The organism is Candidatus Binatus sp. (assembly GCF_030646925.1).
In the GTDB taxonomy this organism is placed as follows: domain Bacteria; phylum Desulfobacterota; class Binatia; order Binatales; family Binataceae; genus Binatus.
In genome coordinates, this window is record NZ_JAUSKL010000124.1 from 54,914 (window position 1) to 110,697 (window position 55,784).

55 protein-coding genes, 2 tRNA genes and 1 pseudogene (1 of these 58 cut by a window edge) are annotated in these 55,784 nt (G+C 60.6%); 31 read left to right on the forward strand and 27 right to left on the reverse strand.

Features of this window, described 5'->3' with window-relative positions:
* The first annotated feature begins 146 nt into the window (after window positions 1-146).
* The 4 genes from Q7S58_RS21335 to Q7S58_RS21350 all read left to right on the forward strand — a co-directional run bounded on the left by Q7S58_RS21335 (window position 147) and on the right by Q7S58_RS21350 (window position 2,506).
* On the forward strand, window positions 147-485 hold the full coding sequence (locus Q7S58_RS21335) for a hypothetical protein (protein WP_304830804.1): 339 nt from the start codon (window positions 147-149) through the stop codon (window positions 483-485).
* A 20-nt stretch (window positions 486-505) separates the two neighbouring features.
* Complete coding sequence (locus tag Q7S58_RS21340) at window positions 506-1,051, forward strand: RES family NAD+ phosphorylase (RefSeq protein WP_304830806.1); 546 nt, start codon at window positions 506-508, stop codon at window positions 1,049-1,051.
* Between the two features lie 108 nt (window positions 1,052-1,159).
* A complete protein-coding gene (locus Q7S58_RS21345; RefSeq protein ID WP_304830808.1) occupies window positions 1,160-1,528 on the forward strand; it encodes a VOC family protein in 369 nt (122 codons plus the stop codon).
* Between the two features lie 54 nt (window positions 1,529-1,582).
* A complete protein-coding gene (locus Q7S58_RS21350) occupies window positions 1,583-2,506 on the forward strand; it encodes a ketopantoate reductase family protein (RefSeq protein WP_304830810.1) in 924 nt (307 codons plus the stop codon).
* A gap of 6 nt (window positions 2,507-2,512) precedes the next feature.
* On the opposite strand, the gene Q7S58_RS21355 is transcribed toward Q7S58_RS21350, so the two are convergent.
* From Q7S58_RS21355 to Q7S58_RS21380, 7 genes are all read right to left on the reverse strand, one after another.
* Window positions 2,513-3,226, reverse strand: a complete 714-nt coding sequence (locus tag Q7S58_RS21355) for a glutathione binding-like protein (RefSeq protein WP_304830812.1) — start codon at window positions 3,224-3,226, stop codon at window positions 2,513-2,515.
* A gap of 126 nt (window positions 3,227-3,352) precedes the next feature.
* Window positions 3,353-4,481, reverse strand: a protein-coding gene (prfB, locus tag Q7S58_RS21360; RefSeq protein ID WP_370655572.1) for a peptide chain release factor 2 whose coding sequence is annotated in 2 segments (ribosomal slippage) — window positions 3,353-4,411 and window positions 4,413-4,481 — 1,128 coding nt in all. Because the reading frame shifts where the segments join, the coding sequence is not laid out codon by codon here.
* Window positions 4,482-4,582: 101 nt separating this feature from the next.
* Entirely contained in the window at window positions 4,583-5,767 is a 1,185-nt protein-coding gene (gene tcmP / locus Q7S58_RS21365; RefSeq protein WP_304830817.1) for a three-Cys-motif partner protein TcmP, read from the reverse strand.
* A 46-nt stretch (window positions 5,768-5,813) separates the two neighbouring features.
* Complete coding sequence (locus tag Q7S58_RS21370) at window positions 5,814-6,560, reverse strand: DUF5131 family protein (protein WP_304830819.1); 747 nt, start codon at window positions 6,558-6,560, stop codon at window positions 5,814-5,816.
* 263 nt (window positions 6,561-6,823) lie between these two features.
* The gene (locus Q7S58_RS21375; RefSeq protein ID WP_304830822.1) at window positions 6,824-7,168 is read right to left on the reverse strand and encodes a type II toxin-antitoxin system PemK/MazF family toxin; all 345 of its coding nucleotides are present in this window, start codon (window positions 7,166-7,168) and stop codon (window positions 6,824-6,826) included.
* Window positions 7,168-7,428: an AbrB/MazE/SpoVT family DNA-binding domain-containing protein gene (locus tag Q7S58_RS22390; protein WP_370655573.1), complete on the reverse strand. Its 261-nt coding sequence runs from the start codon at window positions 7,426-7,428 to the stop codon at window positions 7,168-7,170. The genes Q7S58_RS21375 and Q7S58_RS22390 overlap by 1 nt, the downstream gene beginning before the upstream one ends.
* Before the next feature lie 171 nt (window positions 7,429-7,599).
* Window positions 7,600-9,117: a tail fiber domain-containing protein gene (locus tag Q7S58_RS21380; RefSeq protein WP_304830824.1), complete on the reverse strand. Its 1,518-nt coding sequence runs from the start codon at window positions 9,115-9,117 to the stop codon at window positions 7,600-7,602.
* Between the two features lie 930 nt (window positions 9,118-10,047).
* Between Q7S58_RS21380 and Q7S58_RS21385 the strand changes: the two genes are divergently transcribed.
* Entirely contained in the window at window positions 10,048-10,518 is a 471-nt protein-coding gene (locus tag Q7S58_RS21385) for a hypothetical protein (protein WP_304830826.1), read from the forward strand.
* 264 nt (window positions 10,519-10,782) lie between these two features.
* On the opposite strand, the gene Q7S58_RS21390 is transcribed toward Q7S58_RS21385, so the two are convergent.
* The 5 genes from Q7S58_RS21390 to Q7S58_RS21410 form a co-directional block, all read right to left on the reverse strand.
* Window positions 10,783-10,858, reverse strand: a tRNA-Asn gene (locus Q7S58_RS21390).
* 116 nt (window positions 10,859-10,974) lie between these two features.
* Window positions 10,975-11,811, reverse strand: a complete 837-nt coding sequence (locus Q7S58_RS21395; RefSeq protein ID WP_304830828.1) for a hypothetical protein — start codon at window positions 11,809-11,811, stop codon at window positions 10,975-10,977.
* 183 nt (window positions 11,812-11,994) lie between these two features.
* Window positions 11,995-12,330 (reverse strand): RNA-binding protein, encoded by a 336-nt coding sequence (locus Q7S58_RS21400; RefSeq protein WP_304830830.1) that lies wholly within the window; start codon window positions 12,328-12,330, stop codon window positions 11,995-11,997.
* A 292-nt stretch (window positions 12,331-12,622) separates the two neighbouring features.
* Window positions 12,623-13,279: an alpha/beta fold hydrolase gene (locus Q7S58_RS21405; RefSeq protein ID WP_304830832.1), complete on the reverse strand. Its 657-nt coding sequence runs from the start codon at window positions 13,277-13,279 to the stop codon at window positions 12,623-12,625.
* An 18-nt stretch (window positions 13,280-13,297) separates the two neighbouring features.
* Entirely contained in the window at window positions 13,298-14,530 is a 1,233-nt protein-coding gene (locus Q7S58_RS21410; RefSeq protein WP_304830834.1) for an LLM class flavin-dependent oxidoreductase, read from the reverse strand.
* 693 nt (window positions 14,531-15,223) lie between these two features.
* Between Q7S58_RS21410 and Q7S58_RS21415 the strand changes: the two are divergent.
* From Q7S58_RS21415 to Q7S58_RS21425, 3 genes and pseudogenes are all read left to right on the forward strand, one after another.
* Window positions 15,224-16,125: pseudogene (locus Q7S58_RS21415) on the forward strand (IS1595 family transposase).
* Between the two features lie 32 nt (window positions 16,126-16,157).
* On the forward strand, window positions 16,158-16,349 hold the full coding sequence (locus Q7S58_RS21420) for a hypothetical protein (RefSeq protein ID WP_304830838.1): 192 nt from the start codon (window positions 16,158-16,160) through the stop codon (window positions 16,347-16,349).
* Window positions 16,350-16,392: 43 nt separating this feature from the next.
* The gene (locus Q7S58_RS21425; protein WP_304830840.1) at window positions 16,393-16,788 is read left to right on the forward strand and encodes a hypothetical protein; all 396 of its coding nucleotides are present in this window, start codon (window positions 16,393-16,395) and stop codon (window positions 16,786-16,788) included.
* On the opposite strand, the gene Q7S58_RS21430 is transcribed toward Q7S58_RS21425, so the two are convergent.
* Window positions 16,739-17,077: a hypothetical protein gene (locus Q7S58_RS21430; protein WP_304830842.1), complete on the reverse strand. Its 339-nt coding sequence runs from the start codon at window positions 17,075-17,077 to the stop codon at window positions 16,739-16,741. The genes Q7S58_RS21425 and Q7S58_RS21430 overlap by 50 nt on opposite strands.
* On the opposite strand from Q7S58_RS21430, the gene Q7S58_RS21435 reads away from it, so the two are divergent.
* Complete coding sequence (locus Q7S58_RS21435; RefSeq protein ID WP_304830844.1) at window positions 17,076-17,417, forward strand: hypothetical protein; 342 nt, start codon at window positions 17,076-17,078, stop codon at window positions 17,415-17,417. The two genes, Q7S58_RS21430 and Q7S58_RS21435, sit on opposite strands and share 2 nt — an antisense overlap.
* Before the next feature lie 248 nt (window positions 17,418-17,665).
* Here Q7S58_RS21435 and Q7S58_RS21440 read toward each other — a convergent pair whose 3' ends face one another.
* From Q7S58_RS21440 to Q7S58_RS21450, 3 genes are all read right to left on the reverse strand, one after another.
* Entirely contained in the window at window positions 17,666-18,421 is a 756-nt protein-coding gene (locus tag Q7S58_RS21440; protein ID WP_304830846.1) for a hypothetical protein, read from the reverse strand.
* Window positions 18,421-19,530 (reverse strand): LLM class flavin-dependent oxidoreductase, encoded by a 1,110-nt coding sequence (locus tag Q7S58_RS21445; RefSeq protein ID WP_304830848.1) that lies wholly within the window; start codon window positions 19,528-19,530, stop codon window positions 18,421-18,423. The genes Q7S58_RS21440 and Q7S58_RS21445 overlap by 1 nt, the downstream gene beginning before the upstream one ends.
* Window positions 19,531-20,281: 751 nt before the next feature.
* A complete protein-coding gene (locus Q7S58_RS21450; protein WP_304830850.1) occupies window positions 20,282-21,523 on the reverse strand; it encodes an MFS transporter in 1,242 nt (413 codons plus the stop codon).
* A 231-nt stretch (window positions 21,524-21,754) separates the two neighbouring features.
* Here Q7S58_RS21450 and Q7S58_RS21455 point away from each other — a divergent pair, with 231 nt between their 5' ends.
* Complete coding sequence (locus Q7S58_RS21455) at window positions 21,755-22,753, forward strand: proline iminopeptidase-family hydrolase (RefSeq protein ID WP_304830852.1); 999 nt, start codon at window positions 21,755-21,757, stop codon at window positions 22,751-22,753.
* 344 nt (window positions 22,754-23,097) lie between these two features.
* Here the strand turns inward: Q7S58_RS21455 and Q7S58_RS21460 are convergent, their stop codons facing one another.
* A complete protein-coding gene (locus Q7S58_RS21460) occupies window positions 23,098-23,316 on the reverse strand; it encodes a hypothetical protein (protein ID WP_304830854.1) in 219 nt (72 codons plus the stop codon).
* Here Q7S58_RS21460 and Q7S58_RS21465 point away from each other — a divergent pair.
* The 6 genes from Q7S58_RS21465 to Q7S58_RS21490 all read left to right on the forward strand — a co-directional run bounded on the left by Q7S58_RS21465 (window position 23,287) and on the right by Q7S58_RS21490 (window position 29,115).
* Window positions 23,287-23,724, forward strand: a complete 438-nt coding sequence (locus Q7S58_RS21465) for a hypothetical protein (RefSeq protein ID WP_304830856.1) — start codon at window positions 23,287-23,289, stop codon at window positions 23,722-23,724. The genes Q7S58_RS21460 and Q7S58_RS21465 overlap by 30 nt on opposite strands.
* Window positions 23,690-23,908, forward strand: coding sequence for a hypothetical protein (locus tag Q7S58_RS21470; protein WP_304830858.1), 219 nt, complete (start codon window positions 23,690-23,692; stop codon window positions 23,906-23,908). Before Q7S58_RS21465 ends, Q7S58_RS21470 begins: the two co-directional genes overlap by 35 nt.
* A 72-nt stretch (window positions 23,909-23,980) precedes the next feature.
* Window positions 23,981-26,614 (forward strand): ATP-dependent chaperone ClpB, encoded by a 2,634-nt coding sequence (gene clpB / locus Q7S58_RS21475; protein WP_304830861.1) that lies wholly within the window; start codon window positions 23,981-23,983, stop codon window positions 26,612-26,614.
* Between the two features lie 46 nt (window positions 26,615-26,660).
* Window positions 26,661-27,170: a c-type cytochrome gene (locus tag Q7S58_RS21480; RefSeq protein WP_304830863.1), complete on the forward strand. Its 510-nt coding sequence runs from the start codon at window positions 26,661-26,663 to the stop codon at window positions 27,168-27,170.
* A gap of 69 nt (window positions 27,171-27,239) precedes the next feature.
* Window positions 27,240-28,193 (forward strand): efflux RND transporter permease subunit, encoded by a 954-nt coding sequence (locus Q7S58_RS21485; protein WP_304830865.1) that lies wholly within the window; start codon window positions 27,240-27,242, stop codon window positions 28,191-28,193.
* A 79-nt stretch (window positions 28,194-28,272) separates the two neighbouring features.
* A complete protein-coding gene (locus Q7S58_RS21490; RefSeq protein ID WP_304830867.1) occupies window positions 28,273-29,115 on the forward strand; it encodes an SMP-30/gluconolactonase/LRE family protein in 843 nt (280 codons plus the stop codon).
* Between the two features lie 25 nt (window positions 29,116-29,140).
* Here the strand turns inward: Q7S58_RS21490 and Q7S58_RS21495 are convergent, their stop codons facing one another.
* From Q7S58_RS21495 to ggt, 5 genes are all read right to left on the reverse strand, one after another.
* Window positions 29,141-30,028, reverse strand: a complete 888-nt coding sequence (locus Q7S58_RS21495; RefSeq protein WP_304830869.1) for a hypothetical protein — start codon at window positions 30,026-30,028, stop codon at window positions 29,141-29,143.
* A 5-nt stretch (window positions 30,029-30,033) separates the two neighbouring features.
* On the reverse strand, window positions 30,034-31,194 hold the full coding sequence (gene hpnI, locus Q7S58_RS21500; protein ID WP_304830871.1) for a bacteriohopanetetrol glucosamine biosynthesis glycosyltransferase HpnI: 1,161 nt from the start codon (window positions 31,192-31,194) through the stop codon (window positions 30,034-30,036).
* 98 nt (window positions 31,195-31,292) lie between these two features.
* On the reverse strand, window positions 31,293-32,738 hold the full coding sequence (gene hpnJ, locus Q7S58_RS21505) for a hopanoid biosynthesis associated radical SAM protein HpnJ (RefSeq protein ID WP_304830873.1): 1,446 nt from the start codon (window positions 32,736-32,738) through the stop codon (window positions 31,293-31,295).
* A gap of 168 nt (window positions 32,739-32,906) precedes the next feature.
* A complete protein-coding gene (locus Q7S58_RS21510; protein ID WP_304830875.1) occupies window positions 32,907-34,703 on the reverse strand; it encodes a glycosyltransferase family 39 protein in 1,797 nt (598 codons plus the stop codon).
* 42 nt (window positions 34,704-34,745) lie between these two features.
* Window positions 34,746-36,455, reverse strand: coding sequence for a gamma-glutamyltransferase (gene ggt, locus Q7S58_RS21515; protein ID WP_304830877.1), 1,710 nt, complete (start codon window positions 36,453-36,455; stop codon window positions 34,746-34,748).
* A gap of 129 nt (window positions 36,456-36,584) precedes the next feature.
* Here ggt and Q7S58_RS21520 point away from each other — a divergent pair, with 129 nt between their 5' ends.
* The 5 genes from Q7S58_RS21520 (at window position 36,585) to Q7S58_RS21540 (ending at window position 39,308) form a co-directional block, all read left to right on the forward strand.
* Complete coding sequence (locus tag Q7S58_RS21520) at window positions 36,585-37,403, forward strand: enoyl-CoA hydratase-related protein (protein ID WP_304830879.1); 819 nt, start codon at window positions 36,585-36,587, stop codon at window positions 37,401-37,403.
* A gap of 93 nt (window positions 37,404-37,496) precedes the next feature.
* Window positions 37,497-37,571 (forward strand) — tRNA-Pro (locus tag Q7S58_RS21525).
* Between the two features lie 82 nt (window positions 37,572-37,653).
* Window positions 37,654-38,262: a glycerol-3-phosphate 1-O-acyltransferase PlsY gene (gene plsY / locus Q7S58_RS21530; RefSeq protein ID WP_304830881.1), complete on the forward strand. Its 609-nt coding sequence runs from the start codon at window positions 37,654-37,656 to the stop codon at window positions 38,260-38,262.
* Between the two features lie 180 nt (window positions 38,263-38,442).
* Window positions 38,443-38,838, forward strand: a complete 396-nt coding sequence (locus Q7S58_RS21535; RefSeq protein WP_304830883.1) for a nuclear transport factor 2 family protein — start codon at window positions 38,443-38,445, stop codon at window positions 38,836-38,838.
* 131 nt (window positions 38,839-38,969) lie between these two features.
* Window positions 38,970-39,308 (forward strand): P-II family nitrogen regulator, encoded by a 339-nt coding sequence (locus Q7S58_RS21540; protein ID WP_304830885.1) that lies wholly within the window; start codon window positions 38,970-38,972, stop codon window positions 39,306-39,308.
* Between the two features lie 105 nt (window positions 39,309-39,413).
* Here Q7S58_RS21540 and Q7S58_RS21545 read toward each other — a convergent pair whose 3' ends face one another.
* Window positions 39,414-40,643: an acyl-CoA dehydrogenase family protein gene (locus Q7S58_RS21545; RefSeq protein ID WP_304830887.1), complete on the reverse strand. Its 1,230-nt coding sequence runs from the start codon at window positions 40,641-40,643 to the stop codon at window positions 39,414-39,416.
* Between the two features lie 93 nt (window positions 40,644-40,736).
* Here Q7S58_RS21545 and Q7S58_RS21550 point away from each other — a divergent pair, with 93 nt between their 5' ends.
* The 4 genes from Q7S58_RS21550 (at window position 40,737) to Q7S58_RS21565 (ending at window position 44,333) form a co-directional block, all read left to right on the forward strand.
* Entirely contained in the window at window positions 40,737-40,949 is a 213-nt protein-coding gene (locus tag Q7S58_RS21550; RefSeq protein WP_304830889.1) for a hypothetical protein, read from the forward strand.
* Between the two features lie 41 nt (window positions 40,950-40,990).
* Window positions 40,991-41,614 (forward strand): glutathione S-transferase N-terminal domain-containing protein, encoded by a 624-nt coding sequence (locus Q7S58_RS21555; RefSeq protein WP_304830891.1) that lies wholly within the window; start codon window positions 40,991-40,993, stop codon window positions 41,612-41,614.
* Window positions 41,615-41,868: 254 nt separating this feature from the next.
* Window positions 41,869-43,086: a CaiB/BaiF CoA-transferase family protein gene (locus tag Q7S58_RS21560; protein WP_304830894.1), complete on the forward strand. Its 1,218-nt coding sequence runs from the start codon at window positions 41,869-41,871 to the stop codon at window positions 43,084-43,086.
* Window positions 43,083-44,333 (forward strand): CaiB/BaiF CoA-transferase family protein, encoded by a 1,251-nt coding sequence (locus Q7S58_RS21565; protein ID WP_304830896.1) that lies wholly within the window; start codon window positions 43,083-43,085, stop codon window positions 44,331-44,333. Before Q7S58_RS21560 ends, Q7S58_RS21565 begins: the two co-directional genes overlap by 4 nt.
* Before the next feature lie 9 nt (window positions 44,334-44,342).
* Here the strand turns inward: Q7S58_RS21565 and Q7S58_RS21570 are convergent, their stop codons facing one another.
* Window positions 44,343-44,681, reverse strand: coding sequence for a hypothetical protein (locus tag Q7S58_RS21570; protein WP_304830899.1), 339 nt, complete (start codon window positions 44,679-44,681; stop codon window positions 44,343-44,345).
* Between the two features lie 207 nt (window positions 44,682-44,888).
* On the opposite strand from Q7S58_RS21570, the gene Q7S58_RS21575 reads away from it, so the two are divergent.
* The 3 genes from Q7S58_RS21575 to ppdK all read left to right on the forward strand — a co-directional run bounded on the left by Q7S58_RS21575 (window position 44,889) and on the right by ppdK (window position 49,685).
* The gene (locus tag Q7S58_RS21575; RefSeq protein WP_304830901.1) at window positions 44,889-45,425 is read left to right on the forward strand and encodes a metallophosphoesterase; all 537 of its coding nucleotides are present in this window, start codon (window positions 44,889-44,891) and stop codon (window positions 45,423-45,425) included.
* Window positions 45,426-45,514: 89 nt separating this feature from the next.
* Window positions 45,515-46,813 carry a glycine--tRNA ligase gene (locus Q7S58_RS21580; RefSeq protein WP_370655574.1) on the forward strand — a complete coding sequence of 433 codons (1,299 nt, stop codon included), beginning with the start codon at window positions 45,515-45,517 and terminating at the stop codon, window positions 46,811-46,813.
* Between the two features lie 124 nt (window positions 46,814-46,937).
* Window positions 46,938-49,685, forward strand: a complete 2,748-nt coding sequence (gene ppdK / locus Q7S58_RS21585) for a pyruvate, phosphate dikinase (RefSeq protein WP_304830905.1) — start codon at window positions 46,938-46,940, stop codon at window positions 49,683-49,685.
* A gap of 23 nt (window positions 49,686-49,708) precedes the next feature.
* Here ppdK and Q7S58_RS21590 read toward each other — a convergent pair whose 3' ends face one another.
* The 3 genes from Q7S58_RS21590 to Q7S58_RS21600 all read right to left on the reverse strand — a co-directional run bounded on the left by Q7S58_RS21590 (window position 49,709) and on the right by Q7S58_RS21600 (window position 52,059).
* Window positions 49,709-50,551: an oxaloacetate decarboxylase gene (locus tag Q7S58_RS21590; RefSeq protein ID WP_304830907.1), complete on the reverse strand. Its 843-nt coding sequence runs from the start codon at window positions 50,549-50,551 to the stop codon at window positions 49,709-49,711.
* A 70-nt stretch (window positions 50,552-50,621) separates the two neighbouring features.
* Complete coding sequence (locus Q7S58_RS21595) at window positions 50,622-51,512, reverse strand: S1C family serine protease (RefSeq protein WP_304830909.1); 891 nt, start codon at window positions 51,510-51,512, stop codon at window positions 50,622-50,624.
* A gap of 133 nt (window positions 51,513-51,645) precedes the next feature.
* A complete protein-coding gene (locus tag Q7S58_RS21600) occupies window positions 51,646-52,059 on the reverse strand; it encodes a hypothetical protein (protein WP_304830912.1) in 414 nt (137 codons plus the stop codon).
* A gap of 320 nt (window positions 52,060-52,379) precedes the next feature.
* Between Q7S58_RS21600 and Q7S58_RS21605 the strand changes: the two genes are divergently transcribed.
* The 3 genes in view from Q7S58_RS21605 to Q7S58_RS21615 are tightly spaced (each overlapping or abutting the next) and all read left to right on the forward strand, a layout consistent with a single transcriptional unit that may run on beyond the window.
* Window positions 52,380-53,504, forward strand: a complete 1,125-nt coding sequence (locus Q7S58_RS21605) for a hypothetical protein (RefSeq protein ID WP_304830914.1) — start codon at window positions 52,380-52,382, stop codon at window positions 53,502-53,504.
* Complete coding sequence (locus Q7S58_RS21610; protein WP_304830916.1) at window positions 53,501-54,796, forward strand: acyl-CoA reductase; 1,296 nt, start codon at window positions 53,501-53,503, stop codon at window positions 54,794-54,796. The genes Q7S58_RS21605 and Q7S58_RS21610 overlap by 4 nt, the downstream gene beginning before the upstream one ends.
* A protein-coding gene (locus tag Q7S58_RS21615; RefSeq protein WP_304830918.1) for an aspartate aminotransferase family protein crosses the window boundary here: on the forward strand, window positions 54,793-55,784 show its 5' portion. Its footprint extends 226 nt past the window's final position; the window shows 992 of its 1,218 coding nt (coding positions 1-992); it begins with the start codon at window positions 54,793-54,795; the stop codon falls past the right edge of the window. Before Q7S58_RS21610 ends, Q7S58_RS21615 begins: the two co-directional genes overlap by 4 nt.

A 55,784-nucleotide genomic window follows, 5' to 3' on the forward strand; every position in this document is an offset into this window, starting at 1 on the left:
GGAGAGGCCAATTTGTCCGCATTCACGCTCGACAGGGTGCGATTCGGTTTCATCTATGACCCGTTGTGAAACATTAATGCAACATATAAAGTATCTGAATGCGAGCTCAACATTCACCACTTAAGCCCCGAGTCGCAAGCCGACCAATGGAGAGCGCAGTAGCACGGATTCTAGACGACCTCGAGCAGCGCGGGGGACTCAAGGGCTCCGATGTCGCGAACATCGTCAATGCGTCGCGGCCGACCGTGTCGCGATGGAAGAGCGGCAAAGCCTCGCCGCCGCTCGCAACTCAGACCATCATCGCCGACCTGCGCTATGTCGTCGATCGACTGTCTGACTTCTATACGCCATCCGAGACGCGACTATGGCTTCATGCGAAACATCAACTGCTGAACAACGAACGTGCGATCGATCTGATCATTGCGGACCGCACGCAGGAAGTTCTCGCCGTTATCGAACGCCTCGATGCCGGTGCTTACCTATGACCATCCAGGCTTGACCTGCCATGCCGGGAGCACGGAAGCCGCGCGATCCCGCACTGCTCGACGCACTCGATGCCCTCGATAGAGTTCATTATGCCGGCGAAGCTTGGCGGGTTGTGCGCGACGGCCGGGATCCTCTGCAGGGAAATGCTTCCGGCGGACGCTGGGATCCCACGTTGTTTGACGTACTCTACACCTCCCTGGATCCGGATGGAGCCGTTGCAGAAGTTCACTTTCACCTGTCACGTCAGCCGGTCTTTCCGTCGAGGATCAGCTACCGACTGCATCGCATCAAAGTCAGGACCGCGAAGACTCTCAGCCTTCCGGATTTAGACGCGATGGTTCCGCTTGGCGTCGATCCGGCCCGATACCGCGCGATCCTCTACGAGCCCACTCAGGCAATCGGCGACGCCGCTTACTTCCTCGGTTTCGACAGTATCATCGCCCCGAATGCTCGCTGGTCATGCGACAACTTGATCGTATTCACCGATCAGCTCGCGCCCGCCGAGCTGGAAGTCATCGAGTCGACGGAAGTCAATTGGACCAAATGGCGGAAGAAGCTGAACTGATCGTATTCGCCGACGTGTGATTTTGCGCGGCGATCGACGCTTTGACTTTTGCGCTGCGATGACGCATGGCTTGTCGGGTATGCTCCATCAGCAGCGGAGGTAAGAACGATGATCGACCACGTCGGTTTTAAGGTTTCTGACTTCCAGAAGAGCAAGAAGTTCTATGAAGCCGCGCTGAAGTGCCTCGGTTACGGCGTCGTCTTCGGCGACGACGCGCAAAAGTTCGCCGGCTTCGGCGGCAAGGACGGTCCGGATTTCTGGATCACCCAGGGAACGGCCGGGGCGCCGGCGCATGTCGCGCTGCGAGCCTCCGATCGCGCGACCGTCGGACGATTTCACGCCGACGCCCTCGCCGCCGGCGGGCGCGACAACGGCAAGCCGGGCCCGCGTCCCGAATACACGCCGACCTATTACGGCGCGTTCGTGCTCGATCCCGACGGCAACAACGTCGAGGTGGTCTGCCACGCGAGCGCGTAACGCGAACCGGCGAAACCCGAATTTGATCGACCGACTGCGCCGCGTGTTCCCTGCATGAAAATACTGGTGATGGGCGCCGGCGCGGTCGGCTCGTACTTCGGCGCGCGCCTGCAAGCCGCGGGCGAAGACGTGGTGCTATGCGCGCGGGGCCAGCATCTCGAGGCGATTCGCGAGCGAGGCCTCGACATCGCGAGTCCTCGCGGCGATCTTAAAATTCCCGTCACCGCGACCGCCAAGCCCGCGGAGTGCGCGCCGTACGATCTGATTATTTTCAGCGTGAAGGGTTATGACACTGACGCAGCGGCTGAATTGATCCAGGGATGCATCAAGCCGGGCGGCGCGATTCTCACGATCCAGAACGGCGTCGAAAATGAAGCGCGCCTCGCCGCGATTTTCGGCGCCGACGCCGTGATGGGTGGTAACGCGCGCGTCGGCGTCGAGATGGTTGCGCCCGGCAAAATCGTTCACTTCAGCACGGGCCATATCGATTTCGGCGAACTCGACGGCCGCGAGAGCGATCGCGCGCTTAAAATCGCCGACGCGTTTCGGCGCGCCGGCATCCTCGGCCAGCTATCTGCCGATCTCAAGACGCTGCGCTGGGACAAGTTGATTTGGAACGGCTCGCTGAATACAATCGCGACGCTGACGCGGCGGCGGGTCTGCGAACTGCTCGACGATCCTGAAAGTATGCGGCTGCTGCGCACGCTGATGACGGAAATCGCCGCCGTCGGACGCGCCGAGGGCGCAAAGCTCGGCGATGATCGCGTCGAGGCTTACATCGCGCATTCGCAGAAAAATCTGCGCGCGCTCAAAACCTCGACCCAGCAGGACCTCGAGCACGGCAAGCCGCTCGAATACGACGAGCTGAGCGGCGCCGTAGTGCGAGCGGCGCGCCGGCATCGAATCGATGTGCCGGCCAACGAGACTATTTACGCCCTGCTGCGATTGCTCGACGGCGCGTCGCGCTCGATTTCCTAGCCGACTCTAACGCTTCTCGAACTGCTTGGCGCCGAACAGGATGTCCCAGCTTTTCTTGTCCTGCTGCGGCTGCTGCGCCGCCGCGCGCATCTTCTCGACTTCCGCGCCCATCACGGCAAAGCCGCGCTGCGTCGCCGGTCGCGCGCGAAGTTCGTCGTACCATTTCTTCAGATTGGGAAAGTCCTCGAGTTCCTGCCCCTGCATGCTGTGCGGCACCAGCCACGGATAGATCGCGATATCCGCGATCGAGTAGTCGCCCGCAATATATTTCGCCTCGCCGAGTCGTTTATCGATCACTCCATAGATGCGTTTGGCTTCGTTAGTGTAACGATTGATCGCGTATTCGATTTTTTCTGGCGCGTAACGGCGAAAATGATGCGCCTGGCCGAGCATCGGACCGACGCTCGCCATCTGGAACATCAGCCACTGCAACACTTCATACTTGCCGCGCGGGTCAGTCGGCATCAGTTGGCCGGTTTTTTCCGCGAGATAGATCAGGATCGCGCCGGATTCGAAAATCGAAATCGGCTTGCCATCGGGGCCATCGGAATCGGTGAGCGCGGGCATCCGGTTGTTCGGACTGATTTTCAAAAATTCGGGCTTGAACTGATCACCGGCGCCGATATTGACCGGAATCACGTTGTACTTGAGCCCGACTTCCTCGAGCATCCAGGTCACTTTGTAGCCGTTCGGCGTGGGCCAGAAATATACGTCGATCATGCGCTGCTCCTTGCTGGACTCGACAGTTTTCGCGCACGGCCTGTGCGGGATGCGCCGTTGCAGATTGCAACTTTGATCACTTGCGCACCCGACGCAAGGCAAACTCGATCGAGCGGCAAGGGCCCGTTAAGTCGGCATCGTATCGGCGTCACCTTTGCGCACGCCCATCAGGTACGCCTCGATAAAATCATCGATCGCGCCGTCCAGCACCGCATCCGTGTTGCCGATCTCGACGCCGGTGCGATGGTCCTTCACCATCCGATACGGCTGCAGCACGTACGATCGAATCTGGCTGCCCCACGCGATGTCTTTCTTGTCCTTGCTGAACTTCTCGAGTTCTTCCTTTTTCTTGCGCTGCTCAAGCTCGAACAAACGTGCGCGCAAAATCTTCATCGCCATCGCGCGATTCTTATGCTGCGAGCGCTCGTTCTGGCACGTCACCACGATGCCGCTCGGGAGGTGCGTGAAGCGCACCGCCGAGTCAGTCTTGTTAACGTGTTGTCCACCCGCCCCCGACGCGCGAAACGTATCGATCCGCAAATCAGCCGGATTGATGATGATTTCGATCGTGTCGTCCACCGCTGGAAAAACGAACACCGACGCAAACGACGTATGCCGCCGCGCGTTGGCGTCGAAGGGCGAGATTCGCACCAGCCGATGAATCCCGGCCTCGGCCTTGAGATAGCCGTACGCGAAATCTCCTTCCACCGTCACAGTCGCACTCTTGATTCCCGCGCCGTCGCCGGGTTGCAGGTCCGCGATTTCGGTGCTGAAGCCGCGGCGCTCGGCCCATCGCAGGTAGAGCCGCAGCAGCATCTCGGCCCAATCCTGCGCCTCCATGCCGCCGGCGCCGGGATGGATCGATACGATCGCGCCGAGCCGATCGTGCTCGCCGCTCAGCATCAGGCGTAGTTCCTGACGCTCGAGCTCGATGCGCGACGCGTCGAGCGCCGACGCGGTTTCGCGCGCGGCTTCGGAGTCGTCGGCGCCCTCTTCCTCCGCCATCTGGAGAAACACCCGCGCCTCGTCGAGCTTGTCGCGCAGCATCTTGTAGCCCGTGAGCTGCGCGCGCAGTTGTTCCTGCTCTTTCAGCGACGCCTGCGCTTTTTCGCGGTCGTCCCAGAAATCCTGTTTGGCGGATTGTTCGACGAGCTGGGTCTGGCGGGTGGTCAGTGCGGGGACGTCAAAGACGCCTCCCGAGCTTATCGGCGCGATCATCGAACTCGGCAAGCTGCTGCTTCATGTCGCTGAGCATTGGAAATTTCACCTCACCTCGCGCCGGGATTAATCGGCGCCTGAGGATTCATTGTGACACAAGCGCGCGCTCCGATTAATGGGGCCTGGCTCCGCTCCTTTTTACTTCGGGATTGGCTTTTGCAAAATGACGAGCACGTTTTTCCCTCGTTGCGGCACGCGTTGTCTTCCAACAAGCCCCTGCAACCGCACCTTTCCGGCGCTTATCCAATCACGAATCCAGTCTTTGAGGTCACTTTCCCAGACCATCGGTACCGATGTTGTTATTTGCCAAAGAATGTCGTGCGGAACGCGGCCTTTCTCAGCCAGCTCAGCTTCGACTTTTGCCAGTCCGATCTCGATAAATCGTTGCCGCAACGAATCGTAATAATCCGAATCGTTCATAACACCGGCGGAAAACAGTTCCCTATTTGCACTGCGATCGATTCGCCTGCGCTGACGCGCCGCAGCTCGAGCTGATTCCATTGCCTGCATGGCCATCTTTTCCGATTCCTTGAAGACTGCCATACCCTCCGGGTGGCGCGTTGCGCAGATCAAATGGAAATGGGTTCGATTGATCTCGGGATGCAATACAATAGCGCTACTAACAAAATCGAAACCGCCAACGCGCTTTACGTTCTCGGAATAGAGTCTGACCGCCTCCTCATCGCGATCCACGCCGGTCAAACCTTCCAACCCCTTCCGGTAGGTTTCTGAACCAAACAGCGCTGTGAAGCTGTCCTGTGTATCTTTTTGAGGAGAATCCAAAAAACGGCGTATGTGACCGGTCATGAAGTTAATCAAAACTTCAACTGGATGAAGCTTCAAGATCGGTTCGATCGTGTTCATTGCGAAGCCCGTCCAGCCTGTCGGATCGATAAATACAAACGGAAAGGATCCTGACCCGCCATCCCTCACGAAGCTGAGAATCTCCCCGACGGCTCCCTCGAGTTCTCCGTTCAGCGTTTTGACGTCGATATCCGAAATGCTTGCGGTAAATTTCTGGAGTTGTTCGTACGCTCCTGGATCTCTTTCGAGGAAGAAGCAACGCAATCGTAACACGTGTCCGCGCTTCAGTTGCGTTGCTCGAGCCTTTCTCAATTCTTCCAAAGCGATTGAGAAGGAGCTATCGCTTAGCTTGCTCGATTGCACATTCCAAGGGCCGGCGAAACAGTCTATGTAGGTTATGCAAGCCCACTTAGACCCAACCTTGTGAGCAAAGCGCTCAAGGTACTTTCGAAGAATGAGATGCTTTACAAGGGTTTGTTCCCGACCAATGTATAGATCTTCCTCGCTCAAATTCCCCACCTTTGAATCGCAATGGTTTTTATCGTTCTAGGTGACAGGAAGTTATCTAATTTGGGTTCTTCCACTTGTGCGTCGTGGGAAACTCCCCATAAGTCTTTCCACGCAGCCGGCGTCCAGTCTCATGCTTTCGCACGCCGCCCCATTGCTTGAAAAAGAATGGAACACCGAACTGTCGACATTGACCTAAAAGAGATAGAACCCACTTCTCTTCCATAGGCCTTGCCTTCGGTCCGCTCTCGCCACCGACAATCACCCAGTCGATTCCGCTAAGGTCGAGCGTGCCGAGATCTTCCAGCAGAGGCTCTACCGAAAGAAATCTGACGCAAGCAGGAGTCTCCAATAGAGCCTTAATCCGAGGCAAGCCGTATTTTCGATCTTCAACGCTCACTCCGAACCAAACATTTGGTAACTCTCCCAACCAAGCGAGTGGCCCTGAAATGAGCTCCTTCATTCTCGTGTGGCGCTTCGTAAGAACTTGGTAGACATGCCAATTCGCCTCTTCCATGACGCGGCCGACATCCCCTATGTAGCTAATCGGCACGCCTTCTTGGAAGAGATCACTCATCGAGTTTACAAATATCATACGCGGAGTTAGCCACCTCAAAGGCTCGCGCAACTTTTCTGGTACAAGTCGCAGATCAAAGCCCTGTTCGAAGGGATGTCCCCTCACCCCGCGGAACCGCTGGGCAAATCGCTCGGCGTAGCAGTTCTTGCATCCTGGACTTACTTTCACGCACCCTCTAATCGGATTCCAGGTAGCATCCGTCCATTCGATGGTACTCTTGACGCTCATTGTCAAACCCTCGAGCGAAACTTAGGCGAAACTGGTCTGAAGTTCAACCGCCATTTCGCGAGCAGGCGGCTGCTGACGTTGATGCACCTGCACGCACATGACAATTTTCGCCGCAATAATGAGAGGTCACATTCCGTCGCGAGGCCCCGATTAATGGGGTGTCCGCCCGCCCGCCGGTGCGCCTGTATATCTGGGCGGCGCGAAATGCCGAGTGGCTCCCCGGGCCGGATTCGAACCAGCGACACTCGAATACAGATCACAGATTAGATCGTGATGAATGCTTCCAGTTTGGCGCGCACGAGTTGCGCGATTGCCTGCGGGACCTTCGCACCGGCATATCGGATTGGTCGCGCCATCGTATCGATGCTGCAGATGTGACTGGTAAGGATCTCACCCGAAATCGGTAACCCGGGTGGTAGAACGACGCTGGTGGGAAATGGCCGAACACGAGACGTGATCGGGCAAACAAACGCCAATCCCGTGTTTTCGGCGAACAATGCTGACGAGACGACCAGCGCGGGCCGCCTGCCGGCCTGCTCCCTGCCTCGAGTCGGATCGAAATCGGTCCAAACCAGATCGCCGGCGCCCGGCACGTAGTTTCGCGCCATTACTCCTCGACGACCTCGCGCCCGCGATCGGCCCCCCACTCGAATGCAGAGGAATAAGCCGCCCGCCACTGCTTAGGACTCTTCCCCCTGAAAAGCCCTTCCAATGTGAAAGACGGCGCAGCGCGACGGACAACGATATTGCCGTCCTGGGTCTCAACCTCGACGCGTTCACCGCCGCTGAGCCCGGCGCTCCTTGCGACCTCTGCGGGAAGCCTGACTGCGAGGCTCTTGCCCCATTTTCCAACTGTTGCACGTGACATACGGCGCTTTCCACACCCCTGAGATATTCTCAGGATATCATCGCGGGCGAGCCTTTTCAAACGAGCGAATACCGGGATGTGGCGGATGGCCAAGCGCAGGCCGTCAAAAAAGACGCCACCCGATCTCGTCGGGGCAATTTAATGGGCGGTCCGGCGAGCCGCAGATGCTGGCTATCTGGGATCGAATGCCGCAGCCAGATCGCGATTTCCTCCTTGGGCCGCCCGTTCTTGTTCGAGCCTGGCCAGGCGCGCTTCGAGACGTGCGATCTTCTCAACCTGCCGGCGCAGTTGTTCTATCTGCGCTGCTTGCTCCTTGTTCTTCCTGGTTTCTTTCTGTAGTTCGTTCAGCAGCATCGAGGTAAGCATCGAGTAGCGCACCGACTGGACCTTGCCATCGTCATCGTGGACCACCAGTTCCGGATAGACACGATAGACTTCCTCGGCCACCAGCCCATACTGCTTGATAGCTTGCGGATCGTCCTTGTAGCGGAATGTCACTGGATGCAGCTTCATCAGACCTTCGGTCGAGTCTCCCTTATCGTTAATGTCGCGCTTGTAGCGAGCAGACGAGATCACTACTCCGAGCTTGCCGCTGCCATTAACTACAACATCGCTGCCTGTTACCGCCGTGCCCGCGATGCCCGCAATAAAAGTCTGCGTCTGCGTGCCCTGTAATCCGATTCGTATAGTCCCGGTGTCAGTCGAAAGACCCAAGCTCGCGATGTGGATGTTGTTCTTACCGGTGGTCAGGTTGAAGCCCGCCTGGAACCCGAGCGCGGCATTGGTTTGGCCGGTAGTGTTGTTAAACAGCGCCTGCAGTCCCACAGCCGTGTTGAAGCTGCCGGTTGTGTTCTTAAGCAGAGCTTGCGCTCCGTCGGCCGTGTTCTGCACGGCGGTGGTGTTGCTAAAGAGAGCCTTCGCGCCGGTGGCCGTGTTGTTGTTGCCCGAGGTGTTATTGAACAGCGCCGACGACCCGCCCGCGGTGTTGCTGACGCCGATCGTGTTCGATGTCAGCGCCGAGTCTCCGCTGGCGGTGTTGAGGTTACCGGTAGTGTTGCTTCGGAGCGCGCTCGCGCCGTCAGCGGCATTGTTGCCGCCCGTGGTGTTGTTAAACAGCGCAAACGCGCCGGTCGCAGTGTTGCTGACTCCCGTCGTGTTTAATATCAGCGCCGAGGCTCCGTCAGCGGTATTGAAGATACCGGTAGTATTGAATCTCAGCGCCTGGGATCCGGTCCCGGTGTTGCTCGCACCCGAGGTGTTGAACTGCAAGGCGTCCAGCCCGGTCGCGGTATTGTCGGAACCGGTCGTGTTAGTTCGAAGGCTGTTGAGCCCGGTGGCAGAATTGCCGCCTCCAGTGGTGTTGGCCGCCAGCGCGCGGCGGCCGATGGCGGTGTTGGCGCCGCCGGAGGTGTTGGAGCTAAGCGCGGATTCGCCCGTAGCCGTGTTGTTGTTGCCGCCAACATTTCCCTTGAGGGCGCTCGCTCCACAGGCGGTATTGCCACCGCCGGTGGTATCGGCATTGAGGGCGTTGAATCCGAGCGCAGTGTTGTTGGTGCCCGTGGTGACGCTCGCCAAGGCGCCGCTTCCCAATTTGGTGTTGCTCTGGGCCAGCACGACAGCGGGGCTTGAGATCGCCGCCGCCAACACGACGATGAGGGTAGCAACGAAACGCAAACTTGAGTTCTTCATCACGTTCTCTCCTCCAGAGCGCTCCAGTAGCGGCTGCTCCCCGAGCGCGATCGCCGATACCTCGCCGCCCTCGGGTAGATGCTAGGCTGTCCCTAGGATGTGGTATGCCCCAAGCGAGGGGGTTAGAGCAAGGGAGCAGCCGGAAGCTGAAACTCGCCGAGGCCGTCGCCGACGACGCACCTGCGTGGGCATAACGCCGAGGTAGAAAATCAGGATTGCGCTGCCGCTGATCTGGCGACCTGCTGACGCGCTACTTCCGCTCGAATGCGGCCGCCAGATCGCGATCTTCGTTCTTCGACAGCGTCGCGCGCTCGCAAGAGCTAAGCGCCACCCGGTTATCGGCCGGCCTTCGGTCCGCCATTTCGAAATTAGGTGGTGCGCCCGGCTCTGCGCCTCACGACGAAGGGGCCAGGGAAGTTGATCGAGTCTGACCTCACGGTGTCGGTAAGGGTCTAATTTCTCGATACGGCGGCCTCGTTGTCGGCGAAATTCCATTCCGAAATATTATTGGACTAGAATGCGGAAAACTGAAGCTAAGCGAATCACGCGTTCTTCGACGCTACCACATCCTTGTTTCACCACCGAGTCCACTTTGACGCCAAATCCGCCGAAGGGGTTCTTGCACGGGAAGCGAGTGCTAATCTCAAGTTTGAGACCGAGCCCGCCGAGCTGCGCGAGATAGGAGTTAGCCACATGAAAAAGCTTTTTGCTGTGCTGCTGCTAGGAGTCGGCGCACTTCTCCACGCCCCTTCGCACGCAGCCGAAATACGATCTCAGCGGGAGTCGAGTCCGTACGCTTCCAGTGCTTCTGGAAGCCAGCGATACTCAATCCCACCGTCGAAGCAAACTCTGGAAATTCCGACCATCGAAGTTCCGGCTGCTCTCGAACTTCCGCCTGTCGTAGTCGGTTGCTGGCACGGAGAAGATGTCTTGGATGACGTGACGGTGGTGCTCGGAGACCACGGAGCTGATTCCTATACCTCCACCATCTACACCCTATGCTATCGCAAACGCGGCGACGGCCCCTATGAACTCTCCCTCGCTACCGCCACCGCCGGTTCCACCAACCCGTGGGCGGGGCTCGGAGGCTTCTTGCTGGCCTCCCGAATCGCGGCGGTAGAGGCGCAGTTTTCGGACGAAAAACTGGAACTTGTGCCCGAAGACGAGCCGACTCGGTTTCGATTGCACATTAGTTTTCGCATGACCACTCACCTGTCTCTGTTCGGGATGTACGTTGGTCAGAGCAGTTACAATTGTGATGAATTGATGTACTGCCAAGTCCGCTCCCCCTCCTCCGTCTACTGCCAAAGCGCAGGCACCACCGAACGCGATGACGGAACTTGGAAGGTGCTGGGCCACGGTCATGTCGAATTGACTCGGCTGGCCAACCAAGCTTCATGAGAAACGGTGGGGCGTCGAGCAAACCGGTTAACCTCCCCTGTCCCACAGTCGGCTTGACGCCAAGCCTTCTAATACTGGATATCAGCCGACAGATCAGAGTGCCGCGCATCCTGCCCCGTTGGCCCATCCATGAGATTGAGAAGGCGGCGTGCAGCGGGCGTCTTGTCTTGGGGGACCCCACCAAAGTCCCCACAGTTGGCAAGTGACAGTAAGCCCGTTCTGAACTGAGGGGCCAAATGATCTTCGCCAATGCTAGAGTTTTAGTGGCTCCCCGGGCCGGATTCGAACCAGCGACATGACGGTTAACAGCCGTCCGCTCTACCGACTGAGCTACCGGGGAGCAATCCGATGCGGATTCGGAACTATTCTTGGTATCTGCGTAGCGGATTCAAATCAAGGGTTCGCGACCGCCAACTGCGAATGCCGATACATTATGCGCTGAGCCTCGACTGACACTCAATCGGGCGCTTTGGTCCCGCGCAGCGCCTTGTCCTGCACCTCGGCCATCGCCTTGACCGTCTCGACGATATACCTCGCGGGCAGAACTCCCGCGAGGCCCGAGAAAACCGGGTCGCTGGTGAGCGAACTGTTCGCCTCAAGGATGCCCCACAGCGCAAAGCGCAACCCGGCGCTGACGAAGACCGGCGCACCGCTCGAGAATCCAGGCGTGCCGCCGCCGTCGAGCAACGACAGTTGCTGCAGGCCGGCGCCAACCACTTCGGTTTCGGCCGGCACGGGCACCGAGACATGGCCGAAGCGTGCGAGCGCTTCGAATCGCGGACGCGAGGCGCCGACGGTCGCGGCCGTCAGGTAGTAAATCTGCGCGCCGGTTTCGGGACGCGTCAGCGGGTCGTCGTTGCCAAGCAGTGAGCTCAGCGGTATCGGAGCAATCGCGGCGCCCTCGGAGGTAAACGGCACCGCGGCGACGTCGGCCTTTTCATTCAGCGGATCGAGCACCCATTTGGCCTCTGGCGGGAGCGGTTCTTCGCGCATCGCGGCGGTTTTCGAATCTTCGAGGGTGAGGAACAGCCCGCTGCGTTCGTTGCCTTGTTGATCGAGCAGATTGTGGCGAGCGGTCACGAGATAGACGAAGGACCGGCCCGGAAACGCCTCGCTCGGCACGGCGACAAAGAAGGCGGTGCCGACCTGCACGACGCGGCCGTTGCCATGGCTCACGATACCGGCGACGTTGCGCAAGGTTTGAGTCGGTACTGTATCGGCGACGGATTTAGCCGGCGCTGAAAGCGCGGCGGCGATCGCCAGCGCGAGAGTCGAGGCTACGGCATTTCTCATTCGTGGGGATTCACTCACAGGCTTAAATTTTTTGGGGACGATTCCGACGTGACAGGATAGCAGTTGGAGGGGAGTTGCGGCCAATCAGAATTCAGCAATAGAAACGGCGCGGCAAAAGATTGAATCTTCGACCGCGCCGCGGATTAAGGCTCAAGTTATGCTGCTAGATGACGGCGCATATTACTATCGATTGCGGCCTCCGCCGCCCGCTCCACCGCCGCCACGACGGCGATCGTCTCCGCCACCGCCGCCGCCGCCACGCGGACCGCCGGTGCTGGCGCGCGCTTCATCGATCTTGATCCGGCGTCCTTTCAGATCGGTGTCGTTCAGCGTCTGGATCGCGTTCGCCGCCTCGCTCGCCTCCGCCATCTCGACGAAACCAAAGCCGCGCGATTGTCCGGAAAATTTGTCCGTCACGACCACCGCGCTCTCGACCTTCCCCGCCTGCGCAAACAGTTCAGCCAAGTCCTCCTGGGTAACCGCGTAGGCGAGATTCCCTACATACAACTTCGTAGGCATACAAGCCCTCCTTCTGAATTTGCCGGATAGCTCCTAAACAGACGACCCTGCGGGGGAACCTCGGGATCAGTGAGAAAGGCGGCGTCCGAGCGTTATCGATGATTTCAAACATATGCGCGCGACTGGTTAGTGTAAAGGACGGATGCGGCGGCGGCGCGACGCGCCGAAAACGAGCGGTGCAGATTCATCGAGCGGAGTTGTTCCGTGTCATCCCGAGCGAGCCTTGCGACGAGGGATCCCGGAGCCGGGATTTCTCGCTGCGCTCGAAATGACACGGAAAGAGTGTGGCGATCTAATGACGCGTTGCGGCCGCGTCGGCAATCGGGGCGTCGAGCAGTGGCGCGAGGAAGTCGCGGATGTAGCGATTCACCAGTTCTGGCTTTTCCTGCTGCACCCAATGGCCCGAGTCGGGGATGTACTTGATCTCGAAGGGGCCGGTGAAAAGATCCTCCATGTTGTAGGTGAGTTCCACCCCGAGTGCGAAATCCTGCTCGCCCCAGATGAGCATCGTGGGCGCGTCGATCTTGCGATTGAGCCAGTCGTTCTGCCCGGGCTTCGCCATCAGGCCGGAGCGAAAATTCGCGCGGTAGTAATTGATCGCGGCGGTGATCGAATAAGGATTGCGGAACGCGGCGCGGAAGAATTGCAAATCGTCGTCGGTGAAAACGTTTTTCTGCACGGCGCCATCGCGAAGCGCGCGCGTGAGCAGTTCGTAATCGTGGCGGCGGAACATCACGCCGACGGGCGCGTCGGTCTCGCCGTAACCGCGCATCTCGGGCGCGACACAGTCGAAGCTATCGGAGAGCGCGCGGATCTGATGCCGATACGAGTACCAGCACTCGGGGAATCCGTGCAGCATCACGACGAGCGGACCGGCGCCCGCGCGCGCGAGCCGCATCGTGAGGCCGCTCTTGAGCGTCAATTTTTCGAAGCGCCAGGGCTCGGCCATCGTCGATGCCGCTTCAGCCTACTTGTAGCGCGGCAGCAATTCCTTGCCGAAGGTTTCGATCTGCTTCCTGTTCTCGGCGAGCGGCAGCAAGCCCTGGTCGCCCTGCCATACGAACCATTCCGGATGGATATTCTCGACCATCGCGTCGAATTGGCGGCGCACCTGATCGACGGTGCCGGTATAGGCGAAGTCGGCGCGCTCCATCCGCGCGACGGTGCATTCGGACTGCGGGAGGATTCCGTTCGCGACCGGAAACTTCGCTTCGTCCTCGGGCTCGCGCCAGGCTTCGAAGAATCCAAAATGATAGAAGAATTTTTGAAAGGCGGTGCCGCAGATTCCCTGCTGCGCGAGCGCGCGCGCCTGGTCGCGATTCTCCGCAAAGTACATCGCGTGCAGCACGCCGATTCCCTGCCCGAGATCGAGCCTGCGGCCCGCCTTGCGCGCTTCCTCGCGAAACGCCTCGGCGAGCTTGCGGACTGCGGCCGGTTGCGAGATCAGAATCGTCGGCGTGATGTTTTCGCGCGCGCACCATCGCACGGTCTCCTCGCTGATCGAAAAAGCCTGGAACAGCGGCGGATGCGGTTTCTGGTACGGCTTCGGCACCACGCTGATTTTCTGGATGCGGCCGAGCTCGTCCACTTCGCCCGGGAAGCCGTACTCGCGAGTCCATTCGTGCGCGAGCCACGGCGTGCCCTCCTGCGGATACGGATACTCGTAGTACTTGCCCTTGAAACGGAACGGCTCGTCGGCCCATGCGAGTTTGAGAAAGCGGAAGACTTCTTCGAAGGCTTCGCGATTGATCCGATCGGTCTCGCTCTTGTCGCTGGTGGTGGCGCCGACGTGAATCTTCTGCGCCATCTGGTTGAGCCATCGCGATTGATAGCCGCGCGCGAAGCCGACGAAGGTGCGGCCCTTGGTCAATTGATCGAGCCACGAAATTTCGAGCGCGAGGCGGAGCGGATTCCACCCCGGGAGGACGTAGCCGATCGGGCCCACCTTGATGCGCTTGGTGTTGTGAATCACGTGCTGGGTGAGTGTCGGCAGGCTGCCGATCTCGAGGCCTTCACTGTGCAGGTGATGCTCGGGGAAACAGACCGCATCGAAGCCGACCTCCTCGGCGAGTTGCGCAAGTTCGACGACCTCCTCGATCATGCGCTGCCATCGTTCGGTTTGATTTGCGATCGGGCGCTGGCTGCGGCGTTCTTCCATCGTCGCGGGCAGCGTGGGCAGGAAAAAGTACATCGATTTCATGCGGCTCTCCTTCTTCCTCTCAGCATTAGTCCTCGAGAAAAAAGTTTGCCAGCGAAGTACGTCGATGAAGTTCGCGTCGCGAAGAGGTGGTCCGGCGAGCGTCGCCCGCGGATGTTTCACGTGAAACATTTTTTCAGCCATCTCGTCTGTGTTGAGAACGCACCTGGTTTCACGAGGAATCGCAGCGAGGTGAGAAGTCCGCGCGCTCATCCGCAGGTGCGATGTTTCACGTGAAACGTCTGAAAGTTCAGGAGAGTTCAGGGGAATGAAACGCGAAGGGACCGAGGCGGATTCTCCTGTGGCACAGGCTTCAGCCTGTGGAGGTGTGATCGCCGAAGCCCGGCGTGCACGCGCGTTCGATCAAAATCAAAGGCGATCAACAGGAACGGAAGAGGATCCGGGATTCTTCGCTGCGCTCAGAATGACAAAATGTGATGACGCGACGAGTAGGCGGCATGCGGGATGATAGCAGGGGCGTCGCGGTGGCGCCGCAAGGCGGCGACATCGCGACAGCACCCTCACCGGCCTCTTTATCCTGGAGCGATTCGGCCCTTCGGCCCGAAGTCGGCTTCGCGTGCGTTCCCGCGACTTCGGCCTCCTCTCCCTCAACAAAGCGCGATTTTGTTGGTGTTGACACTCAGACCGGAAAGTGATTAAATTCCTGTCATGCAGAACCTAGCTTCATTCGACAGAATGTTCGCGACAGAAGGTGGCTGCAAGCGCTATCTGGAACGCAAGCGCTGGCCGAATGGTGTGACCTGTCCGCGATGCGGAGCAAAAGAGAAAGTCTATGCACTCGCGGCGCGGCCCTTCCATTGGGTTTGCAAAAGCGGCGCTGAAACGCTCGACAAAGAGACTGGCGAATTGGTGATTTGCCACAAGCGCAATGGATACCGATTCAGCGTCATCACACGCACAATCTTTCAGGACACAAAGATTCCTCTCAAGCTGTGGTTCAAGATCGGATTCTTGATGATCACCGCGAAGAAGGGCGTTAGCTCGCTGCAGGTCCGACGCATGGTATTTGGCGAATACTCAGGCACCGATTGGCGCACCTGCTGGTACGTCTGCCATCGCTGGCGCGCCGCGATGAAAGGCGATGCGATCTCGCTCACTGGCGAAGTCGAGGTTGACGAAACTTACGTCGGCGGCAAGGCTTTCAACCGTCATAAAAGCGCCAAGAAACAGCGGCGCGGTGGATGGGACAAAGTTGCAGTCATCGGCGCGATCGCACGCAAAGGAATGGTCGTCGCAAAAGGGATCGAAAATACCGATACTGAAACCCTCGATAGCTTTGTGCATTCCGCCGTAGGCCCGAACGTGAGCTTAGTCGCGACCGATGAACACTCTGGATACCGGCTGCTTGGCCGCGATCTTCCGCACGGCGTCGTGCGCCACAGTGCGGGCGAATACGTAGTCTGCGCGGTTCACACTCAGACAATCGAGGGATTCTGCTGAAGCGCGGCATCATGGGCAGTTACCACAAAGTCAGTAAAGACTATCTGCCGCTTTATATGAACGAATTTTCTTGGCGCTACAACAATCGGAAAAATCCAAACGCATTTGCTGATTTGATTACGACGTGCGGTAACTAGCCGTCCGAATCTGGAAGCGCTAAAGTATCGTGGTGGCTTCCATTCGAAATGGCAACGGAAAAAAGGCCCCCAAAAAATACGTTCCAAGCGAAAAACAACGCACAGAGGACGAGCGCATAAAAGAAAAACTCGAACGTCTGACCGATGCTGATTTAAGGGAATTTGACCGAGTATTAGAGCGTGCCTTCAAACAACCACAAACGGCGCGAAAAAGTGGCGACTAAGAACTTGCGTCTCTCTGCCGCGATATTGTGCGAGAGAGTGCTTGTGGAAAAAGACGAGGTCCTGAGCATTATCAGGCTCGTAGACACGTTCTATGTACACGTTCCGAAAGAACTCCCAGAGGCCGCAAATCCGGTAGTTCAATTGACCGCGTTGCTGTCTTTCAAACGAGGTGACGAACCAGATACCGATAAGCATCAGGTGAAATTGAAGATTCAGCCGCCAACGGGATCGGCTGCAGATTTACCGATAGTGATGGACTTTGTTTTCAAACCTGGCGATATCGCAAGCGCCAATTTGATTATGAATATCCAACTCGGAATAAAAACATTCGGGCGATTCCGATTGGACGTATTTGTCGATGATCAGGGACCGGTCGCTGAAATTCCGTTTATGCTCCTTGAGCAGCCTGAACAGAAAACTCCTGAGAGAGTCCACTAGATGCGGTGGTTACGACCGGCTCGGTCAGGGGCGCGTGCTCGATCAACACCTTAATTGGAGAAGCGATCAAACCTTTTAGTTCTCTCTCCAGCGCGTCATCGTCCAAATGATCATCGGAGTATTCTGCGAGGCGGAGTTCGATCGCGCCAACGAGACTCTGAGCGGCATCATCACTATCAAGATGCATATCCCAACTTTGAGAAACCAACCAATCCTCAAAGTCGTTCAAAGTGATATCGCGAACCAGATAGGCGAGCAGCCGTTCGCGTATTTGTGATTCGGTAATCATGGCAAAGAAACCAATACCACAAATCGTCCGCATCGGTGAAACGGAACTGCGTCGGCTGTTCAATGAGAATTATTTGCCGCAGATTGGCACGAACAAAATCGAGGAACGGGTGATGAGAGGCGCGGGGAAGCATCCTGCGCCAGCACCAGCGCAGGAGCCGTACTGTACCGAGAGCCAACAGGTTTCTTATCGTGATCCTGCGACTGGCAAAGAGCTTGCTCGCGCACATCGGTATGTACGACCGGACGGGACGCTCGGCGCAAGCGGCAAGCCCGACCCCAAGCGAGTCTCCGTGAACGACGTTCTTTACCGAATCATCAAACAAAAAAACCGGCCATAGCCTAAAAGCCGACCTGTCACGTCGATACGAACGGTATTCAAGTTGAGTGTCGATTGCGACAAAATCGCCCAACAAAGCGGGCGAGGGAAAGGAGACGGCCACTGCTCAAAAGGGACAGGGCCGCGGCGAGGAACTCGCCGCGGCTCTTTCAAATCAATTCCCGTTCAATTCAATTTCCGCTCGAATGAATTCCTGCGGAAATCAATTCCCGCAGAGACTTTGCAGTCTCCGCGGATCTGTCGAAGCAGCTAGGCGGCGACCTTGGTCGTACCCTGCAATGCGGGCACTTCCGGATTGCAGATGTAGCGAATTTTCGGCATCGTCACGTCCGCGACGGTAAACGTCGCCGAGATCGGATTGCCCAGCCTGAGGTTGTCGCCCGCGCCCCAGCAGTTGTTGTCGAGATGCAGGATTCGGGGCTTGCCGCGCTCGGCCTTCGAGAAGACGAACTCCGGATCGACCTGCACCAGCACCAGCTTGCCGTCATCCTTGTTGCGCGCCAGATGCATGCTCGCGATGTACTGGATGTCGTTGCCGGCGATCACGTCGCGATCGACCAGTTCGCATTCGAGCGCGGTTTTGCCGTCGGCGACGACCCGTGCGACGACGCGATCGTGCCGCAAATCAAGCTTCACTTCGCCCGGCGCGACCGGAAAACCCCATCGCTCGCCTAGTTCGCGGCGCGCGTCTGCGCTATCGCAGAAACTGCGCAACACGAAGCCGCGGGGACGAACGCCGGTGCGGCCCGCGATGCGAACTTCGGCGATCGAAAACGCACCGGCCGGACTTTCGGGACAATGCATCACATTGAAGATCGCGTAGGACGGAATCGACGGATGCATCGTGCGCGGGATCAGGTTATCGGCGGGATCGTCGTCGATCTCGATATTGATGCTCAGAATCTGCGCGCCCTTCAGCAGCCACGGCTCGGTCTTGTAGCCGTTGATAGTCGCGGCGGCTTTCGCCCAATCGGCGACGTTGAGATTTCCGTAACGTGGAGGCATCAACGACCTCCGGCCGCGGCGGCGGATTCGCTCGCGCCCTGAAAATGCGGCATCACTTCTTTCGCAAAAAGGCGGAGGCTGTTGAGCACCTGTTCTTGCGGGATCGTCTCGAGCGCATTCAGCAGGAAGTTCACGCGATCGACGCCGCAGGCTTCCCACTTCTTGAGTTCGCGCACGAGTCGCGCAGGATTGCCGATCGCGATACCCTCGGGCGCGCCCGACGCGTCGCCGGGGCCCGATGCTTCCTGCCGGAGTGACGGGAGCAAGCCGAGCGACGGATACGATTTGCTCGGATACGCCTCGCGCGCGGCGAGCAACTGCGACGCGAGATAATTGAAGGTGCCGGTCATCCGTTTGCCGACCTTCACGCCTACCGCATCGTCCTCATGGCAATAGAGGAAGTTAACCGTCGAAACATTTTCATTAACGAAGTCGCCGACCGGAGTGCAGTTGCGAATGATCTTGCGATAGCGCTTGACCTTCTCATCCTGCTCCGCGAAACCGCCGAAGGTCAGCCCAAGACTGCCCATCCCGCGCTCGGCGGCGTCGATTTCAGTACCCGGACTGGTGACCGCGACCCACAGCGGCGGATGCGGTTTCTGATACGGCTTGGGCACAATCGTGCGCTGCGGCATCGACCACGAACGTCCCTGATACGAGTAACGTTCCTGGGTCCACATCTTGGGGAGGCAATGGACGAATTCGTCCCAGGTTTTTTTGGTTTCGTCGGGGCTCGCGCGGAAGCCGCCGAGTTCGGTCCAGGTCGCGGAGCGTCCGGTGCCTACTTCGAGGCGGCCACCCGACAGGATATCGAGCACGGCGGTGCGCTCAGCGATTTTGATCGGATGATTGAACTCGGGGACGCATACGACGATGCCGTGACCAACGCGCATCTTCTTGGTCTTCATCGCGCAGGCGGTGAGGAACAATTCAGGCGCCGGGCAGTGAGAATATTCTTCGAGGAAGTGATGCTCGACGGCCCACACCTGATCGTAGCCAAGGGTGTCGGCGAGCGCGACTTGTTCGAGGCAATTGTCGTAAACCGTTTTTTCAGTTTCGCGCCCCCAGGGTCGCGGTACCGAGATTTCATAGAAGAGACCGAATTTCATGGGTTTACCTCCACATACCGGTCGTTTAGCGCAATCTTGGGCGGAACGAAAGCCCCGCGTGAGAGGAAAGAAACGGAATTCGAAACCCCTCACGGGTTTCGAGCTTCCTGGGGCATCGCGAAGCCGACTTCGGGCCGCAGGGCCGAATCGCAATAAGATTAAGATGCGCGCTACGCGCTGTTAATAGTTGAATGGGTAAACGCCGGAAGAGATCGAGGCTGAAGTCCTCCCGAGCGAAGCCGCCTCCTCTGTCATTCCCGCGCGTGGCTGCCGCGCGAGGAATCCCGGCTCCTCGTTCCTCTTCTGTCGCCGCGCAGTCCCTTCCGTCATCTCCTCTTCGTCATTCAGAGCGCCGCGAAGAATCCCGGATCCTTTGTTCGCGCCGACGGCACCCTCACCCGCCTCTCTATCGTAGAGCGATTCGGCCCTTCGGCCCGAAGTCGGCTTCGCGGCTGACGCGCTTCGGCGCGCCTCTCCCGCAACAAAGCGGGCGAGGCAAACCTCCGGGATTCTTCGGCGTCGCGGCCTTAGCCTCTGAATGACAACAGTGGTGCAGTTCGCTCGGTACTAGAGATTCGATGCCGTCATCGATCAGTTCAGCGAAGAGATTCGGGATTCCTCGCGCGGCAGCTTACCTACTTCGAGTCGGCCCTCCGGCCCGACTCGGCTCCGCGCGCGCGGGAATGGCAGAATGCCAAACGGCATCGAATTTCTTGGTACCGAGCGAATTTCATCGATAAGCGCACACTTCTCAAGTGTCGGATGGAGAAGAATGGAGGTCGCGGCCGAGGCGCTCGCGGCCAAGCATGATCACGACCGCAGTTGAAACCATCACGATCGCGGCGACGCCCGCGAGCGCCGCCGAGTAGCCGAATTTCTCCGCGAGCAGCGCCTCGCCGAACGCGGCGTTGGATGCGAGCAGCACGCCCATCTGATACGCGAGGCCGGAGAACAGCCCGCGCACTTCGGGCGGTGATAGCTCGGTGAGATGCGCCGGGATGACGCCCCATGCGCCCTGCACCATGAACTGCATCAGAAAGGCGCCAGCGATCAGCATCGCGAGCGTGCCCGGATAGATCCAGAGCGGCACGACCAATCCGGCGCAGATCACCGCGAACGCCATCGTGCGGCGCCGTCCGAGCCGATCGGAAAAATAGCCGAAGACGAGACCGCCCAGCACCGCGCCGACATTGTAGATCAGCGCGATCGTCGCGACGGTGCGCGAGTCGAAGCCGCGCTGCTTCTGCAGAAACGTCGGATATAAATCCTGGGTGCCGTGCGAGACGAAATTCATCATCGTCATCAGCAGGACCAGGTAGAGAAAGAGGCGCCAGTTCTCGCGGACCGCGCGCTTGATTTTGGCCATGTCCGGACGGTTGCGCTCCCAGGCCTCGGACTCGGGCACTTTGGCGCGGATGTAGATGGTCAGCAGCGCTGGCGCGCCGCCGAGGAAGAACATCGCGCGCCATCCGAAATACGGAAACACGAAGAAGTACGCGGCGGCGGCGAGCAGGTATCCGACCGCGTAGCCCTCCTGCAGCAGGCCGGAAAAGAAGCCGCGCCATTTCGGCGAGACCGCTTCCATCGCGAGCGACGCGCCGACGCCCCATTCACCGCCCATCGCGATACCGTAGAGCGCGCGGAGGAAGAGGAACCATCCGTAGCTCGGCGCGAAGCCGCTCAGCACCTCGACGACTGAGTAAAAGATGACATCAATCATCAGCGGGATGCGGCGGCCGTAGCGATCGGCGACCCATCCGAAGATGAGCGCGCCAACCGGGCGCATCGCGAGCGTCGCGGTGATGGTGAAGGCGACGTCGGCGACGGATTTGTGAAATTCTTTGGCGACGGTCGGCAGCACGAAAATCAGCACAAAAAAATCGAAAGCGTCGAGCGCCCAGCCGAGAAAGCTCGCGAGCAGAGTGTGCGCGGCCTCGCTCGAGGTGATCTTGCGCGCCGGCGGGAGCGCGGGAGTCGAGGCGGTCGCGGACATGGCGTGCAATGTTTAATCGAAGCGTCGTGGCAGAGGAAGGAGCGAGGAAAAGAGAAGAGTTCGAAACCCCTCACGGGTTTCGAGCTTCCTGGGGCGACGCGAAGCCGACTTCGGGCCGCAGGGCCGAATCGCGATAAGATAAGATGCGCGCTACGCGCTGTTAGTAAAAGGCATAAGAGAAAAAAGTAGGTTAGATGATTCAGCCAACGATGCGCGATGAGGGCGATTCAGATGAATCGAAGTAGGAGAGCATTCATAGGGGCAGTCGCGATCGCGGTTGTGGTGGTTGTGCTGAAGGAGGTGGCAACATCGCGCGCTGAAGAAAAAGGCGACCCGTATGCGTTGCCGAAAGATTGCGCGGTGCGCGAGGGTTTCGTCGCGGTCACCGGCGGACGCGTGTGGTATCAGCGGGTCGGGAGCGGCGACGCGACGCCGCTGCTGACGCTGCATGGCGGTCCGGGCTTTGGTCACGATTATCTGCAACCGCTCGGACGATTGTGCGCCGAGCGTCCGGTGATTTTTTACGATCAGCTCGGGTCGGGAAAATCCGATCGGCCGAAAGACGATAACTTGTGGCGGGTCGCGCGCTTCGTCGAGGAACTGGGGCAGGTGCGCGCGGCGCTCGGCTTGAAGCGCGTGCATATCCTCGGGCAATCGTGGGGCACGATGCTGTTGACGTCCTATATGCTGACCAAGCCGGACGGCGTCGCGAGCGTGATTTTTTCCGATCCGGCGATCTCGATGCCGCAGTGGGTGAAGGATGCGCGGCGGCTTCGCAGCGAGTTGCCGGCGGAGACGCAGGCGACGCTCGATCGCCACGAGAAGCTGGGCTCGACGAACTGCTACGAGTATCAAGCCGCGGTGAACGAGTACTACAAACGCCACGTATGCCGGCTGGCGGTTTATCCCGAGGTGCTCGAGCGCGCGTTCGCCGGACTCGGGCAAAACGTTTACCTCACGATGAACGGCCCGACCGAGTTCAGCGTGACGGGAAATTTGAAGGACTATGATCGCGTCGCGCGGCTCAAGGAAATCGCGCATCCTGCGATGTTCATCTGCGGGCGTTTTGACGAAGGAACGCCGGAGGCGACCGAGTCGTATCATCGCGCGATGCCGGGCTCGGAGTTCGTCGTGATGGAAAAGAGTTCGCATATGCCGATGCTCGAGGAGCCAGACAGATATATCGAGGTGGTGCGCGAGTTCATCGGCAAAAACGATCACGCGCAGTAAAGAAGGAGAAGAGATCCGAAACCTCACGAGGTTTCGGGCTTCCTGGGGCAAAGAAGATGCGCGCTACGCGCTGTGAATAAGGGCACAAGGAACGGCGTCGCGCCGTTGTCGGGGCTAACTTAGCATTCTGTTAGCGGAGTAAATTTGCCACCGGATATTGAAGTTGCTATCACTCTTCGTGAAATCAGCTCGGGAGCCAGCGTGCCACTCAGCAAAGACAAGTTACGGAGTACTGTTTCGAAACTTGCCGAGCGCCCCGGTCATGAGGCGGTCCGCAGCGCCGTCAAGGCGCTTCTGGTTATCATCTGGGCGCGGAGCCCTCGGACGTTCACTTCGAGAAAACTCTACCGGAAGTCAGCGGCCGGCTCGATGCCCTGATCGGTCGGACCGTTTTTGAATTCAAATCTGATCTGAGAAAAGAACGCGCAGATGCCGAAGCGCAGCTTTCCTCCTACCTGGCTGATCGTCAGAAGGCGACGGGTGATCGGTTCATAGGGATTGCCGCTGACGGTGCTGAGTTCGTCCCGTACGAATTGCGAAACGGCAAGCTTCGCACCTTCCAACCGTTCAAAGTTTTGCGTGGTGACTGGGAAGGGCTCACGCGCTGGCTGCGCAGCTTCGTGGCACTCGACCCGGAAAAGCGTCCCGATCCCGAGACGGTGCGAAAAGAACTTGACCGTGAAAGCCTCGTTTACGAAATCGCGCGTTCGCGAATCGGCGAACTATGGGACGTGGCGAAGGGGCATGACGATGTGGGCCTCAAGCGGCAACTGTGGGCCGATCGTCTGAGCCTGGTGTATGGCACCGCCATCAACGACGACGATCTCTTCTTCCAGCACACCTATCTCACGATAGTGGCCAAAACCATGGCCACGCTGGTGCTTGACGTAAAAGTGCCCGATGCGCCGAAGTTGCTGTCCGGCCGAGTATTTCAGGATGCAGGAATCGAAGGGGTCGATCCCGCAATTTGACAGCGCCAATCCTGTTCATCGCGATCTTGCCTCCGCGGCCGAGAAGGCGGAGCAGATCGCATCTTCGGTCGAGATACCCGAGGCGCTTCATTTCACGCGCGCACGCCAACTGATCCGCAAATCCTTGAAGGATGCGGGACTCTGGGATCAAATCGAAAAGCTGGCCGAAGCCGCACTGCGGTAAGATCAGGCCTCTTTGGCGCCCTGTTGTCGGAGCGGCGACAGTGGTTACTCTAATACAGAGGCTGAGCATCAAATGGCCGAAAACCGGTTCACCGATAAACTCCAGGAAGCGCTAGGACGCGCGCAAAACGCGGCGCTCAGCGCGCACAATCAAGCCGTCGACGCCGAGCATCTGCTGTCGGCATTGCTCGAGGATGACGAGGGTCTGGCTTCATCGATCCTGAAGCTGACCGGCGCCGATCGCGCGGGGGTGCGGCGCAAACTCGAGGCCGAACTAAAGAAGATTCCACAAGTCACCGGCAGCGGTTCGGATGCGGGGCAAATCTATGCCACGCAGCGGCTCGGGCGAATTCTCGCGCGCGCCGAACAGGAAGCCGGCAAGCTCAAGGACGATTATATCTCGGTCGAGCACGTGCTGATCGCGATGCTCGACGAGCCCGGCGCGTCGGCGAAAATCCTGCGCGAAGCGGGCGTCACGCACGACAAGCTGATGAGCGTGCTCAAGAAGGTGCGCGGCAATCAGCGCGTGAGTTCGTCGAATCCCGAGGCAACCTACCAGGCGTTAGAGCGCTACGGCCGCGACCTGACCGAGGCCGCCAAGCAGAACAAGCTCGACCCGGTGATTGGGCGCGACGAGGAGATTCGCCGCGTGGTGCAGGTGCTCTCGCGCCGCACCAAGAATAACCCGGTGCTGATTGGCGAGCCGGGCGTCGGCAAGACCGCGATCGTCGAGGGGCTGGCGCAGCGAATTGTCGCGGGCGACGTGCCGGAGAATCTCAAAAATCGCAAAGTAGTCACGCTCGATATGGGCGCGCTGATCGCGGGCGCGAAGTTTCGCGGCGAATTCGAGGAGCGCCTGAAGGCGGTGCTGAAGGAAGTGCAGGAGGCGGCGGGCGAGATAATTCTGTTTATCGACGAGTTGCACACCGTGGTCGGCGCGGGCGCGGCCCAAGGCGCGATGGACGCGTCGAATCTGCTGAAGCCGATGCTGGCGCGCGGCGAACTGCATTGTATCGGCGCGACCACGATCGACGAGTATCGCAAGCATATCGAGAAGGACGCGGCGCTCGAGCGGCGCTTTCAGCCGGTGTTGGTCGAGGAGCCGAGCGTCGAGGATACGATTTCGATCCTGCGCGGGCTGAAGGAGCGTTACGAAGTTCATCACGGGATTCGAATCAAGGATGCGGCGCTGGTGACGGCGGCGGTGCTCTCGAAACGCTACATCACGGATCGGTTCCTGCCGGACAAGGCGATCGATCTGATCGATGAATCGGCGGCCAAGCTGCGCACCGAAAAAGAATCGATGCCGGCCGCGATCGACGAAGTTAATCGGCGCGTGATGCAACTGGAGATCGAACGCGAGGCGCTCAAACGCGAGACCGACCAGGCCTCGCGCGATCGGCTGGAGAAACTCGAGAAGGAGCTCGCGGAAATCAAGGACAAGCGCGCGACGCTGCAGGCGCAGTGGGAAACCGAGCGCGGCGGCCTCGAGAAGCTCGCGAAAATCAAGGCGGAGATCGAGCAGACCAAGCAGGGGATCGAGAAAGCGAAACGCGAATACGATCTGAACAAGGTCGCCGAGCTGCAATACGGCAAGCTCGCGTCGCTGGAAAAAGAACTCGCGGCGGAAGAAACCAAGCTGATCGAGAAGCACGGCGGCGGCGATCGATTGATCAAGGAAGAAGTGGACGAGGACGATATCGCGGAGGTCGTCGCGCGATGGACCGGCGTCCCGGTGTCGCGACTCCTCGAGGGCGAAGTGCAGAAGCTGGCGCATCTGGAGGAGCATCTGCACAAGCGCGTGATCGGGCAGGACGAAGCGGTGATTGCGGTGTCCGACGCGGTAATCCGCGCGCGGGCGGGACTGAAGGATCCCAATCGTCCGATCGGATCGTTTATTTTCCTGGGGCCGACCGGAGTCGGCAAAACCGAACTCGCGCGGGCGCTCGCGGAATTTCTGTTCGACGACGAAGCCGCGATGATCCGAATCGACATGTCGGAGTACATGGAAAAGCACACCGTCTCGCGACTGGTGGGCGCGCCGCCGGGCTACGTCGGCTTCGAGGAAGGCGGGCAGCTTACGGAAGCGGTGCGGCGGCGACCGTACTCGGTGATCCTGTTCGACGAAATCGAAAAGGCGCACGGCGACGTGTTCAACGTCCTGCTGCAACTGCTCGACGACGGCCGGCTGACCGACGGCCACGGGCGCACGGTGGATTTTCGCAACACCGTCGTGATCATGACGTCGAATATCGCGAGCCAGTTGATTCTCGGATTCAAGGGCCAGAATTACGAGCGGATGAAAATCGAGGCGCTCGAGGTGCTGCGGCAGAGTTTCCGGCCGGAGTTTCTGAATCGCGTCGATGAGGTGGTGGTGTTCCATCCGCTGACTCGCGAGGAGCTGCGGAAAATCGTGGATATCCAACTTATGCGGCTGCGCGCGCGGCTCGAGGAGCGCAAGATCGAACTCGAGTTGAGCGACAAGGCGCGCGACTACCTGGCCGAGCACGGCTACGATCCGTCGTATGGAGCACGTCCGCTGAAGCGGATGATCCAGCGCGAACTCGAAACCGCGCTCGGGCGCAAGCTGCTGGCCGGCGAAATTCGCGACGGCTCGAAGGTGATGGTTGACGCGGGCCGGAACGGGCTGGAAATTTCGGGGAGTGCGCCTGCCGCGTCTGCGGATGACTCGCGCGCGGCGACGTAAGGCATCGAAGGAGAACGATCGCATCCGCTGTAAACTGCGCATAGCTGTGGCCGCGATCGCAGCCGCACGCGCAATCGCGAGCGCGCCGCAGATCGCGGCGTGCTTTCCGTGGAGTATCGACATGTATCGCGGACCGGAGGTGCAGCCGTTTGCGGTTGCGCCGCGGGTGACGCCCACCGACACGATTCCCGTGCATGGCGGCGAGGCGCCGATGAGCATCGGGGAAGCGACAATCAAGATGCACAATCCGCTCGAGCCGACGCCGCAAAATCTCGCGAAGGGCCACGTGCAATTCGACACGTATTGCGCGCCTTGTCACGGCGACAACGGCCAGGGCAAAGGCCCGGTCGCGCATCTGCTGATGAAATCGCCGAAGAATCTGATCACCGGCGCGAGCAAAAACCTGCCCGACGGATATATCTACGGCGCGATTCGCAACGGCGTGCTGACGATGCCGTCGTACGCGAATGAAATGCCAATCGAGCAGCGCTGGCAGGCGGTGATGTATCTGCGCTCGATGCAGGCGGCCCAGAAAAACAAGCTGGCCGGCAAGTAACCTCGAACCGCTCTCCGACCTATTGCAACGGAACGACAGTTCCGGCGCGTAATCGCCGCCGCGATTCCGATGGCAGTTAGACTTAACGTGGGCGATATCGCGAGCGTGGTGCAGGCGGCGATCGGCGGGCAAGCTGTGACGCAGGTGCTCGAAGGCGATCGCCGCTTCGATTTGGTCGTGCGATGGAAGCCGCAGTATCGCCAGAGTCTCGACGCGATCCGCGATATCCGCGTGAACGTTCCCGGCGGCGGGCAGGCGCCGCTCGCGCAGGTAGCGAGCATCCAGAATGCTGCGGGAGCATCGTTCATTTATCGTGAGCAGTTGGAGCGCTACGTGCCGGTGCGATTCGCGGTGCGCGATCGCGATCTGCAGAGCTCGGTCCGTGAAGCCAAGGCCAAGGTCGCGAAAAATGTACACCTGCCTGAGGGCGTCCATCTTGAATGGGCTGGTGAATACGGCGAGCTTCAGGAGGCGAATCGGCGCCTCGCAGTGGTAGTGCCGTTCGCGCTGTTGTTGATCGCGGGCGGGCTCTACGGCGCGACCAATTCGTTGATCGATACCTTCATCATCATGGTGCAGATTCCGGTCGCTTGCTTGTGCGGAATCGTCGGATTGGTCATCACAGGCACGCCGTTCAGCGTGTTGGCGGCGGTGGGATTCATTTCGATTTTCGGAATCGCGGTGAGAGATGGAATCCTGCTGAGCTTTTACATCCGGCAACTGTGGGAGCAGGGGCGTCCGTTTGCCGAGGCGATCGTGCTCGGATCGGATCGGCGGTTGCGCGCGACGATGATGACCGATCTAGTCGACGCGCTCGGACTGTTGCCGGCGGCGATATCGACGCGAATCGGCGCGCAGACGCAGCGTCCGCTGGCGATCGTCGTAATCGGCGGCGCGCTCGCGATCATGGTGCTCACGCGAATGCTGCAGCCGGTGCTGATTTTCCTGTGTCATCGAAAGCTGCGACTGGCGGACAACGCGGCGCGGCCGACGCAGGTCTTCGAGCCCGGTACGCTCGCGTAAGCGAACTTCTCTGACATTTCGTCAAGCTCGCGGAACGAGGTGAAACCGTGGTAAACGGTCGTCAGGAGGATCTCACACCATGGAATTCGAGATGCTCGCGAGCGGCTACGGCTTGCTCGAGGCGCCGCGCGTCGATGAGCGCGAACGATTCTACTTCAGCGACATCCCCAACGGCGGAGTTTACCGGCGCAATCCCGGCGGCAGCGTCGAGACGCTGATCCCGAAGCGGCGCGGCGTCGGCGGCATGATCTTCAATCAGAGCGGCGGACTCGTGCTGACCGGCAAAGGGCTGATTCACTGGGACGAAAAGACCGGCAAGAGCCGCGACTTGTTCGCGTCGTGGGAAGGCAAGCCGGTCAGCATGAACGATCTGACGACCGACGATCACGGCGGCGTGTACACCGGCACGATTAATTTCGATCCGCTGAGCAACAACAAGCCGATTCCGGGGAGCCTGTTTCGAATAGATCCGCCCGGGCGCGCGCACAAGTTGTGGGACGGAATCGAGGTGTCGAACGGGCTCGGGCTCAGTCCCGATCGCAAGATGCTGTTTCATTCCGACTCAACCACCGGCGCGGTGTGGGTGTACGACGTGACGCACGATCGCGGGGTGAAGGATCGGCGCATCTTTGCGAAGATGCCTGAAGGATGGCCCGACGGATTGGCGGTCGATGTGGAAGGCGGAGTCTGGGTGGCGGCGGTGCGCGTCGGCGAGGTGATCCATTTCAGCAAGGACGGCACGGTCAAGAAGCGGATCAAATTGCCGGCCTCGATGGTGACGAGCCTGACGTTCGGCGGGCGCGATCAGATGGATCTGTACGTGGTGACGGCCGACAACACCGACGATCCGAATCGCAAGGGGACGATTTTTCGCGGCCGCTCGGACGTGCCGGGTCTGCCGGTGCCGAAGGCGAATTTCTAAATTCGATCGCGCGGAATATTTTCGATCAGGCTTGCGATTCGATTCGTTCGGCCACCGCGCCGACGGAAGGCGCGCGAGAATCGGCCAGTAGCGCGCTGCCGGCCACGGTCAGGACGAAGGCAGCGATTCGCATCGACGCGGCGGTGCGACTAGCGGGCAGAAGCTCGGCGAAAAAGAGCATCCCGCCCGCAATCGGCACGATGTTCGAGAGCGCCGAGGATAGCGGCATCGCGATGATCCCGCGCGCCGACGTGAATGAATTCTGCAACAGTACGATGCCGACGAGGTTGCCGAAAATCACGCCATAGAAGCACGGATCTGACATCACGATCACCAAAACCGGAGCTGACCCGCGAGCGAGAAAATCGTCGGTCATGCCCTTGGCGAACAGGCTCGCGAGGCCAAACAGGACGCCGGACAGAATCGCCGGGGCGATGCCGCTCTTGCGGAGTCGCTCGCTCGCGTACGGCGCGATACCGGCGAAAGTTATCGCGAGCGAAAATCGCAGCAGCGCGCCCGAATCCATCGCGCCGTGGCTTTCATCGGACGAGAGCGACAACGCGAGCATCAGCATTCCGACAATGATCGCGACGATCCCGAGCCACTCGATCGGACGCGCGCGCTCGCCGAGAAGCACGATCGATAACGCGACGAAAAACGCGATGCCGCCTTGCTGCATCGCCGCGACCATCGAGACTTGCGCGTTGGAAAGCGAGAGGACGTAGAGCGCGTAGCCGGCTGCCTGCACGACAAGCCCGCCCGTCCAGATCGGATCGCGAATCCAGGCGAGGATTGCGCGCAGGACGTTCGCGCCATGGGCCGGCGGCAAAACGTCCGAGCGGGCTTTCATCATCAGCAGGCCGATCGCGAGCAGCACGCTCGAGACGGCCGCGAGGAGCAGGTACGGCAGCATCGCCGCTAGCTCTTCAATTCACGCATCACGCCGCGGCGCGTGACATGGAACTGGCGCCCGGCCCATTTCACCTTGTTGCTGAACAGGCTGGCGAACCAGACGCCGGTCATCACGAGGTCTTTCATCGGGACCATCCAGAGGTCGCTCAGCAGTTCGGGCATTTTGACGACGCGCATCACGATCGCGGCAGACATCGCAAGCCGCGCCGCGATCACCAGCACGAAGGCGGCGAATGCGGCGGCGCTGCCACGCGACGCGGCGAGCAATACGATCGCCCAGAATGGGCCGTGCATCAGGATGGTCGCGATACTGAGCGGACGGACGGTGCGATAAGTGCGGGCCCATCGCAGTTGATGATGCCAGAAATCGTTGAAGGTCTTTTCTTCAGCGGCGAGCGTCACGAGCGAACTCGACAGCCTGATTGCGTAGCCGTGCTCGACGGCGAACTTGCCGAGGTAAAAGTCGTCGGCGAGCAGATCCTTGAGTGCGCGAAAGCCGCCGATCGCCTCCAGCGCGGGACGCTTGATCGCGATCGTCGCGCCGAGTGCATAGTGCAGCGGCTCGATCGATTCGGCGAGCAGCACCTGCGGCAGAAAATCGGTGTTGATGTAGAGCGCCTCGAAGCGCGAGGCAGTCGTGCCGGTCGGGCGGGCGCGATACGCGCAAGTGACGATCGCGGACTTGTCGTCGGAGACCAGTTCGCTGACGATGCGGCGCAGATGATCGCGTTCGACGGATACGTCGGCATCGCTGAGCACAATGATGTCGGCTTTTTCGGCGCGATCCGCCATCTTGATCAGCTTGGCGATTTTGCGATTGGTGCAGTTCGGCTCCTCGCCGACCACCAGCGTGATGTTCGCGAATTGATATCGCTGGCGCAGCGCAACCGGAACTTCAGCCGCGGGATCTTCGTAGTCCGAAACGCCAAAAAAATAATCGAGCCGCGGGTACGCCAGTTCGAGATAGCTGATTAGATTCGCGGCGAGCGTGGAATGGATCCCGTGGAGCGGCTTCAGAAGCGCGACCTTCGGTGCGATCTTCGGCAAGGCTGGGAGCGCCGCCGAGCTGCGGCTGGCGAATTTGATCGCGGCATGGGTCGCCACGATGTAGTAGCCGATCGAAACGGCTACCCCGACCGCCGATAGTATCAGCACGATGCTAATCACGTGCTTTTCGCCGCGGCTGCAAAACCGCGGATCCCTTCAGGCTGTGGATCGTCTTGAGCAGCGTACACAGTAACGAGCCCAAGCGCAGTTTGGCCGGGTCAGACCGCGGCCTGCTGCATCTGATGCCGTCGTTGGCGCATCGTTGAAAAGAACTGCCGGCCTTCCTTCAGGAGCCGCTTCGATTCCTCGACCGAAGTAAGCATCTTCTTTACGGATTTGAAAATGTAGCGCGGGCGAAAATAGAAGCTGCGATAGAAGCGCTCGACCGCGCCGTAAATCTCGTCACTGCTGAGACCGGGGTAAGTAATCGTGCACTTCTGATAGCCCGATTCGTCGAGCAGCGGGTCGACGGCGAGAAAGCCGTTCTTGGTAACGTAGTCGAACAGTTCGGTGCCCGGATACGGCGAGGCGAGCGAGACCTGGATTGTTTCGCAATCCATCTCGCGCGCGAATCGAATCGATTCCTCGATTGTTTCCTTGTTCTCGCCGGGCAGGCCGAGGATAAAGGTGCCGTGAATCAGGATGCCGATTTCGCGGCAATCCTTGGTGAAGCGCCGCGCGCGATCGATGCCGACGCCCTTTTTGATGTTCTTCAGAATCTGCGCGTTGCCCGATTCGTAGCCCACCACGAACAGCCGCAGGCCGCCGTCTTTCATCACCTTGAGCGTTTCGTAATCGACGTTGGCGCGCGAGTTGGTGGACCAGGTGATGTTGAGCGGCTTCAGCAACTGCGCGATTTTGCGCGCGCGCGCCGGGTCCGCGGTGAACGTATCGTCATCGAAGAACAGTTCCTTCATCCTGGGGAACTTGGACCGCATCGCCGATACTTCCTCGAACACGTTCTCGGGACTGCGCACGCGATAGCGATGCCCCTGGGTCACCTGCGGCCACAGGCAGAACGTGCATCGCGCGGGGCATCCGCGCCCGGTGTACATCGAGACGTATGGGTACTGGCAGTAGGGGCTGTTGTATTTCAGATAGTCGAGGTTTTTTTCGTAAACCTCGGTGACGAACGGCAACTGGTCGAGTTCCTCGTCGGTGAGCGACGGACGATCGGGATTGTTATGCAGCACGCCATTCTTCTGATAGCTGATGCCGCCGATCGTGCTCCAGTCGCGGCCTTGCGCCACTTCGAGCATCGAGTAGTCGAACTCCTTGCGGCCCGCGATATCGATCGCCGAAGAAAGCTTCAGCACTTCTTCTGGCCGCGCAGTCGGATGCCCCCCGACCATCGCGATGATCGCGTTCGGATTGGCGGCCTTGATTGCTTCCGCGGTGCGCGCGTCCATTCGGAGCGACGGCGTTGAGGTATGAAGCACGACCAGGTCGTAGTTCTTCGCCTCATTAATCGTCATATCGACGGTGTAGTCGTGCGGAGGCGCGTCCAGCAGCCGCGCGCCGGGAATCATCCCGGCCGGATATGCGAGCCAAGTCGGATACCAGAAGGACCAAACTTCGCGAGTGGCCTGGTAACGAGAGCCTGCGCCGCCGTCGAAGTCGTCGTAGGAGGGCGGATTCAGGAAGAGAGTCTTCATCACATCCATAAGTTGAGCATACTCCGGCAGCCTGTCCGAGTGGTTAGGCGGACTATATCGACCGCAAGTCATGAAGGCAAGATTGCCCGAAAATTTTGAGATTAATGGATGTTTAGTGGATCATACGGGCCGTTTTTCGGTGCGTCGGGCGGCTCGACAAAGGTCGGGACTAGTTAATTAGTTAATCAGGCGCGAGGCGCGTGTAGGGTATCGCGCGCCCAGCAGGTCTGTGGCGGCAGCGGTCGACGCGCTCAGCCGATGGCGCAGGATCGCGCGCTTCTTGCCTTCCGACGCGATCAAATCGAAAGCGCCGAGCCGCTCCTTGAGCCGCGCCAGTTCCGGCGCGTCAATCACGAGCACGGTACTCCCAGGGCGTTCCCACAATTCGAGCAATTGCAGGTCGTTGTTGAAGAACCAATCGGCAGTGTCGGCCGCATGGCGCGCGCCGAAATCGAGTTCGCTTTTCGGGCCCACCAGGATCACGCGGCGTCCGGTATAAAAGGCGAGCGACTGCACGTAGCGGTGATAGCAGATAAGCCGCGCGTCGGGGGCGCGTGCGGCGACTGCGCGCGCGAGGCTTGCATACGAGCGGAGTGATTCGGTTTCGAGTCGCACCCATCCGCCGGCGATCAGCGCCGATGCGAGCGTGAGCGTGAGCGCGACCAGGCCGGCTCCGCGGCGGCGACGCAGGAAAATCGCGGTGGTGACGCCGCCCCCGATCAGCAGCACAGCGCCGATCAGGAACATCGCCGGGCGCGCGGCCATCACGTAAGGCGTGCGAAATTGAGGCGCAAGGATCGCGGCGACGATCACGCCCGCGCCGAACAGCATCAGCAGCGGGCCGCTTTCGAGCAGGATTCGCGAATCGGGCGGACGATGAGCGGCGCGGGAGTCGGGCGCCGGCCATGCGCAGGAGATCAAGCCGTCGGCGATGAGGATCGCGAGCGGAGGAATCGCCGGCAGGATGTACGGAATGAGCTTGGCGCTCGCGCATGAGAATGCCACCAGCGTCACCATCGCGGCGGTCAGGCAGAAGGTGCGCGCAGGATTTTTTTGCGCGTCGCGCCAGGTCATGAACGGCACCAGCATCGACCACGGGATCAATCCCAGCGCGAGCACGGGCAGATAAAAATAGATCGGTTCGGTGTGGCTGTAGCTGGAATCGAAGATGCGCCGGAGGTGCTCGCCGACGAAATAGAAGTCGAAAAATCCCGGTTCCATAATCGTTATCGCGACGAACCACGGCAGAGCGATCGCGACGGTAATCGCGAGGCCCGCGAAAGCGCGGAATTTTCCGAGCGCCCCGCGCAGTTCGCCGCGCCACGCGAGAAACGCGAGCATCGAAAGAATCGGCAGCGCGACGCCGACGGGTCCCTTGGCCAGCACTGCGAGGCCCATCGCGGCGTACGCGATCCAGCACCATCGCGAGCCCGCGTCCCCCCGCCAATGAAGAAAGAGCGCGAAGTTGGCGATGGTCACCAACGCGGTGAGCAGCATGTCGGTGGTGAGGACCTGCGCCATCACGGCGTAAATCGGGGTGGTCGCGAGGATCGCGCTCGCGAGAATCGCGTGGCGGCGGCCGAACGTGCGCAGCGCGAAGAAGTAGGTCGCGAGCACGCCAGCGAGCGCGGACATCGCGACCGTGAATCGCGCCGCAAATTCGGTGAGGCCGAAAACGGCGAATGACAGCGTCGTCAGCCAATACAGCAGCGGAGGTTTTTCGACGTAAGCGACGTAGTTGAGATGCGGGATGATTTTGCTGCCGCCGCGGAGCATCTCTCGCGCGATTTCCGCATAGCGGCCTTCATCCGGCTCCCAGAGCCCATACGAGCCGAGATGAAAGAAGAACACCGCGATCGAAAGAGCCAGGATCGCAGCAACGTCGTAGGCGATGGGGAACGATTGCGACGAGGATACGCCGGACTGCGAATCAGATGCGGTCGCGGCGGCGGGAGTGATTGCGATCTCGGACACGGAGAGGAAGTTTAACGCGCCGCGGCGGTGGCGCGAAATCGATCAATAGCCGACGGCGCCGCCGCCTTTGCGCTGATCGAACGCGCCACGATAGTTCCCCGGCTCGATCGTGAGCGCGCCGACCGCGCCGAGCGACGGCGCCACTTTGATCTTGTAGCCCATTTCCTCGAGCGCGACGCGCGTCGCCGCGGGCATCGACTCCTCGACGATCACTACGTCCGGGACGGCCTGCTCGTGGATGCGCGGTTCGTCAACTGCATGGGCCGCATCGAGATGGAAGTCGAGGACATTCAGCGTGACCTGCAGCACGCCACTGATGATCGTCGGACCGCCGGAGCCGCCGGTGGACATCACCGGGACATTATTTTTGGTGACGATAATCGGCGTCATCGAGGAGAGCGGGCGCTTGCCCGGCCGGATCTCGTTGGCGCGCTCGCCGGCCAGGTGATACGCGTTCGGCACGCCCGGCGCGATCGCGAAATCATCCATCTCGTCGTTGAGCAGCAGGCCAAGCGCCGGCACGCTGATCAGCGCGCCGAACACCGTGTTGGTGGTGGTCGTCAGCGCGACCACGTTGCCATCCTTGTCGGCGACCAGCAGGTTGGTGGTGCCGTGATCGTGCGCGGCCGGAGTATCGGGCGGCGGCGCCTTGCGATGCAGCGCGCGGTCACGCAACTCGCCGATATGCCGGTCCGAGAGCAGCTTGCCGATTTCAACGCCGACAAATGCCGGGTCGGCATACTGTGCGCGATCGATGAAGCCCTGGCGCATCACCTCGATCAGGCGCGCGAGATACGGCGGCGAATCGACGCCCAGACCCGCCAGACGGCCTCCCTCGAGCATCCCGAGCATCTCGAGCACGACGCCGCCCGACGACGGCGGCGGCATCGCCACGACGTCGTAGCCGCGGTACTGGCGGCGGATCGGACTCCGCCAGATGGGCCGGTAGTTGGTCAGGTCGTTGGCGGTGATCAGCCCGCCATGCTCCTTCATGAACGACACGATCTGCGCGGCGACTTCACCGTGGTAAAAATTTGCGACCGGATCGTCGCCGAGCCGCTTCAGCGTCGCGGCAAGTTTCTTCGCGTAGATGGTCTCGCCGGCTTTGGCGGGCGCTCCGTCGGACTTGACGAACACTTCGCGCATGCCGGGATCGGCATTCAGCTTGGGCAACATGTGCGCAATCTCGCCGGCCAGATGCGGATTCACGGCGAAACCGTTCTCCGCGAGTTTCTCCGCCGGCGCCGCGATCTGCTGAAACTTCATGGTGCCGAAGCGCCTGAGCGCTGCGTCGATGCCGGCGATCTCACCGGGCACCGCGACCGCCAGGATGCCGTCCTTGGACAATTCCGGGTCGGGCTTGCCGTTGCGAATGTACATATCGGGCCGCGCCATCAGCGGTGCGGTCTCGCGATAATCGAGCGCGTAGAAGCCGTGGTTCTTCGCGATGTAAATCAGCATGAAGCCGCCGCCGCCGATACCGCATGACGCCGGATTCGTAACGCCGACCGCGAGCGCAGTCGCGACTGCGGCGTCCACCGCGTTGCCGCCCTGCTTGAGAATCTCGATACCGGCGTGGGCTGCGTCGTCGCTTTCCGAAACGACCATCCCATGGGTGCCGACGGCGGCGCGATTCGCCTGCGAATCGGCGGCGAAGCCTGCGGGCGGCCAGAAAATCGCGGACAGGAAAACGATCAGAACTGTTGCGCGACAATGCGCCAGTCTGAGATGGAAAGCGAAACTCGAACGCATCCGGATCCTACTAACAGCCGACGCAAGCAGAAGGAAGGCGGTCGCGCGCGTTGGATTTCGCGTATCGGAGGTGCTTTGATCGCAGCGCGAGGTTCATCGGCAGCCTCGAACCGAGCACGGAGGCATGAGATGCATTTCGACGAAATTATCTTCGAGAAAAAAGATCGCGTGGCGACGGTGACGATGAACCGTCCCGAGAGGATGAACGCGTGGACGCCGAAAATGGGCGCGGAGATGAGAGCGGCGATGATGGACGCCGAGCGCGACCCGTCGATTGGCGCGATCATCGTGACGGGCGCGGGACGCGCATACTGCGCGGGCGCTGATATGGGCGCGCTGTCGAATATCGCGCAGGGCAACACGTCCGCGCGCAGTGCGGAAGTCGAGGACGAGTGGATGAATCAGCAGCGCGCGGATTATCGCAACAGATATTCGTGGCCGCTCGCGCTGAGCACGCCGGTGATCGGCGCGATCAACGGCGCCTGCGTCGGGCTCGGATTCACCACGTGCCTCTATCAGGACATCAGGATTGCGTCGGAGAACGCGCGGATGGGGCTCATCTTCACGCAGCGCGGACTCGCGATCGAGCACGGCAGCAGTTGGATGTTACCGCGGATCATCGGCCTTGCACGCGCGACCGAACTCGCGATTACCGGGCGGCTGGTCGATGCGAAAGAAGCGCTCGAGATTGGCCTCGTGAATCGCGTAGCGCCGCAGGACAAGCTGATGAGCGTGGCGCACGAAATCGCGTCGGGGATCGCGTCGAAGTGCTCGCCGCTCGGAGTCGCGCAGGCAAAGAAGATGATCTATCAGCATCTGTTCACCGATCTGGCGACCGGAGTGCGCGAGGACGACGCGTCGATGGAAATGATGACGCGGTCGGAGGATTTCAAGGAAGGCGTGAAGGCGTTCGTCGAGAAGCGGGCGCCGAAGTTTACCGGTCGATAGGCGCGAGCTCGTGCGATTTCCGGAGGCTCGCGCGCGCCGGAGCCGGATGATATAAACATTTGGTCTGATTTTCCCGATGACGCCTGACGGTTACGGGGTGTAGCTCAGCCTGGCCAGAGCACTGCGTTCGGGACGCAGGAGTCGCTGGTTCAAATCCAGTCACCCCGATTTTTTCACTTTTTCACGGCTACCGGCGCGCGGGTTGCGGACGCCAGAATTCATTCCCCATCAATCGTCGAATCCGCACAGCATGACAGCAGAAATCGTCCTCCTCGTCGCCGCTTACCTGATTGGATCGATTCCGACCGGCGTGATCGTCGGCCGCCTCTATGGCTTCGATCCGCGGGCGGTCGGTTCCGGCAATATCGGAATGGTCAATGTTGCGCGGGCCGGCGGTTCGAGTGCTGCGGCTATCACGTTCATCGGCGACGTGCTGAAAGGCGCGATTCCGGTGATCATCGCGCGCGGTGCGGGCTTCTCCAACGAAGTTATCGCGTGGACCGGGCTCGCTGCGTTCGCCGGCTCGATCTATTCGATTTTCCTGCGCTTCCGCGGCGGCAAGGGAGTGTCTGCCGCGCTCGGCGTATGGCTCGCGATCTCGTGGCCGGTGATCCTGTTCGCGCTGGCGATTTTCGGCGTCGTCTTCGCGGCGACGAGAATAATGTCGGTGGCGTCGATGGCGGCGGCGATCGCGTTGCCGCCGGCGGTCGCTGCGATGGGCTTGCCGCGGCATTACCTGCTGCTCGCGATATTGATGACCGCGCTGGTGTTGTTGCGGCATCGCGAGAATATCGCGCGCTTAAGCCGGGGCGAGGAGGAAAGATTTCAGCCCAAGCGGCGCGACGCGAACGCCGGCTGAATGCCAGTCAATTAATCGCCCGCCCGACAAGCAGGCATCGCAGCGGGTTTATGCCAGAATAAGACGTACGATTGCTTCCGTCGCCGGTTGGCATCGCGCTTGCGCCTCGCCTATCGGCGCATCGGTGGAATTGTGCATCATTGATCAAGAGACTAATCATCAAAGTCAGGAGGACCGCCAATGCAGCCAGCACAAATGAAAGAAACCGTCATCGAATTTCTGCGAGAGTTTGAGGATCCCGATCCCGCCAAACTCGAAACGATGGTCGCCGACCATTTTGAGTATCGCGTGATGACCAAAATGCCCGGCTTCGAGACCCTCAAGGGCAAGGCCGGCATCCGGCAATTCGCCGGGACGATCAAAACGATGCTGCCCAACGGGCTCAATATGAAACTCGGGCCGATCATCTGCGAGGGCGACCACGCGTCGGTGCTCGCGGAGTCGGACACGGTCGCGGCCAACGGGCGCAAGTACGCCAACATGTATAGTTTCTATTTTCGTTTCGCCGGCGACAAAATCGCCGAAGTGCGCGAGTACTGCGACACCAACCATGCCCGCGAGGTATTTGCCGCCTAGTATGCTGAAGCTGTCACCGCGTTCACGGCCGTATCCACACTGCTTGCTCCTTGCGCGGCTGAGGTGAAAGCTGAATACGCGACCCGGTGACGCGCTGCGGCAGATGCGATCAGGGGCCGAAGAGGAGTCCTATGAAGAAAGTTGAGGCAATCATCAAACCGTTCAAGCTCGACGAGGTCAAAGAGGCGTTGTCGAGTATCGGGGTGCAGGGCCTCACGGTCAGCGAGGTGAAGGGCTTCGGCCGCCAGAAGGGCCACACCGAGCTCTATCGCGGCGCGGAATACGTGGTGGATTTTCTGCCGAAGGTGAAACTCGAAATCATAGTCTCGGACGAATTGGCGGCGCAGGTGGTCGAAACGATCGAGCGGTCGGCGCGCACCGGCAGGATCGGCGACGGGAAAATCTTCGTGATGCCGATGGAGGAAGTGGTGCGGATCCGCACCGGCGAACGCGGCGTCAACGCGCTGTAGGCGATTCGGCGCGGCACTCGGCGCGCGATTCAATCAGGAGACAACGGCGGCGGGGATTCGATCCTCGCCGCCGCTCATGTCTGCACCGATCGTAACTAATCAATGTCAGTCGCCACGTCCATTGGGCGTGACGGCGCGGCCGAAATCCCATTTGCGGCCCTTCTTGAACTCGCTCACGATTCGCCGCGACACCACCATCCGATGCACTTCGTCGGGTCCGTCGTAGATGCGCGCGAATCGCGCGTGGCGATACATCCGCGCAAGCGGCGTGTCCTCGGAGACGCCCATCGCGCCGTGCACCTGGATCGCGCGATCGATCACGTCATGCAGGACCTTGGCGCCGAAGAATTTGATTAGCGAGATCTCGACGCGCGCTTCGTCGCCAGCGTCGATTTTGGCGGCGGCGCTGAGCGTGAGCTGGCGCGCGGCCTGGATCTCGGCAGCCGAGTCGGCGATCCAGTTCTGGATCGTCTGCTTGTCGGCGAGCGTACTGCCAAACGCCTTGCGATTAATCGCGCGCTCGATCATCAGCTCGAACGCGCGCTGCGCCTGCCCCAGCCATCGCATGCAATGATAGATGCGCCCCGGCCCGAGGCGTTTTTGCGCGATCCTGAACGCTTGCCCGCGCGGTCCGAGCAGGTTGGTTAGCGGCACCCGCACGTCGTTGTACTTGATTTCGCAATGCCCGCCCGACGTCTCGCCCATCACCGGCACGATACGCACAATTTCGTAGCCTCTGGTGTCAGTCGGGACCACGATCATGCTGAAACGTTCGTAGGTCGGCGCGTCGGGATCGGTGACGCACATCACGGTCGAAAACGCCGCGACGTTCGCGCCGCTGGTGAACCATTTGTGGCCGTTGATCACCCATTCGTCGCCGTCTTGAACCGCGCGCGTGCGCAGTCCGGTCGGATCGGCGCCGCTGACTTCCGGCTCGGTCATCGAGAAGCTCGGATAGACGTCGCCGTTGACCAGCGGCTCGAGCCAGCGTTTTTTCTGCTCGGCGTTGCCGTAGAGATGAAACATCGTAGCGTCCTGCGCGGAATGCGTGCCGAGGCCCGCGATCGCATACTCGCTGCGTCCGACGATTTCATTGACGAGAACGTAGGGCATGAAGCCGAGGCCGCCGCCACCGATCTCCTTGGGCAATCCGAGCGCCCATAGGTTGCGCCGCTTCGCCTCGGACTGAATTGATTTGAGCGTGCGCGAGGCTTGCTCGCCGCCGTGCTCGAGAATTTTTTCGTTCGGATAGATGAACTCAGTCAGGAAGGCGGAAACGCGGCTTCGCAAATCCTGAATTTCGGGGCTCGATTCGAGTTCGGCAACACTTTGCATGGCGATCCTCCTGTGAGTGCGCGACGACTATCGGCAGCCGAACGATCGATCTGCCCATGGTCTCGCTTTGCACACATCGCCATAATGACCGCGATGCCGCGAAAGTCAAAAACCGAATCGACCGACAGCCCTTGCTGCCCCGTGTGCTCGTCGGCCAACGTCGTGCCGATCATGTACGGTCTGCCGGCGCCGCCGATGCCTGGCGAGCCGGAGCCCGACGTCGAATTCGGCGGATGCATGATCTTCGAAGGCAAGTCACCGCGCTGGTTCTGCCGCGCTTGCGAACATCGATGGGGAGCGATGTGATGCGGCGTTAGATCCGAAGTTCATTCGACAGGAGTCGCATCATGATCGATCTCGACACCTGGACGACGCCTAACGGCCGCAAAATTTCCGTGATGCTCGAAGAGTGCGGACTCGAATATTCGGTGCATCCGGTGAATATCCGCGACGGTGAGCAATTCAAGCCGGAGTTCGTCGCGATCTGCCCCAACAGCAAGATTCCCGCGATCGTGGACAATGACGGCGGCGTCTCGATTTTCGAGTCGGGTGCAATCCTGGTTCATCTCGCGGAGAAAACCGGCAAGCTGCTGCCGTCAAAAAATCCCGCGCGCGCGAAAGTGCTCGAATGGCTCTTCTTTCAGATGGCGAACATCGGCCCGATGCTCGGGCAGGCGAATCATTTCATCAACGCGGCGCCCGAAAAACTTCCCTACGCGATCGACCGCTACACGACTGAATGCGCGCGGCTGCTCAAAGTGATGGACGATCAGCTCGCGCGCACGGAATACATCGCGGGCGACTACTCAATCGCGGATGTCGCGCTCTATCCGTGGGTGGCCGTGGGATTTTCTCCAATCAAGGCGGCGAAGGCCGATGTGGTCGGTGAGGGCGGCAACGTCGCGCGATGGATCGCTGCGATCGGCGAGCGTCCCGCCGTGACAAAGGGTATGGCGGTGCCGCAGGTCTGATCGATCCGGCTAAAGCCGAGGCAACCGATTGATCGAGAACATCAGCGCCTCGGGATCACGTCCGCCCGACGCGGCGCCCCTCGGCGCGACCTCGTCGATTCGCTTCAGTTGTCTCGTTTTTCATGATGGGGATTTAGTGCGATTCGCCCGCCCATGTACACCACCAGGTTGGCGGGAAATGCGGGAAATGAGCAGGTTCTCGAATCATTTGACAGCGTGCGGCGAGATAGGGTCGAATCGCGACGAGAATTAGGATGCGATACAGCGCACTCAACGACCTCCGCGTAATCGATCTGACGCATTTCATCGCGGGCCCTTACGCGACCAAACTGCTCGCCGACATGGGCGCCGACGTGATCAAGGTCGAGCCGCCGTGGGGCGAAGGCGGGCGCAAACTCGGACCAAATCGGAATGGCGATGCGCACGACGAGTTATCCGATCGCGGCGGACTGTTCGCGTTTCTGAATCTCAACAAACGCGCGATCACGCTGAATCTCAAACACGATCGCGGCCGCGAGTTGCTCGCGCGCCTTCTCGGCGGCGCCGATCTGCTGGTCGAGAACTTCGCGCCGGGCACGCTCGCCTCGTTCGGACTAGCGCCCGAAGAACTGATCGCGAAATTTCCGAAGCTCTCGGTGATCTCGATTTCCAATTTCGGGCAGGACGGGCCTGAGCGCGGCGGCGCGTTGAATGACCTGGTGCTGTTCGCGCGCGGCGGATGGACTTTTCCGGTCGGCGAGCGCGACCGCGCGCCGCTGACGCCGCCCGGCTCGCTGGCGCAATACGTCGGTGCGGTTTACGGGGCGATCGGCGCGTTGCAGGCAATCGCGGCGCGCGACGCCGGCCTCGGTCGCGGCCAGCACGTCGATATCTCGCTGCTGGAGGCGACCGTCGCGACCATGATCTACGAAACCGTCTCGTTCCAGTATTCGGGAATCGTGCGCGGCCGCGAGGGTAAACGATTTGCGGTCGGGCCGTTCATGATCGTGACGCTCAAATGCAAGGACGGTTACGCCGGGCTGCATTGCGTGACCGACAAGCAGTTCGAGGGGCTTTGCGATCTGATGGGACGTTCCGAACTGCTCGCCGATTCGCGCTTTCGCACCGCGCTGGATCGCTACACCAACAACGATGCGCTGCTGAAGATCGTCGAGGAGTTTTTTATCGATCGCGATCGCAAGTGGCTCTATGGCGAGGGACGGCGGCGCGCGATTCCGCTGGTGCCGATTCCGAGCGTCGCCGAGGTGATGGATTGGGAACAGACCAGGGCGCGCAACTATTTCGAGACGATCGATGATCCGGTGCTCGGAAAAATCCGCGTGCCGGGAACGCCGCTCCGCCTGACGTCGCATCGCGCGGAGAACTCGCGGCCGGCGCCGCGGCTCGGCGAACACAACCAGGAAATCCTCGCGGCGAATCTCGGACTGAGTCGCGCCGAAATCGACGCGCTCAAACAATCGGGCACGATATGAAAACGATCTTTGACGGCAAGCTTAGAGTTCTCGACCTCGCGATGGGATGGGCCGGTCCGCTCGTCGGCCAGATGTTCGCCGAGATGGGCGCGGAAGTGATCAAGGTCGAGGACACGCAGCATTTCGACTGGTGGCGCGGCTCGCTCTCGATAGCGGCGCCGGAGATGCAGCCGATCGAGCGTTCATCGCCCTTCAACACAGCCAATCGCGGCAAGCGCGGAATCACGCTCGATCTCGCGAGTCCGCGCGGAATCGAAGTCCTGCAGCGGCTGATAAAAGTTTCGGACGTGCTGATCGAAAACTACAGTCCGCGCGTGATGGAGAAGCTCGGACTGCCGTACTCCGCGGTCGCCGCGATCAATCCGCGGATGATCATGATCTCGATGCCGTCGTTCGGCAGCGACGGCCCCGAATGCGAGACGCGCGGCTACGGCAATACGGTCGAGGCGATGGCTGGCGTCACCGGCCTGATGGGTTATCACGACTCCGAGCAGCGCTACACGCTGAGCAATGCGCTTGGCGATCCCGTCGGCGGATTGCACGGAACTTTCGCGTTGCTCGCGGCGCTGCATGAGCGCCAGCGCACTGGCCGCGGGCAGTGGGTCGAGCTCGCGCAGGTTGAAGCGCTGATTCCGTTCGTGACGCGCGCGATGCTCGAGTACCAGTTCACGGGCGAGGCGCCGAAGCCGCGCGGCAATCGGCATCCTGAGCACGCGCCGCATGGAATCTATCGCGCGGCTGGCGAGGAAGCGTGGATCGCGATTGCCTGCGAGAGCGATGCGCAGTGGAAAAATCTCGCGATCGCGCTGTCACTCGGTCATCTGGCGAATGACCCTCGCTTTGCCGACGCGCGAAGCCGCAAAGCCAACGAAGATGCGCTCGATGCGGAACTGTCGCGCGCGATTGCCGAAGCGGACGCTGACGAATGCGTCGCGCGGCTGCGCAATGCGGGCGCGCTCGCGGCGCCGGTTAATTCAGCGCCCGCCGTGATGAGCGATCCGCAGTTGCAGAGCCGCGAGTATTTCGTCGCGATCGATCGCGCCGTCGTGGGAACGCATCTGTATCCGGGTGCAGTTGCGAATCTGCCCGAGACTCCGCTCCGCGATGACGCTCCTGCGCCGCTGCTCGGCGAGCACAATCGCGCCGTATTCAGCGAGGTGCTCGCGATGAGCGATGCTGAAATCGCGGAGCTCGAGGAAGCCGGCATCATCGGCTCTGCGCCGCGGCAATATCGCGCCGCGTCGTGATCGTTTCGGCTAGTTCAGTCCGACGCTGTCCTTCGGGACGAAGCCAGTCGTACCTTTGAACGCGCCGTCGAGCACTTCGATCTGCGAGCCGCGATCGTCACTGCGGAGGATTTTCACCGGCGTGTTGTTGTCCACTTGCTTCGCCGCAAGGCCTTCGCCGAGACCGCCGATCATCCCGCCGACGCCGCCCTGCTTCTTGAGATCCATGAGTTTTACGAATGTGTCTTCGTCGGGATAGACGGCCACGGTGCTCTCGCCGTTGTGCGCCACCAGTTTGTGACCGCATCCTGAGATCGCAAGCGCGATTCCCAGCGCCAATGCGCAAAAGATCAGCGTCGAAATTCGCATCAGAAACGTCCTCCTGGGTCGCCTGCGCCAATGCCCGCCGCGGCTCGTCCCGACTCGACATTTAGCACGATGCCCGGTGAAGCGAATATCTTGCGCTCCAGAGTGCGTGCGCCTGATTTCACCGAATCGTCAAAATTGCGAGCATTCCAGTGCCATGTTACTCTCGCTGATTCATGCTCGGCGCGTGACGGCGCCGAAACGATCGCAATGAGAATCGGCCTAATCTCTGACACGCACATTCCTGAAGCATGCGAGCATCTGCCGCTCAGGGTGTTCGAGGTTTTCGCCGGAATCGATCTCGTGATGCACGCCGGCGACGTTTATGTGAATCGCGTGCTCGACGAACTGTCACGCATCGCGCCGGTGATCGCTGCGCTCGGCAACGGTGACGAGGGCCTCGACGGCCATCGCTACAGCCTCGATCCCGACGATCGCGTACGCGAAGCGCATCTGATCGAAATCGAGGGCGTGCGAATCGGTTTGGTTCACGCGATTCCGACGCCGGACGAAACTTCGGAGGAAGTTTTCGCGCGCGCGATGGAGCGCGAGTTCGGCGGCCCGGTCGATGTGATCGTGCAGGGGCACAGCCATATCGAGGGCGTGATGCGATTCGGCGCCACGATGGTGATCAATCCGGGGAGCGCGACCCTGCCGCGCAATTTGATCGGAGTGCCCGGCACGGTTGCAATTTTGGAAATTTCAAACGGCGGCCAGATTTCGGCCGAGATAATCAGCCTGGCTTGACCCCGCGCGCACGCGCTACCGGCCGCTCTTGATAGGAGGAATCATTGTCCGCGGAAAATCCAGCGTCGGCGACCAAACGAACGGTCACGATGGAAAAAATCGTCAATCTGTGCAAGCGCCGCGGAATTGTGTTCCCTACCAGCGATATTTACGGCGGTCTCGGCTCCACCTTCGATTACGGACCGCTCGGCGTCGAACTCAAGCGCAACGTCAAAGAGGCGTGGTGGCGCGAGATGGTGCAATATCGCAGCGACGTGATGGGGCTGGACTCCGCGATTTTTCAGCATCCGCGCACCTGGGAAGCGTCGGGGCATCTGCAGAATTTCACCGACCCGATGGTCGATTGCAGGGAATGCCAGCAGCGTTTTCGCGCCGACAAGATCGAGGGCGACAAATGTCCCGAGTGCGGCGGCGAGCTCACCGAGGCGCGCAACTTCAACTTGATGTTCAAAACTTTCATGGGACCGGTCGAAGATACCGCGGCGACAGTTTACCTCAGGCCCGAAACCGCGCAGGGAATTTTTTCGAATTTCGAAAACGTAGTCGATACGCAACGCGTCAAGCTGCCGTTCGGCGTCGCGCAGCAGGGCAAATCGTTCCGCAACGAAATCACCACCGAGAACTTCATTTTCCGCACCCGCGAATTCGAGCAGATGGAGATGGAGTTCTTCGTTAAGCCCGATCCTGCGGAAGAAGAAAAATGGTACCGCTATTGGGTTGATTTCCGCTTCAACTGGCACGTCAAATTCGGCATCAAGGCGGACCATCTGCGCCGCCGCGAGCACGCGACCGACGAGCTCTCGCATTATTCGAGCGGCACGACCGATATCGAGTTTTTGTATCCGTTCGGATGGGGCGAGCTCGAGGGCGTCGCCAAGCGCGGCAGCTTCGATCTCGATCAGCATGCCAAGTTCAGCGGCAAGCCCCTTACCTATTTCGACGAGGAAGCGAAAGCGCGCTACCGGCCGTGGGTGATCGAGCCTGCGCTTGGCGTCGATCGCGCGATGCTCGCATTTTTGCTCGACGCCTACGATGAAGACGTCGTCGAGGAGGAATCGCGAATCGTGCTGCGGCTCGACCCGCGGCTCGCGCCGATCAAGGTCGCGGTGTACCCGCTGCTCAGAAAAGCCGGGCAGCCGGAAAAGGCGATCGCGGTGCGCGATACGCTGAAGCGGCACTTCACGGTGGCGTACGATCAGGCCGGGTCGATCGGGCGACGCTATCGCCGGCAGGACGAAGTCGGCACGCCGTATGGCGTCACGATCGATCATCAGACGATGGACGATGATACGGTAACCTTGCGCGATCGCGATTCGATGTCGCAGGAACGGGTGCCGATCACGCGCCTGGTGGAAGAAATAAGCGATCGGATCGGCTGGACAAAGTAACCGCGCCGGCATCCGCGCCGCGCGCGCGGAGGTTTGCGCCCGGTGCTGCTGAGGCCGGTTCATGAACGAATTATGATCGCGAGAGTCTGCAACGCGGAACGCGCGAGACGGGAGCAACGATAAGATGGGTCGCATTCATCCTGAGATATTTTTCTTCGGCGCGGGCGTCGCGGAAGGACGCGCGTCGATGCGCAATCTGCTCGGCGGCAAGGGCGCCAACCTGTCCGAGATGGCGTCGCTCAAATTGCCGGTGCCGCCCGGCTTCACGATTTCGACTGAGGTCTGCAACTACTTCTACGATCACGGCCACAAGTATCCGAAGGGCCTCGCGGACGGCGTCGCGAAGAGCGTCGCGCGAGTCGAAAAAGCGCTGGGCCGCAAATTCGGCGACGCGCAAAATCCGCTGCTCGTTTCGGTTCGCTCCGGCGCGCGCGTGTCGATGCCGGGCATGATGGACACCGTGCTCAATCTCGGACTCACCGACGAAACCGTGCAGGGCCTCGAAAAGGTCAGCGGCAATCCGCGCTTTGCGTGGGACTCGTATCGGCGCTTCTGCCAGATGTTCGGCGACGTCGTGCTGGGATTGAAGCCGGAGGACAAAAACGCCGCCGACCCGTTCGAGGAAATAATCGACCACAAGAAAATCACGCGCGGCGTCAAGCAGGACACCGATCTCAACGTCGATGACTTGCAGGAACTGGTCAGCGAATTTCGCGCGCTGATCCGGAGCCGCGTCGGGTGCGACATCCCGCAGGATCCGAACGAGCAGCTATGGATGGCGATTGGCGCGGTGTTCGGTTCGTGGAACAACGATCGCGCGATCGCTTATCGGCGCATCAATAATATTCCGGGCGACTGGGGCACCGCGGTCACAGTGCAGTCGATGGTGTTCGGCAACCTCGGCGACGACTGCGCAACTGGCGTCGCATTCACGCGCGATCCGGGCACCGGCGAAAAAGGAATCTACGGCGAGTTTTTGCCCAACGCGCAGGGCGAGGATGTCGTCGCGGGAATCCGCACCGGGCGCTACATCAGCATCAAGGCGAGCCGCGTATGGGCCGAGCGCAGCGGCATCAGCGAAGCTGAGCGCGCATCGAACTTCTCGACGCTCGAAGAGAGCTTCCCCGCGGTTTACAAGGAGTTCCTCAAGATCTCGAACCAGCTTGAACGACATTTTCGCGATTGCCAGGACATGGAGTTCACGATCGAGCGCAACCGCCTCTTCATGCTGCAGACCCGCACGGGCAAGCGCACGGCCGAAGCGGCGGTGCGGATCGCGGTCGATATGGCGGACGAGAAACTGATCGATCGCAAGACGGCGCTGAGGCGCGTCGAGCCCGAACAACTCGAACAGTTCCTGCATCCGCGGCTCGACCCCGGCGCGAAGAAGAACGTGATCGCGCGCGGATTGCCGGCGTCGCCGGGCGCCGTGAATGGCGAGGTGGTGTTTTCCGCCGATGAAGCCGTGGCAGTCGCGGCATCCGGCCGCAAAGTGATCCTGGTGCGCGTCGAAACTTCGCCTGAAGACATCCACGGGATGAACGTGGCGGAAGGAATTTTAACTGCGCGCGGCGGGATGACGAGCCACGCGGCGGTGGTCGCGCGCGGGATGGGCAAGTGCTGCGTCGCGGGATGCTCGGCGCTCGAAATTGATTACGGCGCGGGCACGATGTCGGCGAACGGGGCAGTGATCCGGCGCGGCGAGTACATCACGCTCGACGGCTCGGCGGGCGAGGTGATCGCGGGACGCGTCGCGACCGTCGATCCTGAGATGCCGCCGTTTTTTAAGAAATTTTTGTCGTGGGCGGACAAGGAACGCCGCCTGGGCGTTCGCGCCAATGCCGATACGCCGCACGACGCGAGGGTCGCGCGCGATTTCGGCGCTGAAGGAATCGGGCTTTGCCGCACCGAGCACATGTTTTTCGAACCGGAACGAATCGAAGCGGTGCGCGAGATGATCATGGCGGAGAACGCGAAGCAGCGGGGCAAAGCGCTAGCGAAGATTCTACCGATGCAGCGCGGCGACTTTGCCGGAATTCTGAAAGAGATGGCCGGATTGCCGGTCACGATTCGATTACTCGATCCGCCGCTGCACGAATTTCTGCCGCGCGAGGAGGACGAGATACGCGACCTGGCGATCAAGATCGGCACCACGCCCGAGCATCTGAAGCAGGTGCGCGAGAGTCTCTTCGAGTTCAACCCGATGTTGGGCCATCGCGGTTCGCGCCTCGGCATCAGCTATCCGGAAATATACAAGGCGCAGGCGCGCGCGATCCTCGAGGCGGCGTGCGAGTTGCGCAAGCAGAATGTCAAGGCGATGCCTGAAATCATGCTGCCGCTGATCGGCGAGCGCAAGGAATTCGAGATTCTCGCCTCGGAGATTCGCGAAGTCGCGGCCGAAGTTTTCAAGGAGCAGGGCGTCAAGGTGGCGTACACGATCGGCACAATGATCGAAGTGCCGCGAGCGTGCGTGACCGCCGATCAGATCGGTGCGGTGGCCGAGTTCTTTTCATTCGGCACCAACGATTTGACGCAGATGACGTACGGAATTTCGCGCGACGACTCCGGGAAATTTCTCGACGACTACGTGCGCCGCGAGATTTACAAGAAAGACCCGTTCCAGGAACTCGATCCGAACGGCGTCGGCGAGCTGATGCGAATCGGCATCGAGCGCGGACGCAAGGCGAACAAGTCGCTGAAGATCGGCATCTGCGGCGAGCACGGGGGCGATCCAGCGAGCGTCAAGCTGTGTCATCGGCTCGGGCTCGACTACGTATCGTGCTCGCCGTACCGGATCCCGGTCGCGCGGCTCGCCGCGGCGCAGGCTGCGATCGAAGCGACGCAGACGAAGAAGGAATTCAAGGACGTGTAGCGAGGCGCGAGCGCGGCGGCTCTCTACTCGGCGTATTTTTTTTCGAGCGCCTGGTATTCGTCCACGCCCATCAGCCGCACGAAATCGCCGAACACATTTGATTTCGTACCGACGCTGAGTTGCCCCGTGCGCTTCAGCTCGATCATCAATGAGCGCATCGTGTCGAACGCCGCGAGCATCGTTCCGATGTGAATCGTCAGCTTGAATGGATATTTTTTCAGCTCGTCGAGCGGCAGCAGATCGCCATTGTACACCAGCGGCAAGTCGCCGATTTTTTCGGCGTACAAGCGCAAGTCGTCGAGCGTCTTGATGCCATCGACGAAAATCAAATCGGCGCCTGCTGCTCGATAGGCGCGAGCGCGGCGCTCGACGTCGTCCCATCCGTTGACTTGCAGGGCGTCGGTGCGCGCGATGATCACCAGGTCGCGATCGCGCCGCGCGTCGCAGGCCGCGCGCACTTTCGGCGCCATCGCGTCCATCGCGATCACCTGCTTGCCCGCAAGGAAGCCGCATCGCTTCGGAAAAACCTGGTCTTCGATATGCAACGCCGACGCGCCCGCGTCTTCGTATTCGCGAACGGTGCGCCACACGTTGAGCGGATTGCCGTAGCCAGTGTCGGCGTCGCAGATCACCGGCACATCGACGGCTTGCGAAATCGCGCGCGCGTTCGCGACCATCTCGGTCATCGTGAGCAAGCCGAGATCGGGGTATCCCCTGGCTGCTGCGGTGCCGAAACCGGTCATATAGACCGCGTCGAAGCCGGCGCTTGCCGCGAGCTTCGCCTGCAGGCAATCGAACACGAATGGCGCCACGATAAGATTGCCGCTCGCAAGCATCTCGCGGAGCCGCGCTCTCGGCTGATTCATCGGAATCTCCTTGTGTGAGAGAAAAAAGACGGATTGATGCGCGCGACGGCGACGGGCCCGAGCCTCGCGCTCAAGCGAAGTAATCTTCGGCGCGAATCGATGGAACCTCGAGCTGGAACACGCGGCTGTTGCGCAGCACCTTCAACTGGATGTTCTCGCCGGGGTTGTGATTGCGCAGCGCCTCGTACAGCAGGCGGCGATCGTTCACCTCATTGCCGTTGATTTCGAGCAACAGATCGCCCTGCTGCAATCCCGCCTTCTCGCCCGGTCCGCCGGGCATCACGCCCGCCACCACGACGTGCTCCCGCAGCGTGTACGACAGCAGGCCCAGCCACGCGCGCGGGGCGGCGGTTACGCGGCGGCCGAATTTCGTAAGCTCGTCACGCACGGTGAGTACGTTGTCGCCCGGTACGCCCAGAATCGCACGGCTCAGATCGGCGAAATTCAGGTACGACACCCCGATTACCTGCGACCTGGCATTGCAAATCGGCCCGCCGCTCATCCCGATATTGAGCGACGACGCGGTGACGCAGACGCATCTGTCGAGCACGAATTCCCACACCGCATCGAACGGCCCGAGGTAGGTGATGATGCCGCAATCGGCGCATCGCTTTTCACCGCCCATGCTCGAAACCGTGAATGCCTCCTGCCCGATGACGCAACTGTCGCTCGAAACCACCTCGACGAATGGCAGGCGTTCGCGATCGATCTTCAGCACGCCGAGTCCGGTGGTGTAATCCTTGCCGACGATTTTCGCTTCGTGCTGCTCGCCGTCCGGCAGCGTCACGATTACGTTCTGCGCCCCGAGCAGCAGGTAGTGCACCGTCAGGATGAGACCGTCGCTGCTGATGATCGTGCCGGTGCCGCGCCGATCGGTGCCGAGTCCGATCGCGGTCGAGACGTGCGTCGCGGGGATGTGCGAATGCACGCCGACGGTGGCGCGCAGAACTTTCTCAAGCACTAGTGGCGGGGCATTCACGATCGTAGTTTCCTGCGAATTAGGCTAGGACCGCAGGCTCAGTGTTTCAAGCGGCGGCGCGCGAAAAAAAGGGTGGTCCTCAATGAGGGCCACCCTGCATCGTTAGCGAAGAAAATTACCTGGCGTTTTTCAGCGGAGCTTCAGGCGTCGCGATTTCATTCGCGCGAATCGTGAGCAACTGCAGCGCCTGTCCGAGATCGAGTTCGCTGTACTTTTGATTCGAGTATAGCTCGTCGAGTTGCTTGACCGCCTTATCGGAAGACACGTCATTCATCGAAAGCTGACCCGACAATTGATGGATGATCTTGCGTGCGCCCTTCCAGTGGAACAGATCGGCCGCGATGTTGAGGCCGTCGAGCTTGCCGATACTCACGCGCATCGCGTCCGAGTACCCGTTGACGTACCCGTCCTTGGCGGCGGTGTTGAGCCGATTCCAGAAACTCCCATCGTGATTAGCTTTGGGTGAGGCGAACGCCACTGCCCAGCTCGCGAGGAAACCGAGCAACACGCCGGAAGCAAATTTCTTCATTTCGCGATGTTCCTCCCTCCGTGGGGAATTCTGTACCAAAAATACGCCGGTAACACAAAAAACATTTCTGCCATCGATGGCGTCAGCGGAGAGGTTTCTCTTTGAATTCCAGTCTGAGGGCGCGCCTACCCGGCTCGAAGCCGCCGCGACCACCCGATCCGCCACCCACCACGCCTGGTACTCTAGAATAATCCAGCACGCCGGTAAATAGCTGGAAAATCGAGTCAGGCGGGCTCTGCGGGAACGCCTTGCGAGGATATAATCGGGATTGAAGGACCGCGCCCGGCGATGCCATCCTCACTTTGGCGCGCGATAAGCCCATGTCGATCTACCAACACGTACTCACGTTTATCCACAGACCGCGCGCGGAGTCATTCGAGCAGCTTGCGATCGAGGTATTTCGCCATCAGTTCGCTTCGGTCACCGCGTATCGCAATTACTGCCTTGAGCTTGGTGTTGATTCCTCTGCGGTAAAGCGCATCGACGATATCCCCGCGGTCAGCAACGTCGCGTTCAAGTACGTCGATTTGTCCGACGAATCGAGCGCGCAATCACGCGACGCGCTCACATTTCTAACGAGTGGCACGACCCAGGGGCGCGAGCGGCGCGGACGCCACGCCGTGCCGAGGCCTGAAATTTATCGTGCGTCGGCAATCGCGCATTTGCGGACGATGCTGTTTCCCGACGATCGCAAAACCGCGATGCTCGCGCTGCATCCCACCGCGGACGCGATGCCGGAGTCGTCGCTGGCGACGATGATCGGATGGTGCATCGCGGAGTTCGGTAGCGGAAGAACTTTCAGCGCGGCCTCACGCGAGGGCGTCGATCTGAAAGGCGCGATGGATTTTCTCGACGACGCAGAAACGCGACGCGAACCGGTGTGCATCATGGGAACGACGGCGGCATTCGCGGCGCTCAATTCGGCGGCTCGCGAACGCGGCGTGAATGTTTCGCTGGCGGCGGGCTCGCGCCTGATGGATACAGGCGGTCTCAAGGGCCAGGCGATGCCGCTTTCCGCGGCGGCAGTGATCCAGAACGCGCAGGCAAATTTCGGAATCGCGCCCGCGATGGTCATCAACGAGTACGGGATGACCGAACTGTGTTCGCAGCTTTACGACGCGACCGAGTTCAATTGCCGCGACGCCGCGACTTCGCGCGAACGATTCAAGCTGGCGCCGGCGTGGCTCCGCGTCAGCGCGCGCAACCCCGCTACGCAACGGCGCGTCGATGACGGCGAACCCGGACTGCTGACGTTCTTCGATCTGGCGAATGTCGGCTCAGTCTCTGCCGTGATGAGCGAAGATGTCGGCATCGTCGAGGGCGATCGTGTACGCGTGATCGGCCGTTCCGCGATGGGTGCGGCGCGAGGATGCGCGCTCGCGATCGGTCAGTTCGCAAAAGCCGCCGCGCCGGACGGTCGAGAAATTGCGAGGCCGGCGCAATGACGAAGTCCGCGCTCGAGACTGAGGCGAATCGCATCGGCGAACCGATCGAGATGGTCGCGCCGCTTTCGTCGGCGCCGTCGCTCGCAGACATCGATGCCACCCGCGTGGCGCTCCGCGATGCGTCCCGCAAACCAATCGCGCCATCTCGAATCGCCGATGCGATCGCGCGCGCAATCTCTCTTTGGCGCGATCGACAGCATCCGCGGCGCGTCGATGCGGTCGCGCGAATCACGCGCAACGCCGGATTCTCACTCCCGCTGATGAACGATTCGATCGACGCCTTGTTGCGGCCGTTCACGCGCGAAGCGTTGGCGACGCTCGCCGAACGAGTCACTCGGCGCGGCGCGAGGAAGCAGGCCGAGTTGCTCGGTTTCATCATGGCGGGCAACGTCGCTGGTGCGGGATTGCACGAAGTTGCGATCGCGCTCGTTGCCGGCGCGACGCTGCTGGTCAAGACCGCGTCCAATGAGCCGATTTTTTTTGCCGAGTTTGTCCGCACGCTCGCGGATATCGATCCTGAAGTTGCGTCGCGAATCGCGGTTTTCTCCTGGCCTCGAGATCGCATCGATCTTACGGCGGCGCACGTAGCCAACTGCGATCTCATCGTCGCTTATGGTGACGACGCGACGATCGCCTCGATTGCGGCTCGCAACCTGATCGGTTTCGGCAGTCGCGTCAGCGGCGCGGTGGTCGCCGGAAGCGCGGCCATATCCTCGCAGATCGACACGATGACAGATTTGCTCGCGCGCGACGTCGCGTACTTCGAACAGCTCGGCTGCCTTTCGCCGCATCATATTTTCGTTGTCACGCCGCGGCCGGAAATCGCGAGCAAGTTTGCAAATGAAATGTCCGTCGCGTTCGAGCGATTGTCGAAATCGATGCCGCCTGCGAAAATCCCCCTGATCGACGCGGCTAAAATTTTAAGCGTCCGCGAGAATGCGCGATGGCGCCGCATTTCCGGTGATACGATTCAGCTCATGGAAGGTCCGCAACTCGGATGGACGGCGATTTTCGATCCTGATGCAGCGTTTTCGGTATCGCCAGGGTTTCGCACGGTCGTCATCAGCGCCGTTCGCGACTGGCAGGATCTTCGGTTCCGGCTGCTTCCAGCGAAAGGTCTTATTGAAGCGTTTGGATTTTCCGGCAATCAATCCGAGTTGGCGGATTTTCGCGCGCTCGCGGGCGAACTCGGCATTTCGTACGTCGCGCAAGTCGGCGAGATGCAGTCGCCGCCACTGGATTGGCCACATGGCGGCGGCGCGTTTCTCGACGCTATGATCGGAGTGCGATGACTGAACTCCACGAACTGTTTCTCAAGCGGCTGGCGCAAACTTCGGACGCGCCGATCGCGCTCGAAATTTCACGCGCCGAGGGATGCTGGCTCGTCGCGGCGGACGGCAGGCGCTATCTCGATTTGATTGCCGGCATCGGCGTGTCGGCGCTCGGCCACGGCCATCCCAACGTCATCGCCGCGATTGAAGCGCAGGCGCGCCGCCATCTGCACGTGATGGTCTATGGCGAATACGTGATCGAGGCCCAGGTGCAACTCGCGCGGCGACTGACTGAGCTGCTGCCGACAAAACTCGAACGCGTTTACTTCACGAATAGCGGCGCCGAGGCAATCGAAGGCACGCTCAAGGTCGCGCGCAAAGCGACCGGACGCGAAGCATTCGCGGCCTTTGACGGTGCGTATCATGGCGACACGATGGGGGCGCTCGCGCTTGCGGGAAATCCCGCGTTTCGCGCGCCCTTCGGCAATTTGCCCGGTCCCGTGCGTCATCTTCCGTTCGGCGATTCCGCCGCGCTCGATCAGATCGATTCGACGATCGCCGCCGTTGTGATCGAACCCGTTCAAGCCGAAGGCGGCGTGCGAATACCGGCGGCTTCGTTCATGCGATCGTTGCGCGATCGATGCGATCAGGTTGGCGCGCTGCTTGTTTTCGACGAAGTGCTGACCGGCTTCGGGCGCACCGGCAAGCTTTTCGCTCTCGAACATTTCGGCGTCGTGCCAGACATCATCGTGATGGCGAAAGCGCTCGGCGGCGGGATGCCGCTCGGCGCGTTCTGCGGCAGCGACGATCTGATCGGCACATTGTCGCACGATCCACCGCTCGGACACCTCACGACTTTCGGCGGCCATCCACTGTCGTGCGCCGCCGCGCTCGCCTCGCTCGAAGTGATCGTGGCGGACGACCTGAGCGCGCGCGCCGCCATGATCGGCGCGGATCTCGCTCGGCGCTTGCGCGAAATCAACGCGCCCGAGATGACGGCGATTCGCGC

Excerpts from the sequence above, each read along its gene's own strand:
- Q7S58_RS21335 (WP_304830804.1), top strand. The coding sequence starts at position 147 with ATGGAGAGCGCAGTAGCACGGATTCTAGACGACCTCGAGCAGCGCGGG.
- Q7S58_RS21340 (WP_304830806.1), top strand. The coding sequence starts at position 506 with ATGCCGGGAGCACGGAAGCCGCGCGATCCCGCACTGCTCGACGCACTC.
- Q7S58_RS21345 (WP_304830808.1), top strand. The coding sequence starts at position 1,160 with ATGATCGACCACGTCGGTTTTAAGGTTTCTGACTTCCAGAAGAGCAAG.
- Q7S58_RS21350 (WP_304830810.1), top strand. The coding sequence starts at position 1,583 with ATGAAAATACTGGTGATGGGCGCCGGCGCGGTCGGCTCGTACTTCGGC.
- Q7S58_RS21355 (WP_304830812.1), bottom strand. The coding sequence starts at position 3,226 with ATGATCGACGTATATTTCTGGCCCACGCCGAACGGCTACAAAGTGACC.
- Q7S58_RS21370 (WP_304830819.1), bottom strand. The coding sequence starts at position 6,560 with ATGAGCGTCAAGAGTACCATCGAATGGACGGATGCTACCTGGAATCCG.
- Q7S58_RS21375 (WP_304830822.1), bottom strand. The coding sequence starts at position 7,168 with ATGGCGCGAAACTACGTGCCGGGCGCCGGCGATCTGGTTTGGACCGAT.
- Q7S58_RS22390 (WP_370655573.1), bottom strand. The coding sequence starts at position 7,428 with ATGTCACGTGCAACAGTTGGAAAATGGGGCAAGAGCCTCGCAGTCAGG.
- Q7S58_RS21380 (WP_304830824.1), bottom strand. The coding sequence starts at position 9,117 with ATGAAGAACTCAAGTTTGCGTTTCGTTGCTACCCTCATCGTCGTGTTG.
- Q7S58_RS21395 (WP_304830828.1), bottom strand. The coding sequence starts at position 11,811 with ATGAGAAATGCCGTAGCCTCGACTCTCGCGCTGGCGATCGCCGCCGCG.
- Q7S58_RS21400 (WP_304830830.1), bottom strand. The coding sequence starts at position 12,330 with ATGCCTACGAAGTTGTATGTAGGGAATCTCGCCTACGCGGTTACCCAG.
- Q7S58_RS21405 (WP_304830832.1), bottom strand. The coding sequence starts at position 13,279 with ATGGCCGAGCCCTGGCGCTTCGAAAAATTGACGCTCAAGAGCGGCCTC.
- Q7S58_RS21410 (WP_304830834.1), bottom strand. The coding sequence starts at position 14,530 with ATGAAATCGATGTACTTTTTCCTGCCCACGCTGCCCGCGACGATGGAA.
- Q7S58_RS21435 (WP_304830844.1), top strand. The coding sequence starts at position 17,076 with ATGGCAAAGAAACCAATACCACAAATCGTCCGCATCGGTGAAACGGAA.
- Q7S58_RS21430 (WP_304830842.1), bottom strand. The coding sequence starts at position 17,077 with ATGATTACCGAATCACAAATACGCGAACGGCTGCTCGCCTATCTGGTT.
- Q7S58_RS21440 (WP_304830846.1), bottom strand. The coding sequence starts at position 18,421 with ATGCCTCCACGTTACGGAAATCTCAACGTCGCCGATTGGGCGAAAGCC.
- Q7S58_RS21445 (WP_304830848.1), bottom strand. The coding sequence starts at position 19,530 with ATGAAATTCGGTCTCTTCTATGAAATCTCGGTACCGCGACCCTGGGGG.
- Q7S58_RS21450 (WP_304830850.1), bottom strand. The coding sequence starts at position 21,523 with ATGTCCGCGACCGCCTCGACTCCCGCGCTCCCGCCGGCGCGCAAGATC.
- Q7S58_RS21455 (WP_304830852.1), top strand. The coding sequence starts at position 21,755 with ATGAATCGAAGTAGGAGAGCATTCATAGGGGCAGTCGCGATCGCGGTT.
- Q7S58_RS21470 (WP_304830858.1), top strand. The coding sequence starts at position 23,690 with ATGCAGGAATCGAAGGGGTCGATCCCGCAATTTGACAGCGCCAATCCT.
- clpB (WP_304830861.1), top strand. The coding sequence starts at position 23,981 with ATGGCCGAAAACCGGTTCACCGATAAACTCCAGGAAGCGCTAGGACGC.
- Q7S58_RS21485 (WP_304830865.1), top strand. The coding sequence starts at position 27,240 with ATGGCAGTTAGACTTAACGTGGGCGATATCGCGAGCGTGGTGCAGGCG.
- Q7S58_RS21490 (WP_304830867.1), top strand. The coding sequence starts at position 28,273 with ATGGAATTCGAGATGCTCGCGAGCGGCTACGGCTTGCTCGAGGCGCCG.
- Q7S58_RS21495 (WP_304830869.1), bottom strand. The coding sequence starts at position 30,028 with ATGCTGCCGTACCTGCTCCTCGCGGCCGTCTCGAGCGTGCTGCTCGCG.
- hpnJ (WP_304830873.1), bottom strand. The coding sequence starts at position 32,738 with ATGGATGTGATGAAGACTCTCTTCCTGAATCCGCCCTCCTACGACGAC.
- ggt (WP_304830877.1), bottom strand. The coding sequence starts at position 36,455 with ATGCGTTCGAGTTTCGCTTTCCATCTCAGACTGGCGCATTGTCGCGCA.
- Q7S58_RS21520 (WP_304830879.1), top strand. The coding sequence starts at position 36,585 with ATGCATTTCGACGAAATTATCTTCGAGAAAAAAGATCGCGTGGCGACG.
- plsY (WP_304830881.1), top strand. The coding sequence starts at position 37,654 with ATGACAGCAGAAATCGTCCTCCTCGTCGCCGCTTACCTGATTGGATCG.
- Q7S58_RS21535 (WP_304830883.1), top strand. The coding sequence starts at position 38,443 with ATGCAGCCAGCACAAATGAAAGAAACCGTCATCGAATTTCTGCGAGAG.
- Q7S58_RS21540 (WP_304830885.1), top strand. The coding sequence starts at position 38,970 with ATGAAGAAAGTTGAGGCAATCATCAAACCGTTCAAGCTCGACGAGGTC.
- Q7S58_RS21545 (WP_304830887.1), bottom strand. The coding sequence starts at position 40,643 with ATGCAAAGTGTTGCCGAACTCGAATCGAGCCCCGAAATTCAGGATTTG.
- Q7S58_RS21550 (WP_304830889.1), top strand. The coding sequence starts at position 40,737 with ATGCCGCGAAAGTCAAAAACCGAATCGACCGACAGCCCTTGCTGCCCC.
- Q7S58_RS21555 (WP_304830891.1), top strand. The coding sequence starts at position 40,991 with ATGATCGATCTCGACACCTGGACGACGCCTAACGGCCGCAAAATTTCC.
- Q7S58_RS21560 (WP_304830894.1), top strand. The coding sequence starts at position 41,869 with ATGCGATACAGCGCACTCAACGACCTCCGCGTAATCGATCTGACGCAT.
- Q7S58_RS21565 (WP_304830896.1), top strand. The coding sequence starts at position 43,083 with ATGAAAACGATCTTTGACGGCAAGCTTAGAGTTCTCGACCTCGCGATG.
- Q7S58_RS21570 (WP_304830899.1), bottom strand. The coding sequence starts at position 44,681 with ATGCGAATTTCGACGCTGATCTTTTGCGCATTGGCGCTGGGAATCGCG.
- Q7S58_RS21575 (WP_304830901.1), top strand. The coding sequence starts at position 44,889 with ATGAGAATCGGCCTAATCTCTGACACGCACATTCCTGAAGCATGCGAG.
- Q7S58_RS21580 (WP_370655574.1), top strand. The coding sequence starts at position 45,515 with ATGGAAAAAATCGTCAATCTGTGCAAGCGCCGCGGAATTGTGTTCCCT.
- ppdK (WP_304830905.1), top strand. The coding sequence starts at position 46,938 with ATGGGTCGCATTCATCCTGAGATATTTTTCTTCGGCGCGGGCGTCGCG.
- Q7S58_RS21590 (WP_304830907.1), bottom strand. The coding sequence starts at position 50,551 with ATGAATCAGCCGAGAGCGCGGCTCCGCGAGATGCTTGCGAGCGGCAAT.
- Q7S58_RS21600 (WP_304830912.1), bottom strand. The coding sequence starts at position 52,059 with ATGAAGAAATTTGCTTCCGGCGTGTTGCTCGGTTTCCTCGCGAGCTGG.
- Q7S58_RS21605 (WP_304830914.1), top strand. The coding sequence starts at position 52,380 with ATGTCGATCTACCAACACGTACTCACGTTTATCCACAGACCGCGCGCG.
- Q7S58_RS21610 (WP_304830916.1), top strand. The coding sequence starts at position 53,501 with ATGACGAAGTCCGCGCTCGAGACTGAGGCGAATCGCATCGGCGAACCG.